This is a genomic window from Pseudomonas sp. TNT3 (genome assembly GCF_010095445.2).
In the GTDB taxonomy this organism is placed as follows: domain Bacteria; phylum Pseudomonadota; class Gammaproteobacteria; order Pseudomonadales; family Pseudomonadaceae; genus Aquipseudomonas.
Map to the genome: position 1 here is coordinate 1 of NZ_WFGV02000039.1, position 56,161 is coordinate 56,161.

Sequence of the window (56,161 nt, forward strand, 5' to 3'; positions counted from 1 at the left end):
CGCCGACCCCGGCCAAACCTGCCGCATCCAAACCTCCTGCCAAACCACCCGCTGCCGCCAAGCCTGCTGCCAAGCCGCCTGTCTCCGCGCCGGCTTCCACTGGGGGACGAGAATAATGGTCGGTACGACTGCTTCCCGAAATGGCTGGATTGTCTGGCTGACGTTTGCCATCGGCATGCTGCTCAGCGTTTCACCGCTACCGCAGTTCATGGAAATTCTCCGTCCTTTGTGGCTGGCACTGCTGCTGGCCTTCTGGGCATTGGCGATGCCGCAGAAAGTCGGCATGGTCACTGCGTGGTGCCTGGGCCTTGCTGAAGATGTGCTGTATGGCACCTTGCTGGGGCAAAACGCGTTGATCCTGACGCTCATCACCTTCCTGGTGCTGTCGCTGCAACAGCGCCTGCGGATGTTCCCGATGTGGCAGCAAAGCCTGGTGATCCTGGTGATCTTCGGCCTCGCACAACTTGTTCAATTGTGGCTCAGTGCCCTGACCGGCAATCGTCAGCCAACGTTGGCGCTGGTATTGCCGGCACTGGTCAGTGCCTTGCTCTGGCCATGGATCAGCTACGGTTTGCGCGGTTTGCGTCGACGCTACAAAATCAATTAATCCGGTCAGGCATTGGCCTGCACCTGTGACCTGTCTCGCCAATAAGGAACAGCATTTGTGAGACAGGGCACTGGACAGGGAGATGTCGTGATGAAACAGCTTTACCTCGCCTCAGGCTCGCCACGTCGCCGTGAACTGCTCACGCAGATTGGCGTGCCGTTCTCCGCCATCAGCGCGGACATCGATGAAACCCCTCTGATTCATGAATCCCCATCGGCGTATGTCGAGCGCCTGGCGCGCGGCAAAGCCGAGGCCGGGCACGGCACAGTCCTGTCCGCCGCAGAGTGTTGCGTGCTGGGCGCCGATACTGCCGTGGTGCTGGACGGGAAAATTCTTGGCAAGCCGGTGGACGAAGCTGACGCGTGCGCCATGCTTATGATGTTGTCCGGACGTGAACATGAAGTTCTGACAGCCATCGCACTGCTTGATGGAGAGCGATGCGAGTCGAGGGTAGTGCGCAGTCAGGTGCGTTTTCGCAACATCAGTCCTGAAGAAGCTGCGGCCTACTGGGTCAGCGGTGAGCCTCGGGACAAGGCGGGTGGCTATGGCATTCAGGGGCTCGGCGCGGTGTTTGTTGCCCAGCTCAATGGCAGCTACTCGGCGGTGGTCGGATTGCCGCTGTGCGAAACCGCAGAACTGCTGGGCCATTTCGGCATACCCTGTTGGCAAACCCTTAACGCGCTCTGAGCGTCGTAATGACAAGATGCGGCCATTATCGTGAACATGCCTGAACGAGACCCTGCCATGAGTGAAGAGATCCTGATCAACATCACGCCGATGGAATCGCGCGTGGCGGTGGTTGAAAACGGTGTTCTGCAAGAAGTTCATGTCGAGCGCACGCAAAAGCGCGGGATCGTCGGCAACATCTATAAAGGCAAGGTCGTACGGGTCCTGCCAGGTATGCAGGCGGCCTTCGTCGACATCGGCCTGGACCGTGCCGCCTTCATTCATGCCTCGGAAATTTCCCTGCGCGAAGGCCCGGCGGTCGAGAGCATCAGCGCGCTGGTTCACGAAGGCCAAAGCCTGGTCGTGCAAGTCACCAAAGATCCTATCGGTTCCAAAGGAGCGCGCCTGACGACGCAATTGTCGATTCCATCGCGTTACCTGGTGTACATGCCGCGCACCGCGCACGTCGGTATCTCGCTGAAAATCGAAGACGAAGCCGAGCGTGAACGACTCAAGCAAGTGGTGACCGATTGCGTGGCCAAGGAAGGTATCAAGGAAGCCGGCGGATTCATTTTGCGGACCGCGGCTGAAGGCGCCGGCGCCGATGAAATCCTGATGGACATCCGCTACCTGCGCAGGCTCTGGGACCAGATCAACGACCAGATAAAAACCATCAGCGCACCCAGTGTGATCTACGAAGACCTCGGCCTGGCGTTACGCACCTTGCGCGACCTGGTCAGCCCGAAGATCGAAAAGATCCGCATCGATTCCCGGGAAACTTTCCAGAAAACCACACAGTTCGTCGCCGAACTGATGCCGGAAATTGCCGATCGTCTGGAACACTACCCTGGCGAACGGCCCATTTTTGATCTGTACGGTGTTGAGGACGAAATCCAGAAAGCCCTTGAGCGTAAAGTCCCGCTCAAATCCGGTGGCTACCTGGTGGTGGATCCGGCGGAAGCCATGAGCACCATCGACGTCAATACCGGGGCATTCGTCGGTCATCGCAACCTCGAAGAAACCATCTTCAAGACCAACCTCGAAGCGGCGACCGCCATTGCTCGGCAACTGCGCCTGCGCAACCTCGGCGGGATCATCATCATCGATTTCATCGACATGGAAGATGAAGAGCACCAGCGTCAGGTGTTGCGCACGCTCGAGAAGCAGCTGGAACGCGATCACGCCAAGACCAACATTATCGGCATCACCGAGCTGGGCCTGGTGCAGATGACTCGCAAGCGCACCCGCGAAAGTCTCGAGCAAGTGCTGTGCGAGCCCTGCAGCAGTTGCCAGGGTCGCGGCAAGCTCAAGACGCCGGAAACCGTCTGCTACGAAATCTTCCGCGAAATCCTCCGTGAGGCTCGCGCCTATCAGGCGGAAGGCTATCGTGTATTGGCGAACCAGAAAGTTGTCGATCGTCTGCTTGATGAAGAGTCGGGTAATGTCGCGGAACTGGAAGGATTTATCGGTCGCACCATTCGGTTCCAGGTGGAAACCATGTATTCCCAGGAACAATACGACGTGGTGCTGCTCTGAAACGCTATGTTGCAAACCGACTAGAACAGCTGGCCTCAGCTTTTTGCAGTTTTAACGCCATGGGAGCCAACTGACATGGACCGTCTGACACGCATATTGGCCGTACTGACCCGCTGGGGTCTGGGCCTGTGCGCGTTGGTTCTGGTGTTGATGGCGCTTTACGTCAGCCTCGGCCGGGAGCTGACACCGCTGGTGGCCGAATACCGGGCCGAAGTCGAGGACAAGGCTGGTGCTGCCTTGGGCATGCCGCTGCACATCGGTGAACTGGAAGGAAACTGGAGCGGTTTTGCGCCCATCCTGCTGGCTCACGATGTGATGGTAGGTGAAGGCGCCAATTCGCTGCGTCTGGATCAGGTGCGCGCCGTGCCTGACCTGTGGGCCAGTTTGCTGGCTCGTGAAGTGCGCATCGCTCATCTCGAACTGAACGGCCTGAAGATCAGCCTCAAGGAAGGCGAGGACGGTCATTGGGCGCTGGAAGGTTTACCGGTCCAGCAGGATCAACCGCTGGATCCGGAGCAGTTGCTCAATCGCATGCAGATGGTTCAGCAGCTGTCGATTCTCGACAGCCAGGTGACTTTGCAGCCACTGGATCATCCTCCGCTCACCTTGACGTACGTCGGCGTAAATCTGAAGACCGGCGCTTCACGCCAACGAATCGATGCCCGACTGACCCTGCCCGATGGTCAACCAGTGGCCCTGAGCCTGCGCACCCGCATACGCGCCAGCGATTGGCAGAATGGCGAGGCCGATGCCTACGTCAGCCTGCCGCAAAGTGATTGGTCGAAATGGCTGCCCGAGCGTCTCACCCGGCAATGGAATTTTTCCGAGATCAAGGCCGGTGGAGAGCTCTGGTTCAATTGGAACAAAGGCGCTCTGCAAAGTGGTGCCGTTCGGTTGAATGCACCGCAACTCAAGGGTGCCTACGCCGAGCGCAAACCGGTCCAGATCAACAATCTGGCGCTCAACGGCTATTTTCAACGCAGTTCCCAAGGCATCCTGGTGACGCTGGACTCTTTGTCGATGAACCTCGGCGAAACCCGTTGGGAGACCCGCCTGCAGCTCAAGCAGACCTCCGCCAGTGGCAAGTCCGATGAACTGTGGCACCTGCAAGCCGATCGCCTGGACCTCACCCCGCTGACCCCGTTATTGAATGCGCTGGGGCCACTGCCCGAAGGCGTGGCGACGGCGGTCGAGCGTCTCAAGGTCACGGGTGGTCTGCGTAACGTGCTGATCGACTTCCGGCCCAACGCGACAGACAACAGCAAGTTCAGCTTTGCCGCCAACCTCGACCGCGTAGGCTTCGATGCCTACCACGGCGCTCCAGCGGCGCGTAATGTGAGTGGCAGCATCAGCGGCGACCTGGGTCAGGGTGAGCTGCGCATGGACAGCAAGGATTTTTCCCTGCACCTCGATCCGATTTTCGCCAAGCCGTGGCAATACATTCAGGCCAACGCCCGATTGACCTGGAAGCTCGATAAAGAAGGTTTCACCCTGATCGCGCCCTACCTGAAGGTCCTGGGCGAAGAGGGCAAGATTGCCGGCGATTTCTTGATCCGTCTGCATTTCGACCATACCCAGGAAGACTACATGGACCTGCGGGTCGGCCTGGTGGATGGCGATGGCAAATACACGGCGAAATACTTGCCTGAGGTACTGAGCCCGGCCCTGGACGAATGGCTGCGCACTGCCATTCTCAAAGGGGCCGTGGACGAAGGGTTCTTCCAGTATCAAGGCTCGCTGAACCATGGTGCCGCTGACACTGCGCGCAGCATCAGCCTGTTCTTCAAGGTTCACGACGCAGAACTGGCCTTCCAGCCGGGGTGGCCACATGTAAGCAAGGTCAGCGGCGACGTGTTCATCGAAGACAGCGGCGTGCGGATTCTCGCCAGCAAGGGGCAATTGCTCGATACCCAGGTTCGCGATATCTACGTCAACATTCCCCATGTTCCTGCCGGCAAGAACAGTCATCTGTTCCTTGATGGCGCGTTCTCTGGCGTACTGGGCGATGGTCTGAAGATCCTCCAGACAGCACCGATAGGCACTGCGGAAACCTTTGCCGGTTGGGAAGGCGAGGGCGAGCTGCAAGGTAAGTTGAAACTGGATATTCCTCTGGCCAAAGGCGAGCAGCCGCAGATTCTTGTCGACTTCAAGACCGCCAAGGCACGACTGAAATTGCGCGACCCCGCCTTGGAGCTGACGCAGCTCAAGGGGGATTTCCGTTTCGACAGCGCCAAGGGGCTGAGCGGGCAAAACATTTCGGCGCGCGCTTTCGATAAACCGGTGAGTGCACAGATTTTTGCGGACGGCAGCGCGGGTAATCTCAAGACCCGTGTGACGGCATCGGGTCAGGTGGAGGTCAAGAAACTCACGGACTGGCTGAGCGTCACCCAGCCATTGCCGGTGTCCGGCCTGATTCCTTATCAACTGCAACTGAACATCGGCGGCCCTGACAGCCAGTTACTGGTCAGCTCCAACCTCAAAGGCGTCGCCGTTGATTTGCCGGCTCCCTTCGGCATGACGGCTGACACGGGGCGCGACACGACATTCCGCATGACCCTGCAAGGCACGGATCGACGTTACTGGGTCAATTACGGCGAGCTGGCGAACTTCACCTATGAAGCGCCGGCCGGAAACTTCAACGACGGACGCGGTGAGTTGCTTCTTGGTGGCGGACGAGCGGTTGTGCCGGGCGCCAAGGGGCTTCGGGTACGGGGCACGCTGTCGGAACTGGATGTCGGCCCCTGGAAAGACCTGGCGGACAAATATGCCGGCCAGGATCCGGGTGGTAGTGCCAAACAGTTGCTCAGCAGCGCAGACTTGAAAATCGGCAAGCTCAGCGCTTTCGGCACGACCCTTGATCAGGCGGCGGTGCAGGTCAATCGCAAACCGGCCGCGTGGGCGTTGCAACTCGACAGTCAGCAGGTAAAGGGTTCGGTCGGTCTTCCCGATGCGAAATCCGCACCGATTGCGATCAATCTGCAAACCGTACGTTTGCCCGCACCGGATCCGACGGTTCTCGCCGACGAAAATTCGCCAGACCCGCTGGCCTCAGTGGACCCGACGAAAATCCCGGCACTGGATATCACCATCAACCAGTTGTACCAGGGAAAGGACCTGGTGGGCGCCTGGTCGCTGAAGGTCCGTCCGACGGCCAAGGGCATTGCGCTGAATACGCTGGATCTTGGGCTCAAGGGGATCTTGTTGCAGGGTAGCGGCGGCTGGGAAGGCACGCCCGGTGCTTCGAACAGTTGGTACAAAGGCCGGATCAGCGGCAAGAACCTCGCTGATGTGTTGAAGGGCTGGGGGTTTGCGCCGAGTGTCACCAGTGAAGATTTCCATATGGATGTCGACGGTCGCTGGCCAGGCTCACCCGCTTGGCTGGCCACCAAGCGCTTCTCCGGCACCCTCGATGCGTCGTTGAATAAGGGGCAGTTTGTCGAGGTTGAAGGCAGTGCCCAGGCCTTGCGAGTGTTTGGCCTGCTCAATTTCAACTCGATCGGTCGACGCTTGCGCCTGGATTTCTCCGACCTGTTTGGCAAAGGCTTGAGTTACGACCGGGTCAAAGGCCTGTTGGTGGCGACCAACGGTGTGTACGTCACCCGTGAGCCGATCCGGATGACGGGACCGTCCAGCAACATCGAACTCAACGGGACGCTGGACCTGGTGGGTGACAAGGTCGACGCCAAGCTGATGGTCACCTTACCGGTCACCAACAACCTGCCGATCGCGGCGCTGATCGTCGGCGCACCGGCTATCGGCGGCGCTTTGTTCCTGATCGACAAGCTGATCGGTGACAGTGTGTCGCGGTTCGCCAGCGTCAAGTACACCGTCAAAGGCCCGTGGAAAGAGCCGAAGATCACCTTCGACAAGCCTTTTTGAAATCATGTCTTTGGTCCGATGGAGTAGCATGGCAGCTCCTGTATTGATTTCAAGTAAGGAAAAGGCCATGTCCATAGCGGTGATTCAGATGGTCAGCCAGAGCGATGTACTGGCCAATCTGGCCCAGGCCCGACGTCTGCTTGAACAGGCGGCTGAAGGTGGCGCGCGCCTTGCGGTGCTACCGGAAAACTTCGCCGCCATGGGCCGTCGAGACATCGCTGACATCGGTCGCGCCGAAGCATTGGGCGACGGACCGATCCTTCCCTGGTTGAAACAGGCCTCCCGCGACCTCAAGTTATGGATAGTGGCCGGCACCTTGCCGTTGCCGCCGGTGGATCAACCGACGGCAAAAGCCAATGCCTGCTCATTGCTGGTGGACGATCAGGGCGAAACAGTGGCGCGCTACGACAAACTCCACCTGTTCGATGTGGATGTGGCAGACACTCGCGGGCGTTATCGCGAATCCGATGACTATGCTTATGGCAGTGGCGTCGTGGTGGCGGATACACCTGTCGGCCGAGTTGGCCTGACGGTGTGTTACGACTTGCGCTTCCCGGAGCTGTACAGCGAATTACGCGCTGCCGGTGCGGAGTTGATCACCGCGCCGTCAGCCTTTACCGCCGTGACCGGGGAAGCACATTGGGACGTGTTGATCCGGGCCCGGGCCATCGAGACACAATGCTACGTGCTCGCGGCGGCTCAGGGTGGAACGCACCCCGGCCCCCGAGAAACCTGGGGCCATGCCGCGATCATCGATCCTTGGGGTCGGGTGTTGGCGCAGCAGGATAAAGGCGAGGCCGTGCTGCTGGCCGAACGCGATAGCAGCGAACAGGCGTCCATCAGGGCGCGGATGCCGGTGTCCAGTCACCGGCGCTTTTTCTCGCAGGGCGCACAGCGACCTGCCTCAGAACGACGAATTTAAGGCGTAAAGCATATGAGCGAGTTGTTGTCCTCAGTCAGTGAACACCTCCTGGCGCCCGGCGGCGTAACCATCGAGAGCCTGCAAGGTGTGCTCGGGGATCTGGCCGGCCCGGGCATCGATGCCGCGGACCTGTATTTCCAGGGCCAGATCTCCGAGTCCTGGGCGCTGGAAGACGGCATCGTCAAGGAAGGTAGCTTCAACCTCGATCAAGGCGTCGGCGTGCGTGCACAATCGGGGGAGAAAACCGGTTTCGCCTACAGCAACGCCATCACCCTCGAAGCCCTCGGCGCAGCAGCCCGCGCGGCGCGTTCGATTTCCCGCGCTGGGCAGAACGGCACCGTGCAAGCGTTCACCACGCAAGATGTGGCGCAGTTGTACGGTCCCGACAACCCGTTGGAAGTGATGAGCCGTGCGGAAAAAGTCGAATTGCTCAAACGTATCGACGTCGCGACCCGGGCCCTTGATCCGCGTATCCAGCAGGTTACGGTGAGCATGGCCGGTGTCTGGGAGCGCATCCTTGTAGCCTCTACCGACGGCGGCCTGGCGGCAGATGTGCGGCCGCTGGTGCGTTTCAATGTCAGTGTGATTGTCGAGCAGAACGGGCGTCGAGAGCGTGGCGGTCATGGCGGCGGTGGTCGTACCGATTACCGTTATTTCCTCAGTGATGACCGAGCCATGGGGTATGCCCGTGAAGCGCTGCGTCAGGCGTTGGTCAATCTCGAAGCTATTCCTGCGCCTGCGGGTACATTGCCAGTGGTATTGGGTTCCGGCTGGTCCGGCGTGCTGCTGCACGAAGCAGTCGGTCACGGTCTGGAAGGCGATTTCAACCGCAAGGGCAGTTCGGCATACAGCGGGCGGATGGGCGAGATGGTTGCGTCCAAGCTCTGCACGATCGTGGATGACGGCACGCTGGCCGGCCGTCGCGGGTCGCTGAGTGTCGATGACGAAGGTACGCCGACCGAGTGCACCACGTTGATCGAAAACGGCGTACTCAAAGGCTACATGCAGGACAAGCTCAATGCGCGACTGATGGGCGTAGCCCGCACCGGTAACGGTCGTCGCGAATCCTACGCACACTTGCCAATGCCACGCATGACCAACACTTACATGCTGGCAGGCGAAAGCGATCCGGAGGAAATCATTGCTTCGGTAAAACGCGGTATTTACTGCGCCAACCTGGGCGGTGGTCAGGTCGACATCACCAGCGGCAAGTTCGTGTTCTCCACCAGCGAAGCGTATCTGATCGAAGACGGCAAGATCACGGCCCCGGTCAAAGGCGCAACGTTGATCGGCAACGGACCTGAAGCCATGAGCAAGGTGTCGATGGTCGGTAATGACCTGTCGCTGGACAGCGGCGTAGGGACGTGTGGCAAGGATGGGCAGTCGGTGCCGGTGGGTGTCGGCCAGCCAACGTTGAAGATTGATGCGATCACCGTGGGTGGCACAGGATCGTAAGAAACATGCATCTCCCGCATAGGAGCTGCCGAAGGCTGCTCCTACAGGGGATGTGGTTTGTCGTTACTCAGCGCAGACCGCGTTGAGTCTCGTCCAGCTCACGGATGTACTTGAAGATTTTACGGCTCGAAGCCGGTGGCTTATTGGTCGCCAATTCGTGCTGGGCCTGACGGATCAGGGAGCGCAGTTGTTGACGATCAGCCTCCGGGTAGTCGACCACGAACTTCTCCAGGACCGCATCGTCGCCTGCGATCAAGCGATCGCGCCAGCGTTCCAGGCCATGGAAACGTTCGTTGTACTGCCGGGTGGAGGCATCGAGTTGATCGAGCAGAGTCAGAATGGCGTCAGTGTCCTGGTCGCGCATCAGTTTGCCGATGAACATAAGGTGCCGTTTACGCGCGATATTCGCGGTGTGCTTGGGCGCATCGGCCAGTGCCCGGCGCATGGCGTCGGTCAAGGGCAGTTTTGCCAGCAAGTCAGGCTTGAGTGTTGTAAGGCGCTCGCCAAGATCAACCAGAGCATGCAGCTCGCGTTTGACCTGGGATTTGCTTTTTTCTCCCGTATCGAGGGAGTCGTCGTAAGAATCAACCATGGTGGCCGTCCGCAAAGAATCGCCGCCATGATAACCAGTCGGGGGCCGCTTGTCCGGCCCGGTCGATCGAAGACCCTCGCCGAAAGCAGAATTTGAGTGGAGAACAGCATGAGTGCAGTTGAAAGCGTCGGCCCACAAGCGTTGCCGGCACTGCAGGAACAAGTCGAGCAGATCATCGCTGAAGCCAAACGCCAAGGCGCCAGTGCCTGCGAAGTGGCCGTTTCCCTGGAGCAGGGCCTGTCGACTTCGGTTCGCCAGCGTGAAGTCGAAACCGTCGAATTCAATCGCGATCAGGGCTTTGGCATTACCTTGTACGTGGGGCAGCGCAAAGGCTCGGCCAGCACCTCCGCCAGCGGCCCGGAAGCCATTCGCGAAACCGTCGCTGCCGCGTTGGCGATCGCCAGACACACCTCCGAAGACGAGGCCTCGGGCCTGGCCGATGCTGCGTTGATGGCCAAGGACCTGAAGGACTTCGACCTTTTCCACGAATGGGACATCACCCCCGAACAAGCCATCGAGATGGCGCTGACCTGTGAGGCCGCTGCGTTTGCCGCGGACAGCCGGATCAAGAATGCTGACGGCACGACCCTGAGTACGCACCAGGGCTGCCGCGTCTATGGCAACAGCCACGGGTTCATTGGCGGATATGCATCGACTCGGCACAGCCTGAGCTGCGTGATGATCGCCGAAGCCGACGGCCAGATGCAGCGCGATTACTGGTACGACGTGAGCCGTCAGGGCAATTTGCTCGCCGACCCTGTGAGTATCGGCCAGCGTGCTGCTCAGCGTGCTGCGAGCCGGTTGGGTGCGCGCCCGGTGCCGACGTGCGAAGTGCCGGTGCTGTTTTCCGCGGAATTGGCCGGTGGTCTGTTTGGCAGTTTCCTCTCGGCGATTTCCGGCGGCAGTCTGTATCGCAAATCGTCATTCCTTGAAGGCACTTTGGGGCAGAAGCTGTTTCCGGAGTGGCTGACTATCGATGAGCGCCCGCACTTGATGCGCGCCATGGGCAGCTCGGCGTTTGACGGTGATGGTCTTGCCACTTACGCCAAACCGTTCGTCGAAAAGGGCGAGTTGGTGTCGTACATCCTGGGTACCTATTCCGGTCGCAAGCTCGGTATGCCGAGTACCGCCAACGCCGGAGGGGTACACAACCTGTTCGTCACCCATGGCGACGAAGATCAGGCTGCCTTGTTGCGCCGCATGGGCCGAGGCCTGTTGGTGACCGAATTGATGGGCCAGGGTTTGAATATGGTCACCGGCGACTACTCCCGTGGCGCAGCGGGTTACTGGGTCGAAAACGGCGAAATCCAGTTCGCGGTCCAGGAGGTCACCATTGCCGGCAACATGCGCGACATGTTCAAGCAGATCGTTGCCGTGGGTAACGACCTGGAACTGCGTAGCAACATTCGCACGGGTTCGGTATTGATCGAGCGGATGACGGTGGCGGGTAGCTAACCCTTACCGCAATGCCAAAAAGGCGCACCACCCAATTGGGTGGCGCGCCTTTTTTATTGGGCTAATGAAAAACCTTTTGGGAGTGGGCTTGCCCGCGATGGCGGTGTGTAAGGCGACATGGATGTGGGTATACGGGCCTCATCGCGGGCAAGCCCGCTCCCACAATGAACTCGCTATATCGCTGGGGTTGTGTTGGTTCTCATTATCATCTAATAATAAATCTCATTACCGAATGAGCCCCGGATCATGAGTTCTGCCTTGCACGAGCAGCCCTATCAAGAAAGCTGGCGCTGGATGAGTCGCCAGATTCGTTGCGCAATGGACCCCGACGAGCCGCGCCTGATCGAACATTACCTGGCTGAAGGCCGTTATTTGGCATGTTGCACGGCGACTTCTCCCTGGACCATCGCCGAAACCTCTTTTCGTCTCCTGCTCGATACCGCGGCCGATGTCGCGCTGCCGTGGCACTGGCGAAGCCTGTGTCTGGATCAGGCCTGGCGTCCATTGCGCGATCTGGAGCGCCTGTCTTTGTGCAAATGCCGACTCAAACGCTGGCAAAGCTACACCTGGCAACTGGCGACCTGCGAGTTGCAACCCTCGATTTCCCTCATAGAACTGGTGCAAGGATTTTCTGATGACCAAGACACGTATTGAGCGCGACAGCATGGGCGAGCTGCATGTCCCGGTAGATGCGCTCTACGGCGCACAGACCCAACGTGCAGTGAACAACTTCCCGATCAGTGGCAAGCCGATGCCCGTTCAGTTCATTCGGGCGCTGATCCTGGCCAAAGTGGCAGCCGCCCGTGCCAACGTTGAGCTCAAGCAAATCAGCGAATCCCAGGGCAAGGCGATTGTCGATGCCGCGCAAGGCCTGCTCGAAGGCGACTTCATGCAGCACTTTCCGGTGGACATCTTCCAGACCGGTTCGGGCACCAGTTCCAACATGAACGCCAACGAAGTGATCGCCACGCTGGCCAGCCGTTTGCTGGGCGAGTCGGTCAATCCCAACGATCATGTCAACTGCGGCCAGAGCAGCAACGACATCATCCCGACCACCCTTCACGTGAGCGCCGCGCTGGCATTGCACGAGCAACTGCTTCCAGCGCTGTTGCGGCTTGTAGAGGTCATTGAGCGCAAGGCTGAGGAGGTCCATCACCACGTCAAGACCGGCCGCACGCACCTGATGGATGCGATGCCAGTACGCATGAGCCAGGTCCTCAACGGTTGGGCACAACAGCTCAAGGCCAACATCGGCCACTTGCAGGACTTGCTGCCAAGCCTTCAATCCCTGGCTCAGGGCGGAACGGCGGTCGGCACTGGCATCAACGCCCATCCCGAATTTGCGGCGCGATTCAGCGAGCAGCTGAGCAAACTGACTCTCGTGCCGTTTACGCCGGGCAAGGATCTGTTTGCGCTCATTGGCTCGCAGGACACTGCCGTCAGCGTCTCCGGCCAGTTAAAAGCCACGGCGGTGTCCCTGATGAAAATCGCCAACGATCTGCGCTGGATGAATTCCGGTCCACTGGCCGGTCTCGGCGAAATCGAACTTGAAGCGTTGCAGCCTGGCTCTTCAATCATGCCGGGCAAGGTCAATCCGGTGATTCCGGAAGCCACTGCCATGGTCGCCGCCCAAGTGATCGGCAACGACACGGTGATCACCATCGCCGGTCAGTCGGGCAATTTCGAACTCAACGTGATGCTGCCAATCATCGCCCAGAACCTGCTCAGCAGCATCGAGCTGCTGGCCAACTCCAGCCATCTGCTGGGCGAGAAGGCCATTGCCAGCTTCAAGGTCAACGAAGCCAGGCTCAAGGAAGCGCTGTCACGCAACCCGATCCTGGTGACAGCACTGAACCCGATCATTGGTTACCAAAAAGCCGCCGAGATTGCCAAGAAGGCCTATCAGCAGGGCCGCCCGGTAATCGATGTCGCCTTGGAATATACCGACCTGACACGCAGCCAACTGGAAGAGCTACTCAATCCAGAGAAGCTCACTGCAGGCGGCGTGTAATCACCGCAATCGCTTTGGAGGCTCACCATGGAGCATTGGAAACGCACGATCGAAAGGGCAAACCGTTGTTTCATGCTGGGCGAACTGGTCGATGCCCGAGAGGCCTACTTGCAGGCATTGGCGCTGGCCCAAGTGTTGTTCGAACGCTGGCGGGACGCTGATGAAGCGGTTGCGGCCTGCGTGATCTCCCACCACAACCTGGCGGACTTGCATTTGCGTCTGAATCAGCCGGAGGAGAGCGCCGAGTACTTGTGCGCCATCCACCAGCGGCTGCTGCAGACCATGCAGAACGCGCGACTGGCACCGGCGCTGCGTGAAGCCGCGTTGCGTCAAAGCAGTAAAACCTATGTCGAGCTTTTGAACTTCATCAGTGAGCACGGTGAATACCCTCGTACTCATCGCCTGCTGCACATCGATGCCGCTTCAGCTGCCAATCCACCTGCGTCTCTTCATCATGGAGTTCACTGAAAATGGCTTTTACCTTGCCTGCATTGCCTTACGCCTACGATGCACTGGAACCGCACATTGATGCCAAGACCATGGAGATTCATTACACCAGGCACCACCAGACTTATATCAACAACCTGAACGCAGCCGTCGAAGGCACCGAATTCGCCGAGTGGCCAGTGGAGAAACTGGTGGCTGCCGTTCAGCAACTTCCTGAAAAACTTCGAGCAGCGGTCATCAACCAGGGCGGCGGACACGCCAATCATTCGCTGTTCTGGGAAGTGATGGCACCACAGGGTGGCGGCACACCTGAAGGTGCGCTGGCCAAGGCGATTGAAGAGCAGCTGGGTGGTCTGGACAGCTTCAAGGACGCGTTCACCAAAGCCGCACTGACCCGATTCGGCAGTGGCTGGGCCTGGTTGAGTGTCACCCCGCAGAAGACCCTGATCGTCGAAAGCAGCGGTAACCAGGACAGCCCATTGATGAATGGCAACACGCCCATCCTCGGCCTGGACGTCTGGGAACACGCCTATTACCTGCAGTATCAAAACCGCCGTCCGGAATACATCAATGCGTTTTACAACGTGATTAATTGGCCGGAAGTCGCAGCGCGCTATCAGGCTGCGCTGAGCTAAGTCTTCTATAAATACCAACCAAGGCTGATTATGGGCACTGAAACACTGGCGACCGGAAGTGGACGAATGTTTCGTTACGCGTTGGGATCGCTACTACTGCTGGCTGGGATGTCGTTGTTGTTTGTCCAGGGGCTGGCATGGCTGGATCTTGAGCCGAAACTGATGCGCGCATTACAAGGCGGGGCTATCTGCGCCTTGGGTACGGCCTTGGGCGCGGTGCCGGTTCTGGTCATTCGGCGGATGCCTCAGACCGTGAGCGATACGCTGCTGGGTTTCGGTGCCGGGGTGATGCTGGCGGCGACGGCGTTCTCGCTTATCGTGCCAGGCATCTCTGCTGCTGAAGGTCTGGGTCTGTCGCCTTGGGCCGCCAGTGGCCTGATCAGTTTTGGCATCATGCTCGGCGCGTTCGGGTTGTATCTGGTCGACCTGAAAGTCTCTGGCGCCAGTCCGGAAATGTTGGTCGGCACGCTGGAGCGACCGGTGATTCCGCCGCGGATCTGGTTGTTCGTGTTTGCCATCATCGCCCACAACATTCCCGAAGGCATGGCCGTCGGTGTTTCGGCAGGTGGTGGAATGCCTGATGCCGACAGCCTGGCGATGGGCATCGCGTTGCAGGACGTGCCGGAAGGCCTGGTAATCGCGCTGGTGTTGGCGGGGGCGGGCATGTCCAGGGTGAGGGCATTTCTGATCGGTGCAGCGTCAGGGCTGGTTGAGCCGGTTTTCGCACTGCTGTGCGCCTGGCTGGTCAGCCTTGCTGAGCTGCTACTACCGCTAGGACTGGCGCTGGCTGCCGGGGCGATGCTGTTGGTGGTCACGCACGAAGTCATCCCCGAGTCGCGCCGTAACGGTCACGACAAACTGGCCAGCCTTGGGTTGCTGATCGGGTTTTGTCTGATGATGGTGATGGATACGGCGCTGGCCTGAGGTTAAAGATCTTTTGGTTTTACTCGCCTTCGCCGAAGTAGTCGTTGATCAACGCTTTGAGATCATCAAGCGCCTTTTGCTCATCTTCGCCTTCGGTGCTGATGTAAATTTTGGTCCCCTTGCCGGCCGCGAGCATCATCATTGCCATGATGCTTTTGCCGTCGACCGTTGATTCCGGCGTGCGTCCTACTCTAATCGTGCAATCCTTGAACTGCCCGGCGACGCCGACAAATTTTGCAGAAGCGCGAGCGTGCAGGCCCAGCTTGTTGATGATTTCGATTTCCAGAGCAGGCATCGCGATGTGAATCCTTTAGCTGAGGTCGCGGTGGCGGACCTGGACGTTCTTCAGGGATTGTTGCAGGGTCTGACCCAGGCGTTCGGTCAGGTAGACGGAGCGGTGATGCCCGCCGGTACAGCCAATAGCGATGGTGACATACGCGCGGTTGCTCGCGGCAAATCTTGGTAGCCATTTGAGCAGGTAGGTGGAAATGTCCTGGAACATCTCCTCTACGTCCGGTTGCGCTGCCAGGTAGTCGGCAACCGGTTGGTCCAGCCCGGACTGCTCGCGCAACTCGGGCTTCCAGTACGGATTGGGCAGGCAGCGCACATCGAACACCAGGTCGGCGTCCACCGGCATGCCACGCTTGAACCCGAAAGACTCCACCAGGAACGCCGTGCCGGGCTCAGGCTGATTGAGCAGCCGCAGCTTGATGGTGTCGCGCAGCTGATACAGGTTCAGGTTAGTGGTATTGACCTTGAGGTCAGCCAGGTCGGCGATAGGGCCCAGTAAATTGGTTTCGTCGGAGATCGCCTCGGCCAGCGAGCGATTGGCGTTGCTCAGCGGGTGCCGGCGACGGGTTTCCGAAAAACGCTTGAGCAGTGTTTCCTCGTCGGCGTCCAGGTACAACACATCGCACTTGATGTGTCGGCTGCGGACTTCTTCCAGCAGCTCTGGAAACCGCGACAGGTGGCTTGGCAGGTTACGCGCGTCGATGGACACGGCCACCAGCGGTTGAGCCAGTTCCGTGTGAATCAGTGCGCGTTCGGCCAATTCAGGCAGAAGCCCTGCCGGCAAGTTGTCGATGCAGTAGTAACCGTTGTCTTCAAGGACATCGAGCGCGGTACTTTTACCTGAGCCGGAACGGCCACTGACAATGATCAAGCGCATGATTACTGACCGTTCTGCTCGTCCAGGACAACCTGATACAAGGCTTCATTGCTCGAGGCACTACGCAGTTTTTCGCGCACTTCCTTGCGATCGAGCATGCTGGCGATCTGACGAAGTAGCTCCAGGTGCGCATCGGTGGCGGCTTGCGGGACCAGCAGAACAAACAGCAGGTCAACCGGAGCGCCGTCGATGGCGTCGAAATCGATGGGTGCGTCCAGGTGCATCAATGCACTGATTGGACTTTCGCAGCCTTTGAGGCGGCAGTGGGGGATCGCGATGCCGTTGCCAAAACCGGTAGAACCGAGTTTTTCACGGGCGACCAGGCTCTCGAAGACATCCTGCATGGCCAGATCCGGCACTTCGCGGTGGATTAGGTTGGCAATTTGCTCGAGGGCTTTCTTTTTGCTGCCGCCCGGCACGTTCACGAGGGAACGGCCGGGGGTCAGGATGCTTTCAAGTCGGATCATGGGTTGGGAGTGTTAACGACCGGTTGCGCCCTGGAGGAGGCTCTGGGTCTTTTCCTTATGCTTTTTGAGTTGGCGATCCAGCTTGTCGGTCAGCAGGTCGATGGCGGCATACATGTCTGAATGCTCTGCGTTGGCGACCACTTCTCCGCCGGGGATATGCAGCGTGGCTTCGATTTTCTGCAGCAGCTTCTCGACAGTCATCGTGACTTGCACGTTTGTGATCTTGTCGAAATGCCTCTCTAACCGGTCGAGTTTTTCGCCGATATAAGTGCGCAGGGGTTCGGTCACTTCCAGTTGGTGTCCACTGATGTTGACTTGCATACAGCTTCTCCTTCGTTGCCAGTGCATAAAGCGGTAGATCAGATGATCTACCACTGGAACGCTGTGGCGTGGCTTACATCAACCGCTTACGTTCGCTCGAAGGCGCGATCCCGAGGGATTCGCGGTACTTGGCGACGGTGCGGCGAGCCACCTGAATGCCTTGTGCCTCCAGTAAACCAGCGATCTTGCTGTCACTCAACGGCTTTTTCTGATTTTCCGCGGCAACCAGTTTTTTGATGATCGCGCGGATCGCCGTGGAAGAGCATTCGCCGCCTTCGGAAGTGCTGACGTGGCTGGAGAAAAAATATTTCAGTTCATAAATGCCCCGGGGGGTATGCATGAATTTTTGCGTGGTTACCCGTGAAATAGTCGACTCGTGCATGCCCACCGCCTCAGCGATGTCATGCAGTACCAGCGGTTTCATGGCTTCGTCGCCATACTCCAGAAAACCGCGCTGATGCTCGACGATCTGGGTGGCTACTTTCATCAACGTTTCGTTGCGGCTTTGCAGGCTCTTGATGAACCAGCGAGCTTCCTGCAACTGATTGCGCATGAAGGTGTTGTCTGCGCTGGTATCGGCGCGGCGAACAAAGCCGGCGTATTGGGCGTTGACCCGCAGTCGAGGCACCGATTCCTGGTTGAGCTCGACCAGCCAGCGTTCGTTGTCCTTGCGCACGATCACATCAGGAACGACGTATTCGGCTTCACTGGATTCGATTTGCGAGCCCGGGCGTGGATTAAGACTCTGAACCAGTTCGATCACCTGGCGCAGTTCGTCTTCCTTCAGCTTCATGCGGCGCATCAGCTGGCTGTAATCACGGCTGCCCAGCAGGTCGATGTAATCGGTGACCAAACGCTTGGCTTCGGCGAGCCAAGGGGTTTTGGCGGGCAACTGGCGCAGTTGCAACAGCAGGCATTCACCCAGGTTACGGGCGGCGATGCCGGCGGGTTCGAATTGCTGGATGCGGTGCAGGACGGCTTCGATTTCATCGAGCTCGATGTCCAGTTCCGGGTCGAAGGCTTCGAGAATTTCCTCGAGGGTTTCGTCCAGATAGCCCTGATTATTGATGCAATCGATCAGGGTCACGGCGATCAGTCGATCAGTGTCGGACATCGGTGCCAGGTTCAGTTGCCATAGCAAGTGGCTTTGCAGGCTTTCGCCGGCGGATGTGCGGGTGGTGAAATCCCACTCGTCGTCATCGTTGCTAGGCAGGCTGCTGGCGCTGGTCTGGTAGACGTCTTCCCACGCGGTATCAACAGGCAACTCGTTGGGGATGCGCTCGTTCCAGTCACCTTCCTCGAGGTTGTCCACCGTAGGGGCGGTTTCCTGGTAGGAGGGTTCCGAAACATCGGCGTTAGGTTGCTGTTCGGCTTTGTCGGCCAAAGGATCGGCGTTGTCGAAGTCGTCGCCTTCTTCCTGGCGTTCGAGCATCGGATTGGACTCCAGAGCCTCCTGGATTTCCTGTTGCAGGTCCAGGGTCGACAATTGGAGAAGGCGGATGGCCTGTTGCAGCTGAGGTGTCATCGTCAGCTGCTGGCCCATTCTCAAGACTAGCGATGGTTTCATGGCAGGGGCTTAAACCTTATTCGCCGGCGCGCTTGCGCCATCCACTACAGGGCGCCGAGGCGCCAAACATAAGCAAATTATATGCCCGAAACCGCAGCGTTTGCCTAGAGCGCTGTAACAATAAAAAAACGTTGATTTTTTATCGGTACGAGCGCTCGGACGAATGACCAGGCACTTGCGTGCTTACAGGCGGAACTCGTGGCCCAGGTACACTTCCTTGACCAGGTCGTTGGCCAGGATCGTGGCAGAGTCGCCCTCGGCGATCAGTTGACCATCGTTGACGATGTACGCCGTTTCGCAAATATCCAGGGTTTCACGGACGTTGTGGTCAGTGATCAGGACGCCGATGCCCTTGGCCTTGAGGTGATAAATGATTTGCTTGATGTCGCCGACCGAAATCGGGTCCACGCCGGCGAACGGTTCGTCGAGGAGGATGAATTTCGGGTTGGTGGCCAGTGCGCGTGCAATCTCCACGCGGCGACGTTCACCGCCGGACAGGCTCATGCCGAGGTTGTCGCGAATGTGGCTGATGTGGAATTCCTGAAGCAGGCTTTCGAGCTCCTTCCGGCGGCCCGCCTTGTCGAGTTCCTTGCGGGTCTCGAGGATCGCCATGATGTTATCGGCCACCGACAGTTTGCGAAAGATCGAAGCCTCTTGCGGAAGATAGCCGATACCGGCCTTGGCTCGGCCGTGCATTGGCTGATGGCTGACGTCGAGGTCATCGATCAGTACACGGCCCTGGTCGGCCTGCACGAGGCCGACAATCATATAAAAGCAGGTGGTCTTGCCGGCGCCGTTGGGCCCGAGCAAACCGACGATCTGACCGCTGTCGATGGACAGGCTGACATCACGCACAACCTGGCGGCTCTTGTAGGCTTTGGCCAGATGCTGAGCTTTCAGAGTTGCCATTACTGGGCCTTCTGCTCGTCGGTTTTCTTTTTAGGTTGAATTACCATGTCAATGCGTGGACGCGACTCGGTCACCTTGCTACCTGTAGCGCGACCAGCGCTCGCCAGCTTTTTCTCGGTGTCATAGACGATTTTCTCGCCTTGAGTGACGTTGTTGTCCTTGTCGATGACCTTGGCCTTGTCGATCAGTACAACGCGGTTTTGCGTGGCGTGGTACTGGATGGTCACACCCCAGCCCTGAACGGGTTTGGCATCGCCGGCGGTTTGCAGTTGCTCGAAGTAAGCCAGGTTGCCGACCGAGGTGACCACGTCGATGTCGCCATTCGGCGCGCGGGTCATGGTTACCTTATTGCCGGTAACCTTCATCGACCCTTGGGTGATGATCACGTCGCCGGTGTAAGTGGCAACACCGTTCTTGTCGTCCAGTTGGGCATCGTCGGCCTGAATGCGAATTGGCTGTTGCTGATCGTTCGGCAGAGCCCAGGCGCTCACGCTTCCCAGTGCTGCGCCCAGACTGAGCAAAATAGGGAGGGTTTTAACGAGCCTCATACTGTCCTCTTACGTTCGATAGCAGGTGTATCCTGCTTTCTTTCAAATACGCTTTCATTCCCGTACCAGTCGAGACGCCACCGGCGCCGTCGATTCTAACGGGTTGCTCGGTCTGCGCATATTGCTCCTGCGGGAACACCGTCATGCGAGTACTGGTGATCAAGGTGTCGCGATTCTTCTCGTCGGTGCGTTTGACGCGGACGTTGTCAATCAGTTCGACTTCGGTGCCGCCTGAGTTCACTTCACCGCGTTCGCTGGTGACGTGCCATGGAAAATCTGTACCGCGGTACATGTTCAGGTCGGGTTTGGTAACCAGAGTAATGTCCGTGGCTTTCACGTGCTCGGCTTTCTCCGAGGTCATTTCATACTGCACTTTGCCGTCTTCGAGGTATTGCAGCGTGTGAGTGTTGGTCGCATACCAATCGATCGGGCTTTCTTCTGTATTGGTCGGAGGCTTGTCGAGGAAGCGTTCCGGGCTGATGTTCCAGTAGCCGACCGCGGCAAATATCGCCGCGATGCAACCGAACACCAATATGTTGCGAAACTTTTTGCTCAGCATAATGGGCTCACAGGTATGCAGCGTTCGCCGCATCGAGGCGGCCTTGGGCGCGCAGGATCAATTCGCAGAATTCGCGAGCGGCACCTTCACCACCACGGGCATGAGTGACGCCATCAGCATGTTCGCGCACGAAACTGGCGGCATTGGCCACTGCCATGCCCAGGCCTACGCGGCGTATCACCGGCAGGTCCGGCAGATCGTCGCCGAGGTAGGCGACCTGTTCATAGCTTAGGCCGAGTTGGGCAAGAAGCTCGTCAAGCACCACCAGTTTGTCTTCGCGACCCTGGTAGAGGTGGGGAATGCCGAGGTTTTTTGCCCGGCGCTCAACCACCGGAGTCTTGCGACCGCTGATGATAGCGGTCTGAACGCCGGCTGCCATCAACATCTTGATGCCCTGGCCGTCGAGGGTGCTGAAGGTTTTGAATTCGCTGCCATCTTCAAGGAAGTAAAGGCGTCCGTCAGTCAGGACACCGTCGACGTCGAAGATCGCCAGCTTGATGTTCTTGCCGCGTTGCAGCAGATCGGTACTCATTACATGACTCCCGCGCGGAGCAGGTCGGAGAGGTTGAAGGCGCCGATCGGGCGGTCCTCCTTGTCCACGACCACCAAGGCGTTGATTCGATGGTCTTCCATGATTTTCAGGGCTTCGGCGGCCAGCATGTCGGCGCGTGCGGTTTTGCCGTGAACCGTCATGACCTGGTCGATGGTTGCATTATGGATGTCGATGGCGCGGTCGAGGGTGCGGCGCAAATCACCGTCGGTAAAGATCCCGGCGAGTGTGCCGTCGGTTTCCAGGATCGCGGTCATTCCCAGGCCCTTGCGGGTCATTTCCATCAAGGCGTCCTTCAGCAGGGTGCCGCGCGGAACCTGCGGCAGCGCTTCACCCGCGTGCATGACGTTTTCCACTTTGAGCAGAAGACGACGGCCAAGGGCGCCACCTGGATGGGAAAAGGCGAAGTCTTCAGCGGTGAAGCCGCGTGCTTCCAGCAATGCGACGGCCAGCGCGTCACCCATGACCAGGGCGGCAGTGGTCGACGACGTGGGCGCCAGGTTCAGCGGGCACGCCTCATGTTCGACGTGGACGTTGAGGTTGACCTCGGCGGCTTTGGCCAGCGTCGAGTCAGGATTGCCGGTCATGCTGATCAGCTGGATGCCCAGGCGCTTGATCAGGGGCAGCAGGGTCACGATCTCGGAGGTCGAGCCGGAGTTGGACAGGGCAAGGATGACGTCGTCACGGGTGATCATGCCCATGTCGCCGTGACTGGCTTCGGCCGGGTGCACGAAAAAGGCCGTGGTGCCAGTACTGGCGAGCGTGGCAGCGATCTTGGTGCCGATGTGCCCGGATTTCCCCATGCCGACTACGACTACGCGGCCTTTGCTGGCCAGAATCATCTCGCACGCGCGTACGAAATCTGCATCGATACGTGGAAGCAAGCCTTGTACGGCTTCCAGTTCGAGGCGGATGGTGCGTTGTGCTGATTGAACAAGCTCGCTGGATTGGCTCATGTCGGGAATCGTATAGCCTGATGAAAAGGCGGCGATTATAGCGGTTATGATCGAAACCCTCACGTAAGTTCGTCGCGCTTTGTCACTCCCTGTTACTAATCCGCTCTGAATGAGGCTTTTGCCCCGTCATGTGTCTGAATATCGGCCGGCTTTAGCCTTGGGCGGCGAGCCGTTGCAGTGATATAGTTCGCCGCCAGTTCGGCCTGTCCGGGAGGTATGTGCTTTCGCCAGAAAGTCAGGCGTCCGAGTGTGAGGCTGCATCGCAAGGAGTTTAGATGAGTGCCGATAACGCCTACGCGGTCGAGCTGAAGGGACTGACCTTCAAGCGCGGTGCGCGCAGCATTTTCAATAACGTCGATATCCGTATCCCGCGCGGCAAGGTCACCGGCATCATGGGACCTTCCGGGTGTGGCAAGACCACGCTTTTGCGGTTGATGGGCGCCCAGTTGCGTCCCACCGCCGGCGAAGTCTGGGTCAACGGCCAGAATCTGCCGAAATTGTCTCGCAGCGATTTGTTCGATGCGCGCAAGCATATGGGTGTGCTGTTCCAGAGCGGCGCACTGTTTACCGATCTCGATGTATTCGAGAACGTCGCCTTTCCGCTACGTGTTCACACCGAGCTTCCTGAAGAAATGATCCGGGACATCGTCCTGCTCAAATTGCAGGCGGTGGGTTTGCGTGGGGCCATCGACCTTATGCCTGACGAATTGTCCGGTGGCATGAAGCGTCGTGTCGCACTGGCCCGGGCGATTGCGCTGGATCCGCAGATTCTCATGTATGACGAGCCTTTTGTGGGACAGGACCCGATCGCCATGGGCGTATTGGTGCGCCTGATCCGCTTGCTCAACGATGCATTGGGCATTACCAGTATCGTGGTTTCCCATGACCTGGCGGAGACCGCCAGCATCGCCGATTACATCTATGTAGTCGGCGACGGACAGGTATTGGGGCAGGGCACGCCGGACGAGCTGATGAATTCGGATGATCCGCGTATCCGTCAGTTCATGACAGGCGAACCCGATGGTCCGGTCGCGTACCACTTTCCAGCGACGGATTACCGCGCAGATCTTCTGGGGAAGCGTTGATGCGCAAGATTTCACTAATAGAAAGAGTGCGCCGGTTCGGCCACGCGGCAATCGATGCCGTCGCGGTGTTCGGGCGTGCGACGCTGTTCCTGTTTCATGCCTTGCTCGGCCGTGGCGGCATTGGCGGCGGTTTCGGCCTGCTGATCAAGCAACTGCACTCTGTGGGCGTGATGTCCCTGGTGATCATTGTGGTCTCCGGGGTGTTCATCGGCATGGTGCTGGCGCTGCAAGGTTTCAACATTCTGTCCAGCTATGGTTCGGAACAGGCGGTCGGACAGATGGTTGCCCTGACGCTGTTGCGTGAATTGGGCCCGGTGGTCACTGCCTTGCTGTTCGCAGGACGCGCAGGGTCTGCGCTGACGGCCGAAATCGGCAACATGAAGTCCACCGAACAGCTGTCCAGTCTGGAAATGATCGGTGTCGACCCGCTCAAGTACATCATTGCCCCGCGCCTGTGGGCCGGCTTCATTTCCCTGCCGGTGCTGGCGATGATTTTCAGCGTGGTGGGTATCTGGGGTGGTTCGTGGGTGGCCGTCGACTGGCTGGGTGTCTACGAAGGCTCCTACTGGTCGAACATGCAAAACAGCGTGACGTTCACCGAAGATGTGCTCAACGGCATCATTAAAAGTATCGTCTTCGCCTTTGTTGTTACCTGGATTGCCGTATTCCAAGGTTATGACTGCGAGCCCACTTCCGAGGGGATCAGTCGTGCCACTACCAAGACCGTTGTGTACGCCTCGTTGGCTGTACTCGGCCTGGACTTTATTCTGACCGCCTTGATGTTTGGAGATTTCTGATGCAAAACCGCACCCTGGAAATCGGTGTCGGCCTTTTCTTGCTGGCTGGCATCCTGGCTTTGCTGTTGCTTGCGTTGCGGGTCAGTGGCCTGTCCCCTAGCGCGACAACTGATTCTTATAAACTTTACGCTTATTTCGACAATATCGCCGGTTTGACGGTCAGAGCTAAAGTGACCATGGCCGGTGTGACGATCGGCAAGGTGACAGCGATCGATCTGGACCGCGACAGTTTCACCGGTCGAGTGACGATGCAGCTGGAGAAGCGCGTAGATAATCTGCCGACTGACTCCACCGCATCTATCCTGACTGCTGGCCTGTTGGGCGAGAAATACATCGGTATCAGCGTGGGTGGGGAAGAAGCCCTGCTCAAGGATGGCGGAACCATCCACGACACGCAGTCGTCGCTGGTGCTCGAGGACCTGATCGGTAAATTCCTGCTCAACACCGTTAGCAAAGAAGCCAAATGAGGAGCTTTTGAATGATCTCTATCTTGCGACGTGGCCTGTTGGTATTACTCGCGGCCTTGCCGTTGATGGCTAACGCCGTGGCGGCGCAGTCGGCGCACGATCTGGTGCAGGACACGACTACCCGGTTGCTGGCCGATCTGGCTGCCAACAAAGAAAAGTACAAGCAGAGCCCGAACGAGTTCTACAACGCCCTCAACGGGATTGTCGGCCCGGTGGTCGATGCTGACGGCATTTCGCGCAGCATCATGACCGTCAAGTATTCGCGTAAAGCCACGCCGGAGCAGATGCAGCGCTTCCAGGAAAACTTCAAGCGCAGCCTGATGCAGTTCTACGGCAACGCGTTGCTTGAGTACAACAACCAGGGCATTACCGTTTCGCCGGCCAAAGATGAAAGTGGCACCCGTACCAGCGTTGACATGCAGGTCAAAGGCAGCAGCGGTTCGATCTACCCTGTGTCCTACACACTCGAGAAAATCAACGGCGAGTGGAAAGTACGCAACGTGATCATCAATGGTATCAACATCGGCAAGTTGTTCCGCGATCAGTTCCAGGATTCGATGCAGCGTAATGGCAACGACCTGGACAAGGTCATCAACAACTGGGCCGGCGAAGTTGCCAAGGCCAAGGAAACCACCGAGCAAGCGGCCGAGAAGCAAGCCCAATGAGTGAGTCGGCGGTTCAGATGAGCGAAGCCGGCGAACTGCTGCTCAGCGGCACTCTGGATTACCGCAGCGGCCCTGTTTTGCGTAAGCAGGGTCAGGCGCTGATCAAGGCCAGCAAGGCTGCGGCATTGGTCGTGGATTGCTCGCAGGTGGTGAAATCCAGCAGCGTCGGATTGTCGTTGTTGTTGTGCTTCATGCGAGATGCCCAGGCGGCCGGCAAGGCCCTGAGCATCCGCGCGATGCCCGAAGATATGCGCGAAATCGCTCAGGTCAGCGAACTGACCGAGCTGTTGGCGCATCCCTAACCCGCATCTATAAAGAAGCCCCCCGTCAGAGTCCTGCTTAGCGGGGTTCGCAGGCGCGGGGCTTTTTTGTATGATGTCCGACCCGCGCGCACTAGGCGCCTATTGAGGTTGAGCATGCAGGCCGTAGAAGTGAAGAGCTTCCTTGAAGGAAAGCTGCCTAATACAAAGGTGGAAGTTGAGGGCGAAGGCTGCAACTTCCAGCTGAACGTGATTAGCGATGAACTGGCGGCGTTGAGCCCGGTGAAGCGTCAGCAGCAGGTCTATGCCCATTTGAACCCATGGATCACCGATGGCAGCATCCATGCGGTCACTATGAAATTTTTCAGCAGCGCGGCCTGGGCCGAGCGCACCTGAGCCCACGGGCGTCGAGATTCTTATGGATAAATTGATTATTACCGGTGGCGTTCGTCTTGATGGCGAAATCCGCATCTCCGGGGCAAAGAACTCTGCCCTGCCGATCCTGGCTGCAACCCTGCTGTGCGATGGTCCGGTGACTGTTGCCAACCTGCCGCACCTGCACGACATCACCACCATGATCGAGCTGTTCGGCCGCATGGGCATCGAGCCGGTGATCGACGAGAAGCTCAGCGTCGAAATCGACCCGCGCACCATCAAGACCCTGATCGCCCCGTACGAACTGGTCAAGACCATGCGTGCGTCGATCCTGGTACTGGGTCCGATGGTTGCCCGTTTCGGTGAGGCCGAAGTCGCGCTGCCTGGCGGTTGCGCCATCGGCTCGCGTCCGGTTGACCTGCACATCCGTGGTCTCGAAGCCATGGGCGCGGTGATCGACGTGGAAGGCGGCTACATCAAGGCCAAGGCGCCTGAAGGTGGCCTGCGCGGCGCGCACTTCTTCTTCGACACCGTCAGCGTGACCGGCACCGAAAACATCATGATGGCGGCCGCTCTGGCCAAGGGTCGCAGCGTTCTGCAAAACGCCGCTCGCGAGCCTGAAGTCATCGACCTGGCGAACTTCCTGATCGCCATGGGCGCCAAGATTTCCGGCGCAGGTACTGACACCATCACCATCGATGGCGTTGATCGTCTGCACCCGGCCACTTACAAGGTGATGCCTGACCGTATCGAAACCGGCACCTACCTGGTTGCCGCTGCCGTGACTGGCGGTCGCGTGAAGGTCAAGGACACGGATCCGACCATCCTCGAAGCCGTTCTTGAGAAACTCAAGGAAGCGGGTGCTGAAATCACCTGCGGCGAAGACTGGATCGAGCTGAACATGCACGGCAAGCGGCCGAAAGCCGTCAACGTGCGGACCGCTCCATACCCGGCGTTCCCGACTGACATGCAAGCGCAGTTCATCTCCCTCAACGCCATTGCCGAAGGCACCGGTGCCGTGATCGAGACGATCTTCGAAAACCGCTTCATGCACGTTTACGAACTGCACCGCATGGGCGCCAAGATCCAGGTCGAAGGCAACACGGCCATCGTGACCGGTACCGAGAAGCTCAAAGGCGCGCCAGTCATGGCCACCGACCTGCGTGCATCGGCCAGCCTGGTCATCTCGGCGTTGATCGCTGAAGGCGACACCCTGATCGACCGCATCTACCACATAGACCGTGGTTACGAGTGCATCGAAGAGAAACTGCAGATGCTCGGCGCCAAGATCCGCCGCGTGCCGGGCTAGTTTCTGCTGTATGGGCGCAGGGACGCGTCCGTTGAATTGTTCAGAGTCGAGCCGGTTTCCGGCTCGATGTGTGTCCGGCGCCGATTGCGACCGGGCATGAGTACCTTGATAAGGACTGACGTTTCCCATGTTGACCATCGCACTGTCCAAGGGCCGCATCCTTGACGACACCCTGCCGCTTCTGGCTGAAGCGGGCATCGTGCCGACCGAGAATCCGGACAAAAGCCGCAAGCTGATCATCCCCACGACCCAGCCTGATGTACGTCTGCTGATCGTTCGCGCCACCGATGTGCCGACCTACGTCGAGCATGGTGCGGCGGATCTGGGCGTCGCCGGTAAAGATGTGTTGATGGAATACGGTGGCCAGGGCCTGTACGAGCCACTGGACCTGCAAATTGCCCAATGCAAGCTGATGACCGCGGGCAAGATCGGGGCGATCGAGCCCAAGGGCCGTCTGCGCATCGCTACCAAGTTCGTCAACGTTGCCAAGCGTTACTATGCCGAGCAAGGTCGTCAGGTCGACATTATCAAGCTGTACGGCTCGATGGAGCTGGCACCGCTGATCGGTCTGGCCGACAAGATCATCGACGTGGTCGACACCGGTAACACGCTGCGGGCCAACGGCCTTGAGCCACAGGATTTCATTGCGGCCATCAGCTCCCGGCTGATCGTTAACAAAGCCTCGATGAAGATGCAGCACGCCCGTATTCAGGCGTTGATCGACACCCTGCGCAAGGCAGTGGAGTCTCGACACCGCGGCTGATTCACCTGCGCGACGTTAAGTCGCGCCCGTCTATCCGCCTCATAGCCAGAATTCTCAGGTGCCCAAGCGGAAACGACTGCTAAGTTAGGGCGCCTGAGTTTTTGCCATTCCTATGAGGCTCTCGCTATGACCGCACCGACTGCAATTCGCCGACTCAACGCTGCCGATCCTGATTTCGCACATCATCTGGATCATCTGCTGAGCTGGGAAAGTGTGTCTGACGACTCGGTCAATCAGCGGGTGCTGGACATCATCAAAGCCGTGCGCGAGCGTGGCGATGCGGCGCTGGTGGAATTCACCCAGAAGTTTGACGGCCTGGAAGTCGCCTCCATGGCGGACCTGATCCTGCCGCGTGAACGCCTGGAACTGGCTCTGACCCGAATCACCATTCCTCAGCGCGAGGCTCTGGAAAAAGCAGCCACCCGTGTGCGCAGCTACCACGAAAAACAGAAGCAGGATTCCTGGAGCTACACCGAAGCCGACGGCACGGTGCTGGGCCAGAAGGTCACGCCGCTGGATCGCGCCGGTCTATACGTACCGGGCGGCAAGGCGTCGTACCCGTCGTCCGTGCTGATGAACGCGATTCCGGCCAAAGTCGCGGGCGTGACTGAAGTGGTCATGGTCGTGCCGACCCCTCGCGGTGAAATCAACGAGCTGGTGCTGGCGGCTGCCTGCATCGCCGGCGTCGACCGGGTATTCACCATCGGCGGTGCCCAGGCCGTTGCCGCACTGGCTTATGGCACCGAAAGCGTGCCGAAGGTCGACAAGGTGGTGGGTCCTGGCAACATCTATGTCGCCACCGCCAAGCGCCATGTGTTCGGCCAGGTCGGTATCGACATGATCGCCGGCCCGTCGGAGATTCTTGTGGTGTGCGATGGTCAGACCGATCCTGACTGGATCGCCATGGACCTGTTTTCCCAGGCCGAGCACGACGAAGACGCTCAGGCGATTCTGGTCAGCCCGGACGCCGAGTTCCTCGACAAGGTTGCCGCGAGCATCAACAAACTGATGCCGACCATGGAGCGCGCCGAGATTATCGAAACCTCGATCAATGGCCGTGGCGCCTTGATCCTGGTTCGAGACATGGAGCAGGCCATCGAAGTGGCCAACCGCATCGCGCCGGAACACCTAGAGTTGTCGGTGGCTGATCCACAAGCCTGGCTGCCGCAGATCCGTCACGCCGGTGCGATTTTCATGGGCCGTCACACCTCTGAAGCCTTGGGCGATTACTGCGCCGGTCCGAACCACGTGCTGCCGACTTCTGGCACCGCGCGGTTCTCGTCGCCGCTGGGTGTGTATGACTTCCAGAAACGTTCGTCGATCATTTTCTGCTCCGAGCAGGGTGCGTCCGAACTGGGCAAGACCGCTTCCGTGCTGGCCCGTGGCGAGTCGCTGACCGCCCACGCACGCAGCGCTGAATACCGCATCGTCGATGGCAAGCAGGGGAACTGAAATGAGTAAATTCTGGAGCCCGTTCGTCAAGAACCTGGTGCCCTACGTACCGGGCGAGCAGCCGAAACTGGCCAAACTGGTAAAGCTCAACACCAATGAAAACCCTTACGGTCCATCGCCCAAAGCCCTGGCGGCGATGCAGGCCGAGCTGAACGACAACCTGCGCCTGTATCCGGACCCGAACAGCGATCTGCTGAAAAATGCCGTGGCCAAGTACTACGGCGTACAGAGCAATCAGGTGTTCCTCGGCAACGGTTCTGATGAAGTCCTGGCGCACATTTTCCACGGCCTGCTGCAGCACGAAAAGCCGCTGCTGTTCCCTGACATCAGCTACAGCTTCTATCCGGTTTACTGCGGTTTGTACGGCATAGCATTTGATGCGGTGCCGCTGGACGAGCAGTTCCAGATCAATCCGGCCGACTACACCAAGCCGAACGGCGGGATCATTTTCCCGAACCCGAACGCGCCGACCGGTTGCCTGCTGGCGCTCGAGGCTGTCGAGCAAATCCTCAAGGCCAACCCGGATTCCGTGGTTGTGGTGGACGAGGCTTACATCGACTTCGGCGGCGCAACGGCTATCACGCTGGTGGATCGATACCCGAACCTTCTGGTGACCCAGACCTTGTCCAAGTCCCGTTCGCTGGCGGGTCTGCGGGTTGGGCTGGCAGTAGGACACCCGGACTTGATTGAAGCGCTGGAGCGGATCAAGAACAGCTTCAACTCTTATCCGATTGACCGTCTGGCCATCGTCGGCGCCGCCGCCGCGTTTGAAGATCGCGAGTACTTCGACAAGACCTGCCGTCTGGTGATCGAGAGCCGCGACAAGGTAGTTGGGCAGTTGGAGACGAAGGGTTTTGAAGTGTTGCCGTCGGCAGCGAACTTCATTTTCGCCCGTCATCCGCAACACGATGCGGCCGGGCTGGCAGCGAAGTTGCGCGAGCAAGGTGTGATCGTTCGCCACTTCAAGCAAGAGCGCATTGCGCAGTTCCTGCGGATCTCCATTGGCACGCCCGAGCAGAATCAGGCACTGATCGATGGCCTGGGCGATCTTTGACCCGTACCTGATCCCGTAGAAGCATGCAGTGCAGCGATCCGGCTTGCCCGCGGTGTTCCCACCGCGGGCAAGCTTGTTTTTACAGATCGAGAGTCAGGCTGACAGTGAAATTGCGTGGCTCACCGGGGTTCACCCAGTAGTTGCTGTACGAGCGCTCGAAGTATTTCTCATCGAAAAGGTTGTTCAGGTTCAGGCCGACGGTGACGGTGTCGCTGGCTTTGTAGTGCGCCAGCACGTCCACGGTGTGATAGGCCGGCAATTCAAAATCGCTTCCGGACTCACCCGAACGATCGCCGACATAGGTGAAGGCCGCTCCGACATCCGAGCCACGCAAACGACCCTCCTGAAACTCATAAACCCCCAACACGCTGCCGCTGCGTTTCGCTACGCCGAGGATGCGGCTACCAGTGGGAATGACGTTGTCGCCTTCGGTAACCTCGGCATCAATGTAGGCAAGCGCGCCGATCACTCGCACCGCGTCGGTCATTTGCCCGGTGACTTGCAGATCGAAGCCCTGACTGCGGGCCTTGCCCATGGCGCGGCTGGTGTCGGTGCCCGGGTCGAGTGCGAGGACGTTTTCCTTTTCGATATGGAAGAGGGCAAAGGTGCTGCTCAAGCGATCGTCAAACAGCTCGCTCTTGATCCCGAGTTCATAGCCGACGCCTTGTTCCGGGCGAAGGATTTCCCGCTGGCATCGAGGCCGTTGTTCGGCTTGAACGAAGTTGAGGCATTAGCGAACACTCCGACTTCGGGTGTCAGTTGGTAGAGCAGGCCGGCCCGTTGCGTAAGCGCGTCATGGCGCTGACGACTGTTGGCGCCTCGGGTGTGATCGTCGATGCGTTGCTCGAAATGCTCGAAGCGTATGCCGAGCATGCCGCGCAGTTTCTCGGTGAAGATAATCTGGTCCTGCAGGTTCAGTGCGTGGCTTTCGACGTGTTCGAAGAAGTCCGTGCCGGACCGTGTGCCGTCAGGTTTCGGCCGTCCATAGACCGGATGATAGATGTCAATGTCGTACGGGCCACCGGCAATTGTGGTCACGCGTTCGTTCTTGCGGTAGTTCTCGTATTCGCTGCCGATCAGCAGTTCGTGCTGCCAGCTGCCGAGGTCGAACAGGCCGCGCAGTTCGAGTTGCGTGATGCTGTCGTGCCAATCGTTGTCACGCTCGCGGTAGCGGCGATTGACCGTGTGCCCGTCGGCATTCAGCGGTCGAGCCTCCGAGGCGAAGCCCCAGAGTTTTCCTTCCTTGTAATGACTGGCGAGGCGCACGCTCCAGCGGTCGTCGAGCTGATGTTCGAGCGCCGCTTGCAGCCTGTTGTTGTGGTTATCGATGTCACCATCGTTGGGCTCGCCCAGGAACGTCGAGCGCGACACACCGTTCCATGTGTTGTTCGGTGCGACGATGCCGCGGTCGAACGTCGAGCTGTGACGGACGAATTCGCTTTCCACCAGCAGGTGGGTGTCAGGGTTCAATTGCCAACTGAAGGAGGGTGCGACAAACACGCGCTGGCTGTCGACGTGATCGCGAAAGCTGTGGTTGTCCTCGACCGCCAGGTTCACTCGAGATAACACACTGCCGGCATCGTCCAGCGGCGTATTGACGTCCACTGCGGTGCGATAGCGATCCCAGCTGCCGGCACTGGTATGCAACGTGGTGAAGGCTTCGGGCTGTGGTTTCTTGGTGACGATGTTCACCGTGCCGCCAGGATCACCACGGCCATAGAGGCTGGCGGCGGGGCCTTTGAGCACTTCGATACGCTCGATATTGGCCACGTCCGGTGTGCTCGGATAGCCACGGTTGGCGCTGAATCCGTCCGTGTAGAACTCGGAGGTGGTGAAGCCGCGCACACTGTATTCGTAAAGCGTCAGGCCTCCGAAGTTGTTCTGTTTCGACACACCGCCGGCATAATCCAGTGCACGCTCGACGCTGGTGCTGCCCAGATCCTTGAGCACGCTGGCGGGAATCACACTGATGGATTGCGGGATATCACGGATCGCCGTGTCGGTTTTGGTCGCACTGGAGGAGCGCGTGGCGCGGTAGCCCTTGACCGGGCCGGTGGGGGATTCGTACTCGGAGGTGACGCTGATGGCGTCCAGTTCGAGGGGGCCGGACTCTTCGGCGAAGGCCGGATCACCCAGCAGGCTGAGGGTCAAACCTGCTACGGAGGCCATTGTTCGAGACGACATGTTATGTTGTTCCAATAGTGATATTGAAACAATATAACATGACTAATGAGAATGTCTGCCGTTAACCCGAGTGTCTCGGGTTAGTGCTTACTCTTCTTCTTTTTCTTTGACCGGGGCCGGGGGTGGGCGCAGGCCGATCTCGGCGGTGAGCTTCAACTCCTTGCCGTTACGCATCACTTGAATCGACACCTTGTCCGTCGGTTTGATCCGCGCCACCTGGTTCATCGAACGACGGCCATCTCCAGCCGGTTCGCCGTCGATGGCGAGGATCACATCACCCAATTGCAGGCCGGCCTTCTGCGCCGGGCCGTCACGGAAGATCCCCGCGACCACGATGCCCGGACGCCCCGACAGACCAAACGACTCCGCCAGTTCCTGAGTCAATGGCTGCACTTCAATCCCGAGCCAGCCACGAATCACCTGGCCGTGCTCGATGATCGACTTCATCACCTCCATGGCCAGCTTGACCGGAATCGCGAAGCCGATGCCCTGGGAGCCGCCGGACTTGGAGAAAATCGCCGTGTTGATGCCCGTCAGGTTGCCGTTGGCATCCACCAGCGCGCCGCCGGAGTTACCCGGGTTGATCGCGGCGTCGGTCTGGATGAAGTCTTCGTAGTTGTTCAAGCCCAGCTGATTACGTCCAGTGGCGCTGATGATGCCCATGGTCACGGTCTGGCCGACGCCGAACGGGTTGCCGATGGCCAGTGCGACGTCGCCGATGCGGATATTGTCGGAGCGGCCGATGGTGATCGACGGCAGGTTTTTCAAATCGATTTTCAACACCGCAAGGTCGGTTTCCGGATCGCTGCCGATGACGCGTGCGAGGGTTTCACGGCCGTCCTTGAGTGCGACCACAATCTGATCGGCGCCACTGGTCACGTGGTTGTTGGTCAGAATGTAGCCTTCCGGGCTCATCATCACGCCAGAGCCGAGGCTCGACTCCATGCGCTTCTGCTTGGGCGAGTTGTCGCCGAAAAAGCGGCGGAACTGCGGGTCCTCAAACAGCGGATGGTTCGGCTTGTTGATGACTTTGGTGGTGTACAGGTTGACCACCGCAGGCGCGGCGGTGGTCACGGCGTCTGCGTACGACACCGGGCCTTGTTGCACGCTGGTGGTTTGTGGCGCTTGCTGCAGGTTGACGTCGAGGCTTGGAAGCCCGACCCATTGCGGGTAACGCTGGATTATCAACAGAGCGATAAGCACGCCGGCCAACAGCGGCCAACCGGAAAAACGCAGCGCCTTGAGCATTAAGCACGTCCTGAAAGGTTGCAGGCGGTATGAGACCGCCCATAATGTCGCGCATTATACGAGGCCAAGCGCGCCTCTGAACGGGATATTTAGGAGTCTTTTATGGCCGTCGCCTTGAGCACCCTGGTCGAAGAAGCCGACCGCTACCTCGCCAGTGCAAAGATTGCCGATTATTGCCCTAACGGATTGCAGGTCGAGGGCCGGCCGCAAGTGATGCGCATCGTCAGTGGCGTCACTGCAAGCCAGGCATTACTGGATGCCGCCGTCGAAGCGCAGGCCGACCTGGTGCTGGTGCATCACGGTTATTTCTGGAAAGGCGAGAACCCGTGCATCACCGGCATGAAGCAGCGTCGTTTGAAGACCTTGCTCAAGCACGACATCAGCCTGCTGTCTTATCACCTGCCGCTGGACCTGCATCCGGATGTCGGCAATAACGTGCAGCTGGCTCATCAGTTGGACATCACGGTCGAAGGCCCGCTCGATCCAGGCAACCTCAAAATCGTCGGCCTGGTGGGTTCGCTGAATGAGCCGGTGACACCACGTGATTTCGCTCGTCGAGTTCAGGACGTCATGGGCCGCGAGCCGTTACTGATCGAAGGCAGCGCGATGATTCGCCGTGTGGGTTGGTGCACCGGTGGTGGGCAGGGCTATATCGATCAGGCGGTCCTGGCAGGTGTCGACCTTTACCTCAGTGGTGAAGCGTCCGAGCAAACCTTCCACAGTGCCCGTGAAAACGACATCAGTTTCATCGCCGCCGGTCACCACGCCACTGAGCGCTACGGCGTGCAAGCGCTGGGCGATTACCTGGCACGCCGTTTTGCCCTCGAGCACATCTTCATCGATTGCCCGAATCCGATCTGATTTGCGTAGCCCCGCTGCGATCTTTTGATCTTAAAATCAACGTCGAAAGATCGCAGCCTTCGGCAGCTCCTACAGGGGGCAGTCCCAACCACTCAGAGTAATCCACGCCCAAACGAGGGGGTATATTCATATACCCTTTCGATCTAGCTGGCGTCCTGATTAGAAGCAGTCGCTGTGCTAGCATTCCCCGCTCGAACACGGCCCGCTGGCCGTCCATAAGATCGTTTTCGTGAGTAGCCATGGTCGACAAACTGACGCATCTGAAACAGCTGGAGGCCGAAAGCATCCACATCATCCGCGAGGTCGCCGCCGAGTTCGATAACCCGGTGATGCTGTACTCCGTCGGTAAAGATTCCGCCGTGATGCTGCACCTTGCGCGCAAGGCGTTCTTCCCGGGCAAACTGCCGTTCCCGGTGATGCACGTCGACACCCGGTGGAAGTTCAAGGAGATGTACGCATTCCGCGATCGCATGGTCGAAGAGCTCGGCCTGGACCTGCTGGTGCACGTGAACCCCGATGGTGTTGCGCAGGGCATCAACCCGCTGACCCACGGTAGCGCAAAGCACACCGACATCATGAAAACCGAAGGCCTCAAGCAGGCTCTCGACAAGTACGGCTTCGACGCTGCTTTCGGTGGTGCCCGTCGTGACGAAGAGAAGTCTCGCGCCAAAGAGCGCGTGTATTCCTTCCGCGATACCAAGCACCGCTGGGACCCGAAGAACCAGCGTCCAGAACTGTGGAACGTCTACAACGGCAACGTCAACAAGGGTGAATCCATCCGTGTGTTCCCGTTGTCGAACTGGACCGAGCTGGACATCTGGCAGTACATCTACCTCGAAGGCATCCCGATCGTGCCGCTGTATTTCGCCGCCGAGCGCGACGTCATCGAGATGAATGGCACCTGGATCATGATCGACGACGAGCGCCTGCTCAATCACCTGAGCGACGAAGACAAGAAGCGTATCGTCAAGAAGAAAGTCCGTTTCCGCACACTGGGTGACTACCCGCTGACCGGTGCGGTCGAGTCCGAGGCCACCAGCCTGACCGACATCATTCAGGAAATGCTCCTGACGCGAACTTCCGAACGCCAGGGCCGGGTCATCGACCACGATGGCGCAGGCTCGATGGAAGAAAAGAAACGTCAGGGTTATTTCTAAGGGGTTGTCATGTCGCACGTATCTGATTTGATCAGCGAGGACATCCTCGCCTACCTGGGCCAGCACGAACGCAAGGAAATGCTGCGCTTTCTGACCTGTGGCAACGTCGATGACGGCAAGAGCACCCTGATCGGGCGCCTGCTGCACGACTCCAAGATGATCTACGAAGATCACCTGGAAGCCATCACCCGTGACTCGAAAAAAGTCGGCACCACTGGCGACGATATCGACCTGGCGTTGCTGGTCGACGGCCTGCAGGCCGAGCGGGAGCAGGGCATCACCATTGATGTCGCCTACCGCTACTTCTCCACCGCCAAACGCAAATTCATCATCGCCGACACCCCTGGCCATGAGCAGTACACCCGCAACATGGCCACGGGTGCGTCCACCTGTGACCTGGCGATCATCCTGATCGATGCCCGTTACGGCGTGCAGACTCAGACGCGTCGCCACAGTTTTATCGCCTCGTTGCTGGGTATCAAACACATCGTGATCGCCGTCAACAAGATGGACATCAATGGCTTTGATGAAACCGTCTTCGAGTCGATCAAGGCGGATTACCTGAAGTTCGCCGAAGGCATCGCCTTCAAGCCGACCACCATGGCGTTCGTGCCGATGTCGGCGCTCAAGGGCGACAACGTCGTGAACAAGTCCGAGCGCTCGCCGTGGTACACCGGCCAGTCGCTGATGGAAATTCTCGAGACCGTCGAAATCGCCAGCGACCGCAACTACACCGACCTGCGTTTCCCGGTGCAGTACGTCAACCGTCCGAACCTGAATTTCCGAGGTTTCGCCGGCACCCTGGCCAGCGGTGTCGTGCACAAGGGCGACGAAGTCGTTGTGCTGCCGTCAGGCAAAAGCAGCCGTGTGAAATCCATCGTCACCTTCGAAGGTGAGCTGGAACACGCAGGTCCAGGTCAGGCGGTGACGCTGACCATGGAAGACGAGATCGACATCTCCCGCGGCGATTTGCTGGTGCACGCCGATAACCTGCCGCAAGTGACCGACGCCTTCGACGCCATGCTGGTGTGGATGGCCGAAGAACCGATGCTGCCGGGCAAGAAATACGACATCAAGCGCGCCACGACGTACGTGCCGGGTTCGATCACCAGCATCGTCAACCGCGTTGATGTGAACACCCTTGAAGAAGGTCCGGCCAGCTCGTTGCAGCTGAACGAGATCGGTCGCGTCAAGATCAGCCTCGACGCCGCTATCGCGCTGGACGGTTACGCAAGCAACCGCACCACCGGTTCGTTCATCGTCATCGATCGCTTGACCAACGGTACTGTCGCCGCCGGCATGATCATCGCTCAGCCGTTGGCACATGGCAGCAGCACGCATCACGGCAAACTGGCTCACGTTGCCACCGAAGAGCGTGCCCAGCGCTTCGGCCAGCAGCCGGCCACCGTGCTGTTCAGCGGCTTGTCGGGCGCGGGCAAAAGCACCTTGGCTTATGCGGTTGAACGCAAGCTGTTCGACATGGGGCGTGCGGTGTTTGTGCTGGATGGCCAGAACCTGCGTCACGACCTGAACAAAGGTCTGCCACAGGATCGCGCCGGTCGTACCGAGAACTGGCGTCGTGCGGCGCACGTTGCGCGTCAGTTCAACGAAGCCGGCTTGCTGACGCTTGCTGCCTTCGTGGCACCGAGTGCCGAAGGTCGTGAGCAAGCCAAGGACCTGATCGGCAAGGAGCGTCTGCTGACGGTCTACGTCCAGGCCTCGCCGACGGTCTGTGCCGAGCGTGACCCACAAGGTCTGTACGCAGCGGCCGGGGATAACATCCCGGGCGAATCCTTCCCGTTCGACGTGCCGCTGGATGCCGACCTCGTGGTCGATACCCAAGCGCTGTCGCTGGAAGAAAGCGTCAAGCAAGTGCTGGATCTGCTGCGCCAGCGCGGCGCGATCTAAGCGTTAGCCGCTAATAAGAAACCCGCCGATGAGTGATCATCCGGCGGGTTTTTTTGTTTCGGATCAACTCGGGCAACTGTAGGAGTGAGCCTGCTCGCGATAGCGGTGGATCAGTCGACGTAAACTCTGAATGTACGACCGCTATCGCGAGCAGGCTCACTCCTACAGGAGATCAGTGTTTGCCTGGATATTCGCGATGCATCTGCTCCAGCAACGCATCCTTGTCTTCCCACAGCTGATTGATCAAGATCTGAAACGTAAAATTCAAGCGTACATATAAAAATGCTGTCCCTATTCGCTATCGGATCTGGACTACAAGAATATCGGAAATAGGTAAGTTTTTTACGTGCATTAAAAGGGGTAAGGTGTTCGCAACGAATAACGGAATCGATTGATCCATGTAATGCATGTGCGTGTGCGATTAACATCGCTGTATTAGCGCTTAGGGAGTAGTTGTATGCGAGTTAAGATGCGCGATATCCCAGCTGGCTATTTATCTGGTTTTTTTGAGAGTGTTTTTTTAATAGTTCTAATGATTGGCTTTTCTTTTTTTGCGTTTTTTCATCTAGATAAAGTGATGAAGATTCCCTCTCCGCCGAAAAAAACAATTCTCGAAAAGGCTTTTATATATAGGGATGTTTCGATGGTGTCAAAAACCACATCGAAGTTGTTTCTAACGGTTGGCACAGGTGGTCACGCGTATGATTATGTTATCGAAGCATCTACTCGTGATATTCAGTTTTTGGATTTTAACAAGTCTCGAATGCTTTGGGTTGCGGTAGAGGCGGATAGACGCAGGCGATTTGTTTGGGCGATATATGATGATGGGCTAGGGCTGTTAATAAGTCGTCAGGAAATTTTGGCGTGGATGCAATACAGGAATACTGTTAACTATTCTGTAGTTGCTGTATCGGGTATAGGCACTCTGTGCCTATTTTATTTAGTATTTAGATATGGTTTTTGGAATAGGCTTTTAGCGAAAAGGATGGCGCGTGAAAATCGAAGAGATGGATAATAAGATATTTGTAATTGACGATTTCTTAACTAAAAGTGAAGAGGAAAATATCAATATTCAGCTGAAAGGAGCCATTTGGAGGTACAACTGGCCAAACTATGAAAAGCTCCCTTTCGTTAGACCCTGTTGGCATGTATTTATTGCTGGTAACGGTCGCCCTGACGGTCTGTCCTGTTTCGAGGAACTGAGAAGTAACAAGCCATGGAGTTTTCTAGTTGGTTTTTGGGAGAGGTTGTCAAAGCTCCATTGTTTTAATATTACGCTGCTGGGTGTTTATGGGAATGGGCAGACGTTTGGTCAGGATACCATTATTCACAGGGATAATAAAAAACATTCAGGGCTGACGGTAATTGTTTTTTGTAATGAGCATTGGCCGACTTCTTGGGGTGGGGAATTGGTTTTTTATGATGATAAAAAAGAAAATATCATCAAGGCTGTACTGCCAAAATCACGGCGAGTAGTGATTTTCGATGGGCGTATCCACATGCTGCAAGATCCCCTTCTGTGAAGTGTGACCAAGTACGAATGACGCTTGCATTTAAAACTGTGATCAAGGAGTAATAACTATGGCAGGGAAGGCCGAAATATTTGTGGGTGTTATTAACGACGGTGTCACCGTCGGGTCGGGAGCCACAGCAGTATCAGATCAGTTTCTGGTTAATGGGTCTGGGATGGTGTTGTTGAATCAATCGGCTCAAACAGGTGCAGTGATAGCGAGTGTGACATCTGTTACAAAATTGGCAGGGCCTTATGTTCCGATTGTAAGCATGCCGGCCAACATTGTTGCAGGAACAATTACCTTTCTGAAGATAGGAATAGACTTCAGGGATGGTGCTGAAATCAAGACGGGTGATATTGTGAGCCTTGTCGGAAATGTAGCAGGTGTGATTGCTACTATGGCAATATTAGGGGGGGCAGCACCTGCACTTGTCGCTGGATTAGGTGTTGTGACTATAATTGCAGGGCTGTATTCAATTGTGGAGTCCGACACGTTTAAGAATATCACAGCAAACGCCGCAAAATTCTTTGAAGGGGCAGTGTTGGATAGCTATCTTGACTATGTCTGCGCGCCTGATATGCAGATTGTGCATCGTAATACGTTGCGAGATGCATATGGTGATAAAATGCTTTCTTGTAATTGGATCTCTGAAACAGGGGAGCTAATGCTTTCCGGTGTAGCTGTTCCCACTGATAACATTGGAGGTGGTGGACTGTATGTGCCAGTAGTTCCTGTTTTGCCGATAACGCCGCCTGATATTGTCCCGGTAGTAACGATTGGACCGCTTGAAATTGATGATGGGTCAGGCGATAACGGTGATGAGTATGGTTGCTGCTCGAGCGGAAGCGACGGTTATATTTAGCAACTTGTATGTTTAAGTTGTTCGTTCATAGAATTTGCTCACCCGATAGACAGGTGGGACTAGAAAACGCCCGATGAAGCTCCCGGCGTTTTTCGTCCTGGTCCAACTCCGTCAACGGAGGGAGCCAGCCTGCTGGCGATTGCGGTGATTCAGTCGACAAATCTGCTGAATGTGAATCCGCTATCGCCAGCGGGCTGGCTCCCACAGGAAATCAGTGTTTGCCTGGATACTCGCGATGCATCAGCTCCAGCAACGCATCCTTGTCTTCCCACAGCTGATTGATCCAGCCCTGGAACTGCAATCGGTACTCTCCATCCTGGTCGTAATTCTTGCCAATGAACTGCGGCGGAATCTTCAGCTCCTGAAAATGCACCACCACGTCCTTGACGTTCCCGCACAACAGATCCCAATACCCCGGACGACCGCCCGGATAGTGAATGGTCACATTGACGATGGATTCGAGCTGCTCACCCATCGCATCGAGTACGAAGGCAATACCACCGGCCTTGGGCTTGAGCAGGTACTTGAACGGTGACTTCTGTTGCGCATGCTTGCCTTCGGTGAAGCGCGTGCCTTCGACAAAGTTGAAAATGCCCACCGGGTTATTACGAAACTTGTCGCAGGTCTTGCGGGTGGTTTCCAGGTCTTTGCCCTTCTTCTCCGGGTGCTTTTCCAGGTACGCCTTGGAGTAGCGCTTCATGAACGGAAAGCCCAGGGTCCACCACGCCAGACCAATCACCGGCACCCAAATCAGCTCTTGCTTGAGAAAGAACTTCAGCGGCTGGATGCGACGGTTGAGCACGTACTGCAGCACCATGATGTCGACCCAGCTCTGGTGGTTGCTGGTGATCAGATACGAATGCTGATAGTCCAGCCCCTCAAGGCCACTCAGGTGCCAGCGAGTGCGGCAGACGAGGTTCATCCAGGCCTTGTTGTTGCTGATCCAGGCTTCGTGCGTATGGCTCATCAGCCAGCGCGTGAATCGCTGGGTCAAGGCGAAAGGCAGTGCCTTGAAGATCGCCACACAGAACAGGAATGAGCAGAGCAAAATGGTATTGAGTGCCAGCAGTATCGATGCAATCACACCGCGCACGGCGGCAGGCAGGAAATCCAGCATTTAAAGATCCATAGGTCGGTTGGCAGCTTGGATCGCGGTCAACGCGATGGTGTACACAATGTCATCGACTTGCGCGCCGCGTGGCAGGTCGTTCACCGGTTTGCGCAGGCCTTGCAGCATCGGGCCGAGACTGACGCAATCGGCACTGCGCTGCACGGCTTTGTGCGTGGTGTTGCCGGTGTTCAGGTCGGGGAACACGAACACCGTGGCACGACCGGCCACCTGGCTGTTCGGCGCCAGTTGCCGGGCCACGGTTTCGTTGGCGGCGGCGTCGTACTGCAACGGGCCGTCGATCAGTAGAGAATGCTGCTGCTCGTGGGCAAGCAACGTCGCTTCGCGCACCTTCTCGACTTCTTCACCGCTGGCTGATTCGCCACTGGAGTAGCTGATCATGGCTACCCGTGGCGTAATGCCGAACGCGGCCGCCGAGTCAGCACTTTGCAGCGCGATTTCGGCCAGTTCGCTGGCACTCGGATGCGGGTTCATCACGCAATCGCCGTACACCAGCACTTCTTCCGGGAACAGCATGAAGAACACCGACGACACCAGCGTGCAGCCCGGTGCGGTCTTGATCAACTGCAAGGCCGGGCGGATGGTGTTGGCGGTGGAGTGAATGACGCCAGAGACGAGGCCATCGACTTCATCCAGCGCGAGCATCATGGTGCCGATAACCACAGTGTCTTCCAGCTGCTGCTCGGCCATCGGTGCATTGAGGCTTTTGCTTTTGCGCAGTGCGACCATCGGTTCGACGTAGCGCTCGCGGATCAGGTCCGGGTCGAGAATTTCCAGTCCCGGCGGCAGCTCGATGCCTTGCGCGCGAGCCACCGCTTCGACGTCCTCGGGTTTGGCCAGCAGTACGCAGCGGGCAATCCCGCGTGCCTGACAAATCGCCGCCGCCTGGACGGTCAACGGCTCGCTGCCTTCGGGCAGGACGATACGTTTGTTGGCCGCCTGGGCCCGCTGGATCAATTGATAACGGAATACGGCAGGCGACAGGCGCATTTCCCGTGGCGTGCCGCAGCGCTGGTGCAGCCAGTTGGCGTCGAGGTGGCTGGCGACGAAATCGGTGATGATCTCCGCGCGCTCACGGTCGTCAATCGGGATTTCCTTGTTCAATCCGTTCAGCTGGTTGGCGGTGTCGTAGGAACCGGTGCTCACCGACAGCACTGGCAAACCAGCCTGCAGCGCGCCCCGGCACAAGTCCATGATGCGCGGATCGGGCAGGGTATCGCTGGTCAGCAGCAGGCCGGCTAATGGTACGCCGTTCATGGCGGCGAGGCTGACAGCGAGAATGATGTCGTCGCGATCGCCTGGGGTCACCACCAGTACACCGGGCTTGAGCAGCTCCACGGTGTTGCGCATGGTGCGGGCGCAGATAATGATTTTGGTCATGCGCCGGGTTTCGTAATCGCCGGCATTGAGAATCTGTGCGCCCATCAGGTCGGCGACGTCGCGGGTACGCGGTGCATTCAGTTCCGGCTGGAACGGGATGCAGCCCAGCAGACGGAAATCGCCGCTGCGCAGCAACGGCGAGTGTTCTTTCAGGCGCGAGGCGAAGACGTCCATGCTTTCGTCAGTCTTGACCTTGTTGAGGATCACGCCGAGGACTTTCGGGTCCTTCGGACCGCCGAACAATTGCGCCTGCAATTCGACGCGACCGGACAGTTCGGTCAGCACCTCGTTTTCCGGCGCCGACACCAGGATCACATCAGCGTCCAGGCTCTTGGCCAGGTGCAGATTCACCCGCGCGGCGTAGCTGGCGCTGCGGGTTGGCACCATGCCTTCGACGATCAGCACGTCCTTGCCGATAGCGGCCTGCTGGTAGAGGGTGATGATTTCTTCGAGCAATTCGTCGAGCTGACCATCGCCCAGCATCCGCTCGACGTGCGCCAGACCCAGTGGTTGAGGCGGTTTCAGACCGTGGGTACGCGCCACCAGTTCGGTGGAGCGTTCCGGTCCTGTATCACCAGGGTGCGGCTGGGCAATCGGTTTGAAAAAGCCGACCTTGAGACCGGCGCGCTCGAGCGTTCGCACCAGCCCGAGGCTGATGGAGGTCAGACCCACGCCAAAATCGGTGGGGGCGATAAAAAAAGTTTGCATGCGGATTCTCTAAGGGAGCGCAGGGGTGACCCTCTATATCTGACGGTCTACCGAAATTCAGTCGCCAAGGTTATCGCTAACCGAGCCCTGTGCGCACCAACCACAATCAAAGGGTTGGCCTATTTTTTCATTACGCAGCGATGGGTCCATGACCCAGGCCCGGGATTGCCACGGCGGCTGGTGACGCAGGTGCTGGGTATGACCGCAGGAAAGCTCGGCCACCCAGTGGCCGTCCTCGTCCTGATGGAAACCTGTGACCGTAGAGTTCTGTGCTGCCATCCGTCTGTCCGGGTTGTGTTCGCTTTCGGGCGATTGCTTCGCTAAACTTGGTCTTTCTATATTCTTATGCAAAAGGTCTCGCCCCATGCTGATCGCCGCCAATAAGGCTGTCTCCATCGACTATACCCTGACCAACGACGCTGGTGAGGTCATCGACAGCTCCGCCGGCGGCGCGCCGCTGGTTTACCTGCAAGGCGCAGGTAACATCATCCCGGGCCTGGAAAAGGCACTGGAAGGTAAAGCCGTTGGTGATGAACTGACTGTTGCCGTAGAACCGGAAGATGCCTACGGCGAATACGCTGCCGAACTGGTCAGCACCCTGAGCCGCAGCATGTTCGAAGGCGTTGATGAGCTGGAAGTGGGCATGCAGTTCCACGCTTCCGCTCCGGACGGCCAAATGCAGATCGTGACCATCCGCGACCTGGACGGCGACGACGTCACTGTCGACGGCAACCACCCGTTGGCCGGTCAGCGCTTGAATTTCCAGGTCAAGATCATCGACATCCGTGATGCGAGCCAGGAAGAAGTCGCTCATGGCCACGTCCATGGCGAAGGTGGCCATCACCACTGATTTTCTGCGCTAAGCTCAGAGAACTGGAGAGGCGCCCGAGGGCGCCTTTTTTAGTCCGCGGTTGTCCATGGCAGCGCCGCCAGGTGGCTGTTTCGAGCAGAACACGGGAATTTGGAGTTCGTCATGAGTGCTTTTCACGACCTTAAATTGACAGCCCTGGATGGTCAGGAGCTACCTCTGGCGCCTTTCAAAGGGCGCGTCGTGCTGGTGGTCAATGTTGCCTCCAAATGTGGCCTGACCCCGCAATACGCGGCGCTGGAAAACCTTTACCAGCAATTCAAGGACAAAGGCTTCAGCGTACTGGGCCTGCCGTGCAACCAGTTTGCCGGACAGGAACCGGGTACCGAGCAAGAGATCCAGGATTTCTGCAGCCTGAACTATGGCGTGACCTTTCCGTTGTCCAGCAAGCTGGAAGTCAACGGGCATGATCGTCATCAGTTGTATCGTCTGCTGGCAGGCGAGGGTGCCGAATTCCCGGGCGACATCACCTGGAATTTCGAGAAGTTCCTGCTGGGCAAGGACGGCCGTGTGTTGGCCCGGTTTTCGCCGCGCACGGCGCCGGACGATCCGACGATCGTTCACGCGATTGAAAAAGCGCTGAGCTAGAAGATCAAAAGATCGCAGCCTGCGGCAGCTTCTACGGGGATACGCATTCCATGGTAGGAGCTGGCGCAGGCTGCGATCTTTTGTTTCTGCCTTTTGACTCTAAATCACCAAAATCAATAATACTTCCCATCCCATTGCGCCCTCCATATTATAGCCGTCATAAAGTCTATCCCGTGGAGCGTTCCCATGCCTGTAAAAGCCCTGTTCAAACCGTTCCACCTCGGCACCCTCGAATTGCCGACCCGCGTCGTCATGGCCCCCATGACCCGCTCGTTCTCGCCGGGTGGCGTGCCTAATTCCAAAGTCATCGAATACTACCGTCGTCGCGCGGCGGCGGGCGTGGGCCTGATCATCACCGAAGGCACCACCGTCGGCCACAAGGCCTCCAACGGCTACCCGAACGTGCCGCATTTCTACGGCGAGTCGGCGTTGGCGGGCTGGAAGAAAGTGGTCGATGCGGTGCACGCAGAAGGCGGCAAGATCGTTCCGCAACTGTGGCACGTCGGCAGCGTTCGTCGTATCGGTACCGAGCCGGACGCCAGCGTGCCGGGTTATGGCCCGTCGGAAAAATTGAAAGACGGCCAGCTCGTGGTCCACGGCATGACCAAGCAGGACATCCAGGACGTCATCGCCGCCTTTGCCCAGGCCGCGAAAGACGCGCAGAGCATCGGTATGGACGGCGTGGAAATTCACGGTGCCCATGGCTACCTGGTCGACCAGTTCTTCTGGGAAGGCAGCAACCAGCGCACTGATGAATACGGCGGCAGCCTGGCCAACCGTTCGCGTTTCGCCATCGAATTGATCCAGGCCGTGCGCGCCGCAGTGGGTGAAGGTTTCCCGATCATCTTCCGTTTCTCGCAATGGAAACAGCAGGATTACACCGCGCGTCTGGTGCAAACCCCGGAAGCGCTGGGTGAGTTCCTCCAGCCGTTGTCTGACGCGGGTGTGGATATTTTCCACTGCTCGACACGTCGTTTCTGGGAGCCGGAGTTCGACGGTTCGGAACTGAACCTCGCGGGCTGGACACGCAAGCTCACTGGCAAACCGACCATCACCGTGGGCAGCGTCGGCCTGGACGGCGAGTTCCTGCAGTTCATGGTCAACACCGACAAGATCGCGCAGCCGGCCAGCCTGGAAAAACTGCTGGAGCGTTTGAACAACGATGAGTTCGATCTGGTAGCGGTGGGTCGTGCGCTGCTGGTCGATCCGGACTGGGCGCAAAAAGTACGCGACGGTCGTGAAGAAGACATCCTGCCGTTCAGCCGTGAGGCGTTGATGACGCTGGTTTAAGTCGCATTTGAGCTGACACCATCGCTGGCAAGCCAGCTCCCACAGGGTTTTGTGCCGGTCACATAACGTGTGAACATCCCGGAACACTGTGGGAGCGGGCTTGCCCGCGATGGCGGCGTCGAGGTCTACAAAAAATCAAGGTACTGTCGGTGCATTCGGCACCACCAACTCCCCCACACAAGCCCCCCGCAACTGCCCTTCGAACTGCTCGATAATCGCCGGCCAACCCTGTCGACTGGCGTGCTGTCGCGCATTCAATCGAACGCAGCGCAGGGTTTCGCGCTCCTCCAGCAACCACGCCGCCGCATCGCAAAATGCATCCTCATCCCCTGGCATCGCCAGCACACCGTTGTAGCCATGACGAATATGTTGCGCCGCTGCGGCCTGATCGTATGCCACTACGCCCAGTCCCGAAGCGAGCGCCTCCAGCACCACGTTGCCAAACGTCTCGGTCAGGCTGGGGAACAGAAATACATCCCCCGACGCATAGTGACTGGCCAGCGCTTCACCGCGTTGTGCGCCGCAGAAGATCGCTTCGGGTAATTCCTTTTCCAGCGCCACACGCTGGGGCCCGTCGCCAATCACGATCAGTTTGAGATTCCTCTGTGGATAACTTGCCTTCAGCGTGTCGAAACAGCGTTTGAGCAGACCCAGATTCTTCTCGGGCGCCAGACGGCCGACATGGATCACGGCGATGTCGCGCTCGGCCAGTCCCCACTGTTCGCGTAACGCTGTCAGCCGTTTGGTGGGATGGAACAATTGGCTGTCGACCCCACGAGACAACAACGCCAGGCGCTCGAAATGCCGACGCTCCAGCTCCAGCCGCTGGCTCACACTGGGCACCAGGGTCAGGTTCGAGCGGTTATGAAACCAGCGCAGGTAATGAGTCAGCAACCGCGTCAACAGTCCAAATCCATACTGGCTGGAATACTGCTGAAAGTTGGTGTGAAAACCACTCACCACCGAAATGCCCAGACGCCGCGCAGCGCGCAATGCAGAGAGTCCGAGCGGTCCTTCGGTAGCGATGTAGAGCACGTCCGGCCGATGACGTTTCCAGCGGCGCAGCAACTTGTGCATCGACGACTGTCCCCACTGCAAACCCGGATAACCCGGCAAAGGCCAGCCCCGGCACAACAGAAGATCATCGTTGCTGCCGGTTTGCCGGTCACAACCCTGCCGGGGCCGCACCAGCTCCACTTGATGCCCGCGCGCGCGCAAACCGTCGCACAGACGGCCAAGGGTATTGGCCACGCCGTTTATTTCGGGAGGGAACGTTTCGGTGATCAGGGTGATATGCAGAGCTGTCGTCATGGCCTCAGTGTCGGCTGAGGCCATGTCGTCGTCATGACGGTGTGATGATGGATTTGTGACGGGATCAGCGTTGGGTCACCAGGTTTTCCGCGCCGCGTTCTCGCACCCAGAACAGGGTCGCGCCGGCCACGGCGGCCGGCATCATCAGAATGTTGACTACCGGAATCAGCAACACCAGATAAACACTGCCGCCGAAGCTCATGCTCTGCCAGCGTTTCTGGCGCAGCCAGGCGAGCATCTCGTTCCAGCCGAGCTTGTGGTTGTCCGCCGGGTAGTCGATGTACTGGATCGCCATCATCCACACCCCGAACAACAGCCACAGTGGCGCGGCAATAATGTTCACCACGGGGATAAACGACAGGATGAACAACCCGATTGCCCGCGGAAGAAAATAACCGAGCTTGCGCATTTCCCGAGCCAGGGTGCGCGGAATCATGGCAATCAGTTCGCCCCAGCTGAACGCCGGGAAGTCATCAGTGCCGCGCACCACCACTTCAACCTTCTCCGCGAGAAAGCCGTTGAAGGGGGCGGCAATGATGTTAGCCAGCATGGTGAAGGTAAAAAACACCATCAGCACCACCAGCACGACAAAGAGCGGCCACAGGACATAGCTTAGAAAACTCAGCCACTCGGGCAGGGACGGCATCAGCGTATCGACCCACAGGCTGAATTGATGGCTGGCCAGATAGATCAATCCGACGAACAGCACCAGGTTGATCACCAGGGGTAGCAACACAAACAAACGCAGACTCGGGCTCAGGACCAGCTTGAGGCCTTCGCGCAGGTATTGCGGGCCGGACAGAACGGGGGCGGGCATATCGTGCTCCGAGCAAAGGGAAAACGCGCCGACCTTACCGGCTTTGCCCAAGAGGCGAAAGCGCGGCAGCGACATCGACATCAACTGTAACAAAGGCGCCTGAATATGCGCGGCGATGGCATAGAGACCACCTATGAGCTGGATTGTTAATCCGTATTTCCTTAATCTTCGCCCCCTCGATACGCTGCACCCATTCTTTTTTCAGGACTGTCGAGTTCAAGCCTTCCCCAAGTGCTTTCAACGGTCCTTTTTTATTCCCGCCGGCAACCCGGCGTTCCGCGCCAGATGTTTCGGCCCGGTCAACAGGAGCAGGTCATGTCTGAAGTCCGTCATTCGCGAGTGATTATTCTCGGTTCCGGCCCTGCCGGTTACAGCGCTGCGGTCTATGCCGCCCGTGCCAACCTCAAGCCACTGCTGATCACCGGCATGCAAGCCGGCGGTCAACTGACCACCACCACTGAAGTCGATAACTGGCCGGGCGACGTCCACGGCCTGACCGGCCCGGCGCTGATGGAACGCATGAAAGAGCACGCCGAGCGCTTTGAAACCGAGATCGTTTTCGATCACATCAATGCCGTCGACTTCGCTTCCAAGCCTTACAGCCTGACTGGCGACAGCGCCACCTACACCTGCGACGCGCTGATCATCGCGACCGGCGCCAGCGCTCGTTACCTGGGCCTGCCGTCGGAAGAAGCGTTCATGGGCAAAGGCGTTTCGGCCTGCGCGACCTGCGACGGTTTCTTCTATCGCAACAAGCCAGTGGCTGTGGTCGGCGGCGGCAACACCGCTGTTGAAGAAGCCCTGTACCTGGCCAACATCGCCAGCACCGTGACCCTGATCCACCGTCGTGAAACCTTCCGCGCCGAGAAGATCCTGATCGACAAGCTGAATGCACGCGTGGCTGAAGGCAAGATCATCCTGAAGCTGAATTCGAACCTGGACGAAGTTCTGGGTGACAACATGGGCGTGACCGGTGCTCGCCTGAAGAACAACGACGGCAGCTTCGACGAGCTGAAAGTCGACGGCGTGTTCATCGCCATCGGCCACACCCCGAACACTTCGTTGTTCGAAGGTCAGCTGACGTTGAAAGACGGCTACCTGGTCGTGCACGGCGGCCGTGAAGGCAATGCGACTGCCACTAACCTCGAAGGTATCTTCGCGGCCGGTGACGTGGCTGACCACGTTTACCGCCAGGCCATCACCTCCGCTGGTGCCGGCTGCATGGCGGCACTGGATGCCGAGCGTTACCTGGACGATCTGCAGAACGCCAAGTTCTGAAATCGTTGAAATGAAAAAACCGGCCTCGGCCGGTTTTTTTCTGTCCACAAATTACCCTGTACCCACTGGCGAATCTGAATCCCTGTACCTACTGGCGAACCTGGAACCTTGTAGCAGCTGGCGAAGCCTGCGTTCGGCTGCGCAGCAGTCGTAAACAGTACGCCGCGGTCAGTCAGAAAAACCGTGAATGCAGATTTACGACTGCTTCGCAGCCGAACGCAGGCTTCGCCAGCTGCTACAGGGATAGGTGTTCGCCTTCAGCCTTTCAGCCTTTCCTGCACGAAGTCCATCACCTTCAACGACTGATAGATCGCATTTGCCGCCACCCGTCCAAACGGACCGCCATTCCAGTCCAGCAGGTACGGCTTGAACAGTTCATATCGCAAACTCTCCCCACACACCGCCTCGGCGATCACCCGGCCGCCGATCGAGCCGGTGTTCAAACCATGACCGCCAAACGAAGTGCACGCCCAGACGCCCGGTTCCAGCAAGCCCAGGTTAGGCATTTTGTTGGTGGAGTAACCCATCAGGCCGGACCAGGCGAGATCGATTTTCACCGAGGCTAACTGCGGGTACACCGCAACCATGTCCGCCTTGAGCATCGCCGCCAGGGCTTTCTCGTTCTGTTCATTGCGCGTGGTGATGCGGCCACCCCACAGCAAGCGGTCGCCTTCTACGACGCGGTAATAGTCCGACGCACGTCGGTCGTCAGAGAACGCAGCACCGGAGTCCAGCACCGTCTTGATCGAGTCACCCAGGTGTTCGGTCAGCACCACGTAGGTGGCGATAGGCAGGTAGGCGCGACTGAGTTTCTGCAGCTCCGGTCCCCCGTAGCCGCCGGCGCAGAACACCAGATCCTTGCAGCGCACACTGCCGCGCGCGGTCTTGACGATTTTGTCTGCACCTTCGCGCTGCCAGGCGAGCATCTTTGATTGTTCAAAAATCCTGCCGCCAGCTGCTTCAATGGCGAGGGCCAGGCCCAAACAATAATTCAGCGGGTGGAAATGCAGGGCGTTCGGATCTTCAACACCCTGGAAGTACCGCAGCGTGTGAGCCCGCTCGCGGACCTGGGCGGTGTCGAGGAAGTTGAGTTCATAGCCGAAGTCACGGCGCATGGTGTCGATGTGGTTTTTTATGCTGGCGCCATCGTCGTAGCGCTTGACCCGAATCGTACCGGCGGACGGCGCGCAGCCAGTCAGGGCCAGTTCCGTGATGTTGTGGCGGACGATTTCCACGCCTTCGACAGACATCTGGAACAGCGAACGTGCGTGTTCCAGCCCGAGTTTTTTACGGATCGCGCCAGACCCTTCCGCCCAGCCCGGCGACACCACGCCGCCATTGCGACCGGATGCACCCCAGGCCACCTGATGGGCTTCGAGGATGATCACGCGTTTGCCGCGTCGGGTCAGTTCCAGTGCGGCGGTGAGGCCGGCGATCCCCGCGCCGATGATGCACACGTCGCAGGTTTCATCGGTGTTCAATTCGGACCTGGCCGCGCGGGGCAGCGAGGTTTGGGAATACCAGGTGTTGGGAAAGGACATGGTCGATCCTTGAGAAAGTACCGCTCAAATGTCAGAGCGGACCTTGTGGCGAGGGGATTTATCCCCGTTGGGCTGCGGAGCGGCCCCGGCATTTCCAGCGTTAAAACGTATTTACGACTGCTTCGCAGCCGAACGGGGATGAATCCCCTCGCCACAGGGCTCGCTCCTACAGGGGCAAAGTGATTACTTAATAGTCGAGTAATCCACGCCATACCACTTGTTCGACAGCTTGGTCAGCGTGCCGTCCTTGTGCATTTCGCCGATGATTTCACCGAGCTTGGCCTTCAACTCCGGATCACCCTTGTCGGTGGCAACGGCCAGTGGCTCGTAGAACGCGACATCGTTGTCGACGGCGCGCAGCGGGTAGCCCTTCTTGACGGCGGCGTCCAGCGTGCTGCGTTGCGTGAGAATGGCGTCCAGGCGTGCGCCGTCGCCCAGGCGCAGATCGTCCAGCGGTCCGACGGAACCGGCGTAGGTCTTCATTTTTTCTGTTTTCACGTCGTAGACAACAGGCGGCACATCCGTGGTTTCAATGGCCAGCGCCTGGCTGAAATAATCCTCGGACGTGGTGCCACCTTCGACGCCGATGGTTTTGCCATTGAGCGCCTTGTGGTCAGTGACCTTGGATTTGTCATGCACCGCAAAGACGTAAGGCACGTAGTAATAGGTGCCCGGGAAATCAAGAATGCGCGCGCGACTTTTGGTTGCGGTCATCGAACCCACGGACATGTCCCAGCGACCGTTCCACTTGCCGGCGGTGATCACGTCCCAGTCGGGCGTGATGAACTTGACCTCGACCCCGAGACGCTTGGCGATCTCCTTGGAAACGTCGATGTCAAAACCGTCGATTTCATTTTTGTCGTTGATAAAGCCCTGAGGAGGCCAGGTCGCCGACGTGGCGACGGTCATGGTTTTACTGCTCTGAATCTTGTCCAGCACTGCGCCCGCGTTGGCGGCACCAACGAACAACAGCGACAGTGCGGCGGTGAGGGTGATTACGCGTTTACTTCTGACCATGTCCATCTCCATGTCTCGTTATTGTTATGAGGGCAAAGCGGTCTTCAGTGGCCGATGATCTGCGACAGGAATTTCTGCGCGCGTTCGGTCTGTGGGTTATTGAAAAATTCGGCAGGGGTCGCTTGTTCGATGACCTGACCCTGGTCCATGAACAGCACGCGATCGGCGACCTTGCTGGCGAAACCCATTTCGTGGGTCACGCAAATCATGGTCATGCCATCGGTAGCCAGTTCGCCCATCACGTCCAGCACTTCGTGGACCATTTCCGGGTCGAGGGCAGAGGTCGGTTCATCAAACAGCATCACTTTGGGATTCATGCACAGGGCGCGGGCAATCGCCACCCGCTGTTGCTGGCCCCCGGACAACTGCGACGGGTATTTGTCGGCGTGTTCGGCGATCCGCACGCGCTCCAGGTAGACCTGGGCGCGTTTTTTCGCTTCCGCGCTCGACACGCCTTGCACCAGTTGTGGCGCCAGGGTCAGGTTGTCCATCACGCTCAAATGCGGAAACAGGTTGAAGCTCTGGAACACCATCCCGATCTCACTGCGCACGGCGCTGACGCTTTCTGCCTCGCTGGTGAGGGTGATGCCGTTGACCTGAATGTGGCCTTTCTGGAAATTCTCCAGATGGTTGATGCAGCGGATCATCGTCGACTTGCCCGAACCCGACGGCCCGCACACCACCAGGATTTCGCCGGTGGCCACGGTCAGGTCGACATCGCGCAACGCGTGGAAATTGCCGTACCACTTGTTCAGGCCAGAGATGGAAATCATCGCAGGGCTGGCTAACGCAGGGGAAGCCAGGTCGAGTCGCTCAGCGGTATTGGTTCGAGTCATCACACATCAACCCCTTGCCGTGGATCGATTGACCCGTTTTTCGATTCGCGCCTGCACCCGTTCGAGGATGAACGACAGCGCCCAGTAGATCATCGCGGCAGTGATCAACATTTCCAGGTGGCGGAAGTCCGCACGGCCCTGGGTCTTGGCCAGGTACATCAACTCCCAGACGCCGATCACCGACACCAGGGAACTGTCCTTGAGCATGGCGATGAACTGGTTGCCGGTGGGCGGGATGATCACGCGCAAGGCCTGGGGCATGATCACCCGGCTCAACGTTTTGAACGGGCTGATGTTCAGGGCCCGGGACGCTTCCCACTGGCCGACCGGAATGCTCTGGATGCCCGCCCGGAAAATCTCGGTCATGTAGGCGCCGTAGCACAGCGACAGGGCGAGGATGCCGGCGGGCACCGCGTCGACGACGTAGCCCAGTTGCGGCAGGCCGAGGTAGATCAGGTAAATCTGTATCAGCAGCGGCACACCGCGAAAGAACGAGGTGTAGAACGAGGCGAGGGCATTGGCCAGGCCGTTGCTCGACAGCTTGGCGACCGCGCCGATCAGCGCCAGGACGAAAGCAATCACGATCGCGACGGCTGAGATGTACAGCGTGGTGGCGGCACCCTGGATGATCAGGAAACCGATCTTGTCGAGAATGAAGCTGTAGGAGAGGTCGAAGGTATCGAAGAACGCCAGGAAAAGGATCAGCAGTTCGACCCAGACGACGGTGGTCTGGACCTTGAACTTCAATCGTCCGAGGACGTGGAAGTTCAGTGTGCCGAGTACGGCAATGGCCAGGCCGATGGCGATGTTGCGAGCGGTCAGGCTGTCCGGGGTATCGCCCAACAGGGGCTGGAGAAAGTGGCTGAGGGCGCTGTTACCGAGATTCATCAGGTAGGCGCCCAGGAAAAGCACTACGGCTACGCCGAGCAGGAACTGTGGATCATTGGACTTTTTCTTATAAATTATATTGTCGTGATACATGACTGCCTCAGCTGATAGGTGGTGATGATCTCGCTTGATAGAGGGGGGCGTTGGCTAATCCGATTGGTCGGTCGCCTCCGAGTATTGCGATGCATTTTCAGGGACTGCAAGCGAACATAATTCGCTATGTCAGTCCCTGAGCTCATTTTGCTATCAGCGCAGTTTCGCCAGGCACCGCTCGAGGATGTCCAGGCCTTCCTCCAGCACGGCGGCTTCTGTGGTCAGCGGCGCCAGCAAACGAATGATGTGGCGCGACTTGCCGCTTGGCATCAGCAGCAGGCCGGCGTCCCGGGCCATGACCAGTAGCTGAGTCAACTGGGCCGATGCCGGTGAGCCATCGGCATTGATCAGTTCGATTCCCCGCATCGCACCGACCCCGGTCAAGCGACCCAGGTAGGGGGAAAGCGTGTTGGCGCGCCAGGATTCGTAGCGGCTGACGATGGCTTCTTCCTGTTGCGAGCCCCAGGCCTGCAGGTTCGCATCGGTCATCTCGTCCAGGGTCGCCAGCGCGGCGGCGCAGGCGATCGGATTACCGGAATAGGTCCCGCCCAGTCCGCCCTTGGGCAATGTGTCGAGCAACGTCTTGCGCCCGACCACCGCACCCAGTGGTAGGCCGCCGGCGATACTTTTGGCGAGCAGGATCAGGTCCGGCTCGATACCCAGGCGCGAAAACGCGAAGCGCTGTCCGGTACGACCGAAGCCGGACTGGATTTCATCGGCGATCAACACAATGCCTTTCTCATCACAGAAACGTCTCAGCGCCTGGGCAAACTCCACGTCCATCGCCAAAAAGCCCGCTTCACCCTGCACCGGCTCGACGATAAAGCACGCCACATCCTCGACATCGATTTCGACGCTGAACAGACGGTCCATGGCTTTCAGGGCCTCGGCGCAGGTCACGCCGTTGTCCTTGCTCGGGAAGGGCAGGTGATACACCGGGCCAGGCAGCACGCCGACTTTCTGTTTGTAGGGTGCGACTTTGCCGTTGAGGTTGAGGGTGGCCAGGGTGCGGCCGTGGAAGGCGCCGTCGAAGGCGATCACCGCGGTACGACCGGTGGCGCCGCGCACGATCTTGAGGGCGTTTTCCGCGGCTTCCGCGCCGCTGTTGGTGAGCATGCCGCTGACCGGATAGCCCACGGGAATAAACGCCGTCAGACGCTCCATCAATTCAATGTAGGGCGAATGAGGGGCGGCATTGAACGCATAGTGAGTCAGCCGGGTGGCCTGTTCGCGAATGGCGTCGACGATGCGCGGGTGGCAATGGCCGAGGTTAAGCACGCCAATGCCGCCGACAAAGTCGATGTAACGCTTGCCCTCGGTATCCCAGACCTCGGCATTTTTGCCGTGGCTGAGGGTGACGGGATGGACGATGTTGATCGACTGGCTGATGGATTCGCTGCTCATGTATGACCGACTCTGAAGAAGGGATGCTTCTTTTTATCTAAGCCGTGAGCAGCGGTACCCGGCAAACGAAATAAAGTTGCCGGATCAATCTTAAAAGTCGGGAAGTGGGTTGAGAGATGAATTATTAAAGATCAAAAGATCGCAGCCTCGTTTCACTCGACAGCTCCTACAGGAAATGCGCGATCCCCTGTAGGAGCTGTCGAGTGAAACGAGGCTGCGATCTTGTGATGTCGAATCAGCGGCGGGTCAGTGGCTGCGCGGTGAACTTCACACCTGCCAGACCATGGGCAATCAACGCCCGAATATTGCCGTGGTCGCTACCCTCAGGCGTCGCAACCACCGAACGGTAATGCTCGCCGAACGCCAACAGGGCTTCTTCATCGCTCAAGCCTTCCAGCAGCGCCATGCCCAGGGTCTTGCACGATCCTTCGTTCTGCCCGGCAGCGTTCTCCACGCCACCGTTGTTGAACGCCTGGGGCTGATAGTCGTAACCGGCGGATATGAAGGACAGGGTGTCGGCAAAAACGTGTTCGCCGCTGTTGAGGCTGGCGCGCAGGGTGTTCAGATCACTCATGGGGTTTTCCTTTGGCAAACGCCGCGTGTTGTTCGGCGCTGGCTTCTTGCTGGTATTGGGCTTTCCACTCGGCGTACGGCATGCCGTAGACGACTTCACGGGCGTCATCGAGGCTGACATCGATCTGGCGTTCGTCCGCTGCAGCCTTGTACCACTTGGACAGGCAATTACGGCAGAAACCGGAGAGGTTCATCAGGTCGATGTTCTGCACATCCTTGCGGCTATCAAGGTGGGCGACCAGCCGGCGGAAGGCGGCGGCTTCAAGTTCGAGGCGTTGTTGCTCGGTCATGATGGGCTCTGGGCT

General features: G+C 58.4%; 56 protein-coding genes and 1 pseudogene. 32 read left to right on the forward strand and 25 right to left on the reverse strand.

Annotation, left to right across the window (positions count from 1 at the left end; translation table 11 throughout):
• Window positions 1–115 precede the first annotated feature (115 nt).
• The 6 genes from mreD to tldD all read left to right on the forward strand — a co-directional run bounded on the left by mreD (window position 116) and on the right by tldD (window position 9,065).
• On the forward strand, window positions 116–607 hold the full coding sequence (gene mreD / locus GBC55_RS20875; RefSeq protein ID WP_045061471.1) for a rod shape-determining protein MreD: 492 nt from the start codon (window positions 116–118) through the stop codon (window positions 605–607).
• 90 nt (window positions 608–697) lie between these two features.
• A complete protein-coding gene (locus tag GBC55_RS20880; RefSeq protein WP_162439238.1) occupies window positions 698–1,294 on the forward strand; it encodes a nucleoside triphosphate pyrophosphatase in 597 nt (198 codons plus the stop codon).
• A gap of 57 nt (window positions 1,295–1,351) precedes the next feature.
• On the forward strand, window positions 1,352–2,809 hold the full coding sequence (gene rng / locus GBC55_RS20885; protein WP_162439239.1) for a ribonuclease G: 1,458 nt from the start codon (window positions 1,352–1,354) through the stop codon (window positions 2,807–2,809).
• A 75-nt stretch (window positions 2,810–2,884) separates the two neighbouring features.
• Window positions 2,885–6,688, forward strand: coding sequence for a YhdP family protein (locus GBC55_RS20890; RefSeq protein ID WP_162439240.1), 3,804 nt, complete (start codon window positions 2,885–2,887; stop codon window positions 6,686–6,688).
• Between the two features lie 67 nt (window positions 6,689–6,755).
• Window positions 6,756–7,610, forward strand: a complete 855-nt coding sequence (locus tag GBC55_RS20895) for a carbon-nitrogen hydrolase family protein (protein WP_162439241.1) — start codon at window positions 6,756–6,758, stop codon at window positions 7,608–7,610.
• A 12-nt stretch (window positions 7,611–7,622) separates the two neighbouring features.
• Entirely contained in the window at window positions 7,623–9,065 is a 1,443-nt protein-coding gene (tldD, locus tag GBC55_RS20900) for a metalloprotease TldD (RefSeq protein ID WP_162439242.1), read from the forward strand.
• A gap of 67 nt (window positions 9,066–9,132) precedes the next feature.
• Here the strand turns inward: tldD and yjgA are convergent, their stop codons facing one another.
• Window positions 9,133–9,657 (reverse strand): ribosome biogenesis factor YjgA, encoded by a 525-nt coding sequence (gene yjgA / locus GBC55_RS20905; protein ID WP_033058015.1) that lies wholly within the window; start codon window positions 9,655–9,657, stop codon window positions 9,133–9,135.
• A gap of 108 nt (window positions 9,658–9,765) precedes the next feature.
• On the opposite strand from yjgA, the gene pmbA reads away from it, so the two are divergent.
• From pmbA to GBC55_RS20935, 6 genes are all read left to right on the forward strand, one after another.
• Entirely contained in the window at window positions 9,766–11,112 is a 1,347-nt protein-coding gene (pmbA, locus tag GBC55_RS20910; protein WP_162439243.1) for a metalloprotease PmbA, read from the forward strand.
• A gap of 246 nt (window positions 11,113–11,358) precedes the next feature.
• The gene (locus tag GBC55_RS20915) at window positions 11,359–11,766 is read left to right on the forward strand and encodes a FagA protein (protein WP_162439244.1); all 408 of its coding nucleotides are present in this window, start codon (window positions 11,359–11,361) and stop codon (window positions 11,764–11,766) included.
• Window positions 11,747–13,123 carry a class II fumarate hydratase gene (locus GBC55_RS20920; RefSeq protein ID WP_162439245.1) on the forward strand — a complete coding sequence of 459 codons (1,377 nt, stop codon included), beginning with the start codon at window positions 11,747–11,749 and terminating at the stop codon, window positions 13,121–13,123. Before GBC55_RS20915 ends, GBC55_RS20920 begins: the two co-directional genes overlap by 20 nt.
• A gap of 27 nt (window positions 13,124–13,150) precedes the next feature.
• On the forward strand, window positions 13,151–13,591 hold the full coding sequence (locus tag GBC55_RS20925; protein WP_162439246.1) for a hypothetical protein: 441 nt from the start codon (window positions 13,151–13,153) through the stop codon (window positions 13,589–13,591).
• A gap of 2 nt (window positions 13,592–13,593) precedes the next feature.
• Window positions 13,594–14,205, forward strand: a complete 612-nt coding sequence (locus GBC55_RS20930; protein WP_162439247.1) for a superoxide dismutase — start codon at window positions 13,594–13,596, stop codon at window positions 14,203–14,205.
• Window positions 14,206–14,235: 30 nt separating this feature from the next.
• A complete protein-coding gene (locus GBC55_RS20935; protein WP_162439248.1) occupies window positions 14,236–15,129 on the forward strand; it encodes a ZIP family metal transporter in 894 nt (297 codons plus the stop codon).
• A 19-nt stretch (window positions 15,130–15,148) separates the two neighbouring features.
• Here GBC55_RS20935 and GBC55_RS20940 read toward each other — a convergent pair whose 3' ends face one another.
• The 10 genes from GBC55_RS20940 to GBC55_RS20985 all read right to left on the reverse strand — a co-directional run bounded on the left by GBC55_RS20940 (window position 15,149) and on the right by GBC55_RS20985 (window position 22,174).
• Window positions 15,149–15,424, reverse strand: coding sequence for an HPr family phosphocarrier protein (locus tag GBC55_RS20940; protein WP_162439249.1), 276 nt, complete (start codon window positions 15,422–15,424; stop codon window positions 15,149–15,151).
• A gap of 15 nt (window positions 15,425–15,439) precedes the next feature.
• Window positions 15,440–16,297, reverse strand: a complete 858-nt coding sequence (gene rapZ / locus GBC55_RS20945; protein ID WP_162439250.1) for an RNase adapter RapZ — start codon at window positions 16,295–16,297, stop codon at window positions 15,440–15,442.
• A 2-nt stretch (window positions 16,298–16,299) separates the two neighbouring features.
• Window positions 16,300–16,764 carry a PTS IIA-like nitrogen regulatory protein PtsN gene (gene ptsN, locus GBC55_RS20950; protein ID WP_162439251.1) on the reverse strand — a complete coding sequence of 155 codons (465 nt, stop codon included), beginning with the start codon at window positions 16,762–16,764 and terminating at the stop codon, window positions 16,300–16,302.
• Between the two features lie 12 nt (window positions 16,765–16,776).
• On the reverse strand, window positions 16,777–17,085 hold the full coding sequence (raiA, locus tag GBC55_RS20955) for a ribosome-associated translation inhibitor RaiA (protein WP_025211856.1): 309 nt from the start codon (window positions 17,083–17,085) through the stop codon (window positions 16,777–16,779).
• A gap of 73 nt (window positions 17,086–17,158) precedes the next feature.
• A complete protein-coding gene (locus GBC55_RS20960; protein WP_162439252.1) occupies window positions 17,159–18,652 on the reverse strand; it encodes an RNA polymerase factor sigma-54 in 1,494 nt (497 codons plus the stop codon).
• Between the two features lie 183 nt (window positions 18,653–18,835).
• Window positions 18,836–19,561, reverse strand: a complete 726-nt coding sequence (gene lptB / locus GBC55_RS20965; protein WP_162439253.1) for an LPS export ABC transporter ATP-binding protein — start codon at window positions 19,559–19,561, stop codon at window positions 18,836–18,838.
• On the reverse strand, window positions 19,561–20,109 hold the full coding sequence (gene lptA / locus GBC55_RS20970; protein WP_162439254.1) for a lipopolysaccharide transport periplasmic protein LptA: 549 nt from the start codon (window positions 20,107–20,109) through the stop codon (window positions 19,561–19,563). Before lptA ends, lptB begins: the two co-directional genes overlap by 1 nt.
• Window positions 20,096–20,668: an LPS export ABC transporter periplasmic protein LptC gene (gene lptC, locus GBC55_RS20975; RefSeq protein WP_162439255.1), complete on the reverse strand. Its 573-nt coding sequence runs from the start codon at window positions 20,666–20,668 to the stop codon at window positions 20,096–20,098. The genes lptA and lptC overlap by 14 nt, the downstream gene beginning before the upstream one ends.
• A 7-nt stretch (window positions 20,669–20,675) precedes the next feature.
• Window positions 20,676–21,200 (reverse strand): HAD family hydrolase, encoded by a 525-nt coding sequence (locus GBC55_RS20980; RefSeq protein ID WP_162439256.1) that lies wholly within the window; start codon window positions 21,198–21,200, stop codon window positions 20,676–20,678.
• Window positions 21,200–22,174 (reverse strand): KpsF/GutQ family sugar-phosphate isomerase, encoded by a 975-nt coding sequence (locus GBC55_RS20985; RefSeq protein ID WP_162439257.1) that lies wholly within the window; start codon window positions 22,172–22,174, stop codon window positions 21,200–21,202. The genes GBC55_RS20980 and GBC55_RS20985 overlap by 1 nt, the downstream gene beginning before the upstream one ends.
• 275 nt (window positions 22,175–22,449) lie before the next feature.
• On the opposite strand from GBC55_RS20985, the gene GBC55_RS20990 reads away from it, so the two are divergent.
• The 10 genes from GBC55_RS20990 (at window position 22,450) to hisC (ending at window position 30,401) form a co-directional block, all read left to right on the forward strand.
• Entirely contained in the window at window positions 22,450–23,259 is an 810-nt protein-coding gene (locus GBC55_RS20990) for an ABC transporter ATP-binding protein (protein WP_162439258.1), read from the forward strand.
• Window positions 23,259–24,056, forward strand: a complete 798-nt coding sequence (gene mlaE, locus GBC55_RS20995) for a lipid asymmetry maintenance ABC transporter permease subunit MlaE (protein ID WP_162439259.1) — start codon at window positions 23,259–23,261, stop codon at window positions 24,054–24,056. Before GBC55_RS20990 ends, mlaE begins: the two co-directional genes overlap by 1 nt.
• A complete protein-coding gene (gene mlaD / locus GBC55_RS21000) occupies window positions 24,056–24,523 on the forward strand; it encodes an outer membrane lipid asymmetry maintenance protein MlaD (RefSeq protein ID WP_162439260.1) in 468 nt (155 codons plus the stop codon). Before mlaE ends, mlaD begins: the two co-directional genes overlap by 1 nt.
• 11 nt (window positions 24,524–24,534) lie before the next feature.
• The gene (locus GBC55_RS21005) at window positions 24,535–25,188 is read left to right on the forward strand and encodes an ABC transporter substrate-binding protein (RefSeq protein ID WP_162439261.1); all 654 of its coding nucleotides are present in this window, start codon (window positions 24,535–24,537) and stop codon (window positions 25,186–25,188) included.
• The gene (locus GBC55_RS21010) at window positions 25,185–25,490 is read left to right on the forward strand and encodes an STAS domain-containing protein (RefSeq protein WP_162439262.1); all 306 of its coding nucleotides are present in this window, start codon (window positions 25,185–25,187) and stop codon (window positions 25,488–25,490) included. The genes GBC55_RS21005 and GBC55_RS21010 overlap by 4 nt, the downstream gene beginning before the upstream one ends.
• 114 nt (window positions 25,491–25,604) lie before the next feature.
• The gene (locus GBC55_RS21015; protein ID WP_007901566.1) at window positions 25,605–25,844 is read left to right on the forward strand and encodes a BolA family protein; all 240 of its coding nucleotides are present in this window, start codon (window positions 25,605–25,607) and stop codon (window positions 25,842–25,844) included.
• A 22-nt stretch (window positions 25,845–25,866) separates the two neighbouring features.
• On the forward strand, window positions 25,867–27,132 hold the full coding sequence (murA, locus tag GBC55_RS21020; protein ID WP_122837518.1) for a UDP-N-acetylglucosamine 1-carboxyvinyltransferase: 1,266 nt from the start codon (window positions 25,867–25,869) through the stop codon (window positions 27,130–27,132).
• 127 nt (window positions 27,133–27,259) lie between these two features.
• Window positions 27,260–27,895: an ATP phosphoribosyltransferase gene (gene hisG / locus GBC55_RS21025; RefSeq protein ID WP_162439263.1), complete on the forward strand. Its 636-nt coding sequence runs from the start codon at window positions 27,260–27,262 to the stop codon at window positions 27,893–27,895.
• 126 nt (window positions 27,896–28,021) lie between these two features.
• The gene (gene hisD / locus GBC55_RS21030; protein ID WP_162439264.1) at window positions 28,022–29,347 is read left to right on the forward strand and encodes a histidinol dehydrogenase; all 1,326 of its coding nucleotides are present in this window, start codon (window positions 28,022–28,024) and stop codon (window positions 29,345–29,347) included.
• 1 nt (window position 29,348) lies between these two features.
• A complete protein-coding gene (gene hisC, locus GBC55_RS21035; protein WP_162439265.1) occupies window positions 29,349–30,401 on the forward strand; it encodes a histidinol-phosphate transaminase in 1,053 nt (350 codons plus the stop codon).
• 79 nt (window positions 30,402–30,480) lie between these two features.
• Here the strand turns inward: hisC and GBC55_RS21040 are convergent.
• Together GBC55_RS21040 and algW are read right to left on the reverse strand one after the other, a co-directional pair.
• Window positions 30,481–32,585: pseudogene (locus GBC55_RS21040) on the reverse strand (TonB-dependent receptor).
• Between the two features lie 87 nt (window positions 32,586–32,672).
• Window positions 32,673–33,833, reverse strand: coding sequence for a Do family serine endopeptidase AlgW (gene algW / locus GBC55_RS21045; protein ID WP_162439266.1), 1,161 nt, complete (start codon window positions 33,831–33,833; stop codon window positions 32,673–32,675).
• A 102-nt stretch (window positions 33,834–33,935) separates the two neighbouring features.
• Between algW and GBC55_RS21050 the strand changes: the two genes are divergently transcribed.
• The 6 genes from GBC55_RS21050 to GBC55_RS21075 all read left to right on the forward strand — a co-directional run bounded on the left by GBC55_RS21050 (window position 33,936) and on the right by GBC55_RS21075 (window position 40,135).
• Window positions 33,936–34,694 carry a Nif3-like dinuclear metal center hexameric protein gene (locus tag GBC55_RS21050; RefSeq protein WP_162439267.1) on the forward strand — a complete coding sequence of 253 codons (759 nt, stop codon included), beginning with the start codon at window positions 33,936–33,938 and terminating at the stop codon, window positions 34,692–34,694.
• A 239-nt stretch (window positions 34,695–34,933) separates the two neighbouring features.
• Window positions 34,934–35,851: a sulfate adenylyltransferase subunit CysD gene (cysD, locus tag GBC55_RS21055; protein ID WP_162439268.1), complete on the forward strand. Its 918-nt coding sequence runs from the start codon at window positions 34,934–34,936 to the stop codon at window positions 35,849–35,851.
• Window positions 35,852–35,860: 9 nt separating this feature from the next.
• Entirely contained in the window at window positions 35,861–37,759 is a 1,899-nt protein-coding gene (cysN, locus tag GBC55_RS21060; protein WP_162439269.1) for a sulfate adenylyltransferase subunit CysN, read from the forward strand.
• 457 nt (window positions 37,760–38,216) lie between these two features.
• Complete coding sequence (locus GBC55_RS21065; RefSeq protein WP_162439270.1) at window positions 38,217–38,774, forward strand: hypothetical protein; 558 nt, start codon at window positions 38,217–38,219, stop codon at window positions 38,772–38,774.
• Window positions 38,752–39,282 (forward strand): 2OG-Fe(II) oxygenase, encoded by a 531-nt coding sequence (locus GBC55_RS21070; protein ID WP_247266962.1) that lies wholly within the window; start codon window positions 38,752–38,754, stop codon window positions 39,280–39,282. The genes GBC55_RS21065 and GBC55_RS21070 overlap by 23 nt, the downstream gene beginning before the upstream one ends.
• Before the next feature lie 58 nt (window positions 39,283–39,340).
• Window positions 39,341–40,135: a hypothetical protein gene (locus GBC55_RS21075; protein WP_162439271.1), complete on the forward strand. Its 795-nt coding sequence runs from the start codon at window positions 39,341–39,343 to the stop codon at window positions 40,133–40,135.
• Window positions 40,136–40,346: 211 nt separating this feature from the next.
• On the opposite strand, the gene GBC55_RS21080 is transcribed toward GBC55_RS21075, so the two are convergent.
• Genes GBC55_RS21080 through GBC55_RS21090 form a run of 3 tightly spaced genes read right to left on the reverse strand, consistent with a single transcriptional unit; the run spans window position 40,347 to window position 43,748 of the window.
• Window positions 40,347–41,252: an acyltransferase gene (locus GBC55_RS21080; protein WP_162439272.1), complete on the reverse strand. Its 906-nt coding sequence runs from the start codon at window positions 41,250–41,252 to the stop codon at window positions 40,347–40,349.
• Window positions 41,253–43,352 carry a phosphate acetyltransferase gene (gene pta / locus GBC55_RS21085; RefSeq protein WP_162439273.1) on the reverse strand — a complete coding sequence of 700 codons (2,100 nt, stop codon included), beginning with the start codon at window positions 43,350–43,352 and terminating at the stop codon, window positions 41,253–41,255.
• A gap of 57 nt (window positions 43,353–43,409) precedes the next feature.
• Complete coding sequence (locus GBC55_RS21090) at window positions 43,410–43,748, reverse strand: DUF3565 domain-containing protein (protein ID WP_162439274.1); 339 nt, start codon at window positions 43,746–43,748, stop codon at window positions 43,410–43,412.
• Here GBC55_RS21090 and GBC55_RS21095 point away from each other — a divergent pair.
• The 3 genes from GBC55_RS21095 to GBC55_RS21105 all read left to right on the forward strand — a co-directional run bounded on the left by GBC55_RS21095 (window position 43,717) and on the right by GBC55_RS21105 (window position 46,098).
• Complete coding sequence (locus GBC55_RS21095) at window positions 43,717–44,202, forward strand: peptidylprolyl isomerase (RefSeq protein ID WP_045061434.1); 486 nt, start codon at window positions 43,717–43,719, stop codon at window positions 44,200–44,202. The two genes, GBC55_RS21090 and GBC55_RS21095, sit on opposite strands and share 32 nt — an antisense overlap.
• A 123-nt stretch (window positions 44,203–44,325) precedes the next feature.
• Window positions 44,326–44,808, forward strand: a complete 483-nt coding sequence (locus tag GBC55_RS21100; RefSeq protein WP_162439275.1) for a glutathione peroxidase — start codon at window positions 44,326–44,328, stop codon at window positions 44,806–44,808.
• Between the two features lie 186 nt (window positions 44,809–44,994).
• Complete coding sequence (locus GBC55_RS21105) at window positions 44,995–46,098, forward strand: NADH:flavin oxidoreductase (protein WP_162439276.1); 1,104 nt, start codon at window positions 44,995–44,997, stop codon at window positions 46,096–46,098.
• 135 nt (window positions 46,099–46,233) lie between these two features.
• Here the strand turns inward: GBC55_RS21105 and GBC55_RS21110 are convergent, their stop codons facing one another.
• Complete coding sequence (locus GBC55_RS21110) at window positions 46,234–47,433, reverse strand: glycosyltransferase family 1 protein (protein ID WP_162439277.1); 1,200 nt, start codon at window positions 47,431–47,433, stop codon at window positions 46,234–46,236.
• A gap of 40 nt (window positions 47,434–47,473) precedes the next feature.
• Entirely contained in the window at window positions 47,474–48,226 is a 753-nt protein-coding gene (cysZ, locus tag GBC55_RS21115) for a sulfate transporter CysZ (RefSeq protein ID WP_162439278.1), read from the reverse strand.
• Between the two features lie 315 nt (window positions 48,227–48,541).
• Between cysZ and trxB the strand changes: the two genes are divergently transcribed.
• Window positions 48,542–49,504, forward strand: a complete 963-nt coding sequence (gene trxB, locus GBC55_RS21120) for a thioredoxin-disulfide reductase (protein ID WP_162439279.1) — start codon at window positions 48,542–48,544, stop codon at window positions 49,502–49,504.
• 257 nt (window positions 49,505–49,761) lie between these two features.
• Here the strand turns inward: trxB and GBC55_RS21125 are convergent, their stop codons facing one another.
• The 7 genes from GBC55_RS21125 to GBC55_RS21155 all read right to left on the reverse strand — a co-directional run bounded on the left by GBC55_RS21125 (window position 49,762) and on the right by GBC55_RS21155 (window position 56,146).
• Window positions 49,762–51,045 (reverse strand): FAD-binding oxidoreductase, encoded by a 1,284-nt coding sequence (locus GBC55_RS21125; RefSeq protein ID WP_162439280.1) that lies wholly within the window; start codon window positions 51,043–51,045, stop codon window positions 49,762–49,764.
• Window positions 51,046–51,228: 183 nt separating this feature from the next.
• A complete protein-coding gene (locus tag GBC55_RS21130; RefSeq protein ID WP_162439281.1) occupies window positions 51,229–52,062 on the reverse strand; it encodes a transporter substrate-binding domain-containing protein in 834 nt (277 codons plus the stop codon).
• A gap of 44 nt (window positions 52,063–52,106) precedes the next feature.
• A complete protein-coding gene (locus GBC55_RS21135) occupies window positions 52,107–52,835 on the reverse strand; it encodes an amino acid ABC transporter ATP-binding protein (protein ID WP_162439296.1) in 729 nt (242 codons plus the stop codon).
• A gap of 69 nt (window positions 52,836–52,904) precedes the next feature.
• Window positions 52,905–53,879 carry an amino acid ABC transporter permease gene (locus GBC55_RS21140; protein WP_162439282.1) on the reverse strand — a complete coding sequence of 325 codons (975 nt, stop codon included), beginning with the start codon at window positions 53,877–53,879 and terminating at the stop codon, window positions 52,905–52,907.
• Window positions 53,880–54,032: 153 nt separating this feature from the next.
• Window positions 54,033–55,283 (reverse strand): aspartate aminotransferase family protein, encoded by a 1,251-nt coding sequence (locus GBC55_RS21145; protein ID WP_162439283.1) that lies wholly within the window; start codon window positions 55,281–55,283, stop codon window positions 54,033–54,035.
• A gap of 235 nt (window positions 55,284–55,518) precedes the next feature.
• On the reverse strand, window positions 55,519–55,857 hold the full coding sequence (locus GBC55_RS21150; RefSeq protein ID WP_162439284.1) for a HopJ type III effector protein: 339 nt from the start codon (window positions 55,855–55,857) through the stop codon (window positions 55,519–55,521).
• Window positions 55,850–56,146, reverse strand: coding sequence for a DUF1244 domain-containing protein (locus GBC55_RS21155; protein ID WP_162439285.1), 297 nt, complete (start codon window positions 56,144–56,146; stop codon window positions 55,850–55,852). The genes GBC55_RS21150 and GBC55_RS21155 overlap by 8 nt, the downstream gene beginning before the upstream one ends.
• Window positions 56,147–56,161: the final 15 nt, after the last annotated feature.

Bases quoted from the DNA above. Each gene is read 5' to 3' on its own strand.
- mreD (WP_045061471.1), top strand. From the start codon at position 116: ATGGTCGGTACGACTGCTTCCCGAAATGGCTGGATTGTCTGGCTGACG.
- GBC55_RS20880 (WP_162439238.1), top strand. From the start codon at position 698: ATGAAACAGCTTTACCTCGCCTCAGGCTCGCCACGTCGCCGTGAACTG.
- rng (WP_162439239.1), top strand. From the start codon at position 1,352: ATGAGTGAAGAGATCCTGATCAACATCACGCCGATGGAATCGCGCGTG.
- GBC55_RS20890 (WP_162439240.1), top strand. From the start codon at position 2,885: ATGGACCGTCTGACACGCATATTGGCCGTACTGACCCGCTGGGGTCTG.
- GBC55_RS20895 (WP_162439241.1), top strand. From the start codon at position 6,756: ATGTCCATAGCGGTGATTCAGATGGTCAGCCAGAGCGATGTACTGGCC.
- tldD (WP_162439242.1), top strand. From the start codon at position 7,623: ATGAGCGAGTTGTTGTCCTCAGTCAGTGAACACCTCCTGGCGCCCGGC.
- yjgA (WP_033058015.1), bottom strand. From the start codon at position 9,657: ATGGTTGATTCTTACGACGACTCCCTCGATACGGGAGAAAAAAGCAAA.
- pmbA (WP_162439243.1), top strand. From the start codon at position 9,766: ATGAGTGCAGTTGAAAGCGTCGGCCCACAAGCGTTGCCGGCACTGCAG.
- GBC55_RS20915 (WP_162439244.1), top strand. From the start codon at position 11,359: ATGAGTTCTGCCTTGCACGAGCAGCCCTATCAAGAAAGCTGGCGCTGG.
- GBC55_RS20920 (WP_162439245.1), top strand. From the start codon at position 11,747: ATGACCAAGACACGTATTGAGCGCGACAGCATGGGCGAGCTGCATGTC.
- GBC55_RS20925 (WP_162439246.1), top strand. From the start codon at position 13,151: ATGGAGCATTGGAAACGCACGATCGAAAGGGCAAACCGTTGTTTCATG.
- GBC55_RS20930 (WP_162439247.1), top strand. From the start codon at position 13,594: ATGGCTTTTACCTTGCCTGCATTGCCTTACGCCTACGATGCACTGGAA.
- GBC55_RS20935 (WP_162439248.1), top strand. From the start codon at position 14,236: ATGGGCACTGAAACACTGGCGACCGGAAGTGGACGAATGTTTCGTTAC.
- GBC55_RS20940 (WP_162439249.1), bottom strand. From the start codon at position 15,424: ATGCCTGCTCTGGAAATCGAAATCATCAACAAGCTGGGCCTGCACGCT.
- rapZ (WP_162439250.1), bottom strand. From the start codon at position 16,297: ATGCGCTTGATCATTGTCAGTGGCCGTTCCGGCTCAGGTAAAAGTACC.
- ptsN (WP_162439251.1), bottom strand. From the start codon at position 16,764: ATGATCCGACTTGAAAGCATCCTGACCCCCGGCCGTTCCCTCGTGAAC.
- raiA (WP_025211856.1), bottom strand. From the start codon at position 17,085: ATGCAAGTCAACATCAGTGGACACCAACTGGAAGTGACCGAACCCCTG.
- GBC55_RS20960 (WP_162439252.1), bottom strand. From the start codon at position 18,652: ATGAAACCATCGCTAGTCTTGAGAATGGGCCAGCAGCTGACGATGACA.
- lptB (WP_162439253.1), bottom strand. From the start codon at position 19,561: ATGGCAACTCTGAAAGCTCAGCATCTGGCCAAAGCCTACAAGAGCCGC.
- lptA (WP_162439254.1), bottom strand. From the start codon at position 20,109: ATGAGGCTCGTTAAAACCCTCCCTATTTTGCTCAGTCTGGGCGCAGCA.
- lptC (WP_162439255.1), bottom strand. From the start codon at position 20,668: ATGCTGAGCAAAAAGTTTCGCAACATATTGGTGTTCGGTTGCATCGCG.
- GBC55_RS20980 (WP_162439256.1), bottom strand. From the start codon at position 21,200: ATGAGTACCGATCTGCTGCAACGCGGCAAGAACATCAAGCTGGCGATC.
- GBC55_RS20985 (WP_162439257.1), bottom strand. From the start codon at position 22,174: ATGAGCCAATCCAGCGAGCTTGTTCAATCAGCACAACGCACCATCCGC.
- GBC55_RS20990 (WP_162439258.1), top strand. From the start codon at position 22,450: ATGAGTGCCGATAACGCCTACGCGGTCGAGCTGAAGGGACTGACCTTC.
- mlaE (WP_162439259.1), top strand. From the start codon at position 23,259: ATGCGCAAGATTTCACTAATAGAAAGAGTGCGCCGGTTCGGCCACGCG.
- mlaD (WP_162439260.1), top strand. From the start codon at position 24,056: ATGCAAAACCGCACCCTGGAAATCGGTGTCGGCCTTTTCTTGCTGGCT.
- GBC55_RS21005 (WP_162439261.1), top strand. From the start codon at position 24,535: ATGATCTCTATCTTGCGACGTGGCCTGTTGGTATTACTCGCGGCCTTG.
- GBC55_RS21010 (WP_162439262.1), top strand. From the start codon at position 25,185: ATGAGTGAGTCGGCGGTTCAGATGAGCGAAGCCGGCGAACTGCTGCTC.
- GBC55_RS21015 (WP_007901566.1), top strand. From the start codon at position 25,605: ATGCAGGCCGTAGAAGTGAAGAGCTTCCTTGAAGGAAAGCTGCCTAAT.
- murA (WP_122837518.1), top strand. From the start codon at position 25,867: ATGGATAAATTGATTATTACCGGTGGCGTTCGTCTTGATGGCGAAATC.
- hisG (WP_162439263.1), top strand. From the start codon at position 27,260: ATGTTGACCATCGCACTGTCCAAGGGCCGCATCCTTGACGACACCCTG.
- hisD (WP_162439264.1), top strand. From the start codon at position 28,022: ATGACCGCACCGACTGCAATTCGCCGACTCAACGCTGCCGATCCTGAT.
- hisC (WP_162439265.1), top strand. From the start codon at position 29,349: ATGAGTAAATTCTGGAGCCCGTTCGTCAAGAACCTGGTGCCCTACGTA.
- algW (WP_162439266.1), bottom strand. From the start codon at position 33,833: ATGCTCAAGGCGCTGCGTTTTTCCGGTTGGCCGCTGTTGGCCGGCGTG.
- GBC55_RS21050 (WP_162439267.1), top strand. From the start codon at position 33,936: ATGGCCGTCGCCTTGAGCACCCTGGTCGAAGAAGCCGACCGCTACCTC.
- cysD (WP_162439268.1), top strand. From the start codon at position 34,934: ATGGTCGACAAACTGACGCATCTGAAACAGCTGGAGGCCGAAAGCATC.
- cysN (WP_162439269.1), top strand. From the start codon at position 35,861: ATGTCGCACGTATCTGATTTGATCAGCGAGGACATCCTCGCCTACCTG.
- GBC55_RS21065 (WP_162439270.1), top strand. From the start codon at position 38,217: ATGCGAGTTAAGATGCGCGATATCCCAGCTGGCTATTTATCTGGTTTT.
- GBC55_RS21075 (WP_162439271.1), top strand. From the start codon at position 39,341: ATGGCAGGGAAGGCCGAAATATTTGTGGGTGTTATTAACGACGGTGTC.
- GBC55_RS21080 (WP_162439272.1), bottom strand. From the start codon at position 41,252: ATGCTGGATTTCCTGCCTGCCGCCGTGCGCGGTGTGATTGCATCGATA.
- pta (WP_162439273.1), bottom strand. From the start codon at position 43,352: ATGCAAACTTTTTTTATCGCCCCCACCGATTTTGGCGTGGGTCTGACC.
- GBC55_RS21095 (WP_045061434.1), top strand. From the start codon at position 43,717: ATGCTGATCGCCGCCAATAAGGCTGTCTCCATCGACTATACCCTGACC.
- GBC55_RS21090 (WP_162439274.1), bottom strand. From the start codon at position 43,748: ATGGAGACAGCCTTATTGGCGGCGATCAGCATGGGGCGAGACCTTTTG.
- GBC55_RS21100 (WP_162439275.1), top strand. From the start codon at position 44,326: ATGAGTGCTTTTCACGACCTTAAATTGACAGCCCTGGATGGTCAGGAG.
- GBC55_RS21105 (WP_162439276.1), top strand. From the start codon at position 44,995: ATGCCTGTAAAAGCCCTGTTCAAACCGTTCCACCTCGGCACCCTCGAA.
- GBC55_RS21110 (WP_162439277.1), bottom strand. From the start codon at position 47,433: ATGGCCTCAGCCGACACTGAGGCCATGACGACAGCTCTGCATATCACC.
- cysZ (WP_162439278.1), bottom strand. From the start codon at position 48,226: ATGCCCGCCCCCGTTCTGTCCGGCCCGCAATACCTGCGCGAAGGCCTC.
- trxB (WP_162439279.1), top strand. From the start codon at position 48,542: ATGTCTGAAGTCCGTCATTCGCGAGTGATTATTCTCGGTTCCGGCCCT.
- GBC55_RS21125 (WP_162439280.1), bottom strand. From the start codon at position 51,045: ATGTCCTTTCCCAACACCTGGTATTCCCAAACCTCGCTGCCCCGCGCG.
- GBC55_RS21130 (WP_162439281.1), bottom strand. From the start codon at position 52,062: ATGGTCAGAAGTAAACGCGTAATCACCCTCACCGCCGCACTGTCGCTG.
- GBC55_RS21135 (WP_162439296.1), bottom strand. From the start codon at position 52,835: ATGATTTCCATCTCTGGCCTGAACAAGTGGTACGGCAATTTCCACGCG.
- GBC55_RS21140 (WP_162439282.1), bottom strand. From the start codon at position 53,879: ATGTATCACGACAATATAATTTATAAGAAAAAGTCCAATGATCCACAG.
- GBC55_RS21145 (WP_162439283.1), bottom strand. From the start codon at position 55,283: ATGAGCAGCGAATCCATCAGCCAGTCGATCAACATCGTCCATCCCGTC.
- GBC55_RS21150 (WP_162439284.1), bottom strand. From the start codon at position 55,857: ATGAGTGATCTGAACACCCTGCGCGCCAGCCTCAACAGCGGCGAACAC.
- GBC55_RS21155 (WP_162439285.1), bottom strand. From the start codon at position 56,146: ATGACCGAGCAACAACGCCTCGAACTTGAAGCCGCCGCCTTCCGCCGG.